Origin of the sequence: Enterobacter cloacae complex sp.6700776 (assembly GCF_048284255.1) — a bacterium.
Classification (GTDB): domain Bacteria; phylum Pseudomonadota; class Gammaproteobacteria; order Enterobacterales; family Enterobacteriaceae; genus Enterobacter; species Enterobacter intestinihominis.
In genome coordinates this window covers 1-57,671 of sequence record NZ_JBLVYK010000020.1, presented here as the reverse complement: position 1 = coordinate 57,671, position 57,671 = coordinate 1, and the positions used below count along the sequence as shown (strand labels likewise).

The 57,671-nt window shown below is 56.6% G+C and carries 52 protein-coding genes (1 of these 52 running past the window's edge); 24 read left to right on the top strand and 28 right to left on the bottom strand.

Annotation, left to right across the window (positions count from 1 at the left end; all coding sequences use genetic code 11):
• The 3 genes from ACNQ0T_RS20245 to ACNQ0T_RS20235 form a co-directional block, all read right to left on the bottom strand.
• Positions 1-170, bottom strand: the beginning of a protein-coding gene (locus ACNQ0T_RS20245) for a fimbria/pilus outer membrane usher protein (RefSeq protein WP_323633388.1). It extends 2,374 nt beyond the left edge of the window; only the first 170 of its 2,544 coding nucleotides appear in the window; it begins with the start codon at positions 168-170; its stop codon lies beyond the left edge, outside the window.
• Between the two features lie 22 nt (positions 171-192).
• On the bottom strand, positions 193-867 hold the full coding sequence (locus ACNQ0T_RS20240) for a molecular chaperone (RefSeq protein ID WP_022647515.1): 675 nt from the start codon (positions 865-867) through the stop codon (positions 193-195).
• Between the two features lie 69 nt (positions 868-936).
• Positions 937-1,473: a fimbrial protein gene (locus ACNQ0T_RS20235; protein WP_022647516.1), complete on the bottom strand. Its 537-nt coding sequence runs from the start codon at positions 1,471-1,473 to the stop codon at positions 937-939.
• A gap of 256 nt (positions 1,474-1,729) precedes the next feature.
• Here ACNQ0T_RS20235 and ybiB point away from each other — a divergent pair, with 256 nt between their 5' ends.
• Positions 1,730-2,692, top strand: coding sequence for a DNA-binding protein YbiB (ybiB, locus tag ACNQ0T_RS20230; RefSeq protein WP_417930358.1), 963 nt, complete (start codon positions 1,730-1,732; stop codon positions 2,690-2,692).
• A 116-nt stretch (positions 2,693-2,808) separates the two neighbouring features.
• Here the strand turns inward: ybiB and ybiJ are convergent, their stop codons facing one another.
• From ybiJ to mcbA, 3 genes are all read right to left on the bottom strand, one after another.
• Entirely contained in the window at positions 2,809-3,069 is a 261-nt protein-coding gene (gene ybiJ, locus ACNQ0T_RS20225; RefSeq protein ID WP_003858474.1) for a DUF1471 family protein YbiJ, read from the bottom strand.
• Between the two features lie 285 nt (positions 3,070-3,354).
• Positions 3,355-3,621: a DksA/TraR family C4-type zinc finger protein gene (locus tag ACNQ0T_RS20220; protein WP_022647518.1), complete on the bottom strand. Its 267-nt coding sequence runs from the start codon at positions 3,619-3,621 to the stop codon at positions 3,355-3,357.
• A gap of 118 nt (positions 3,622-3,739) precedes the next feature.
• On the bottom strand, positions 3,740-4,003 hold the full coding sequence (gene mcbA / locus ACNQ0T_RS20215; protein WP_022647519.1) for a DUF1471 family periplasmic protein McbA: 264 nt from the start codon (positions 4,001-4,003) through the stop codon (positions 3,740-3,742).
• A gap of 242 nt (positions 4,004-4,245) precedes the next feature.
• Between mcbA and rlmF the strand changes: the two genes are divergently transcribed.
• Positions 4,246-5,157 carry a 23S rRNA (adenine(1618)-N(6))-methyltransferase RlmF gene (gene rlmF / locus ACNQ0T_RS20210; RefSeq protein WP_417930357.1) on the top strand — a complete coding sequence of 304 codons (912 nt, stop codon included), beginning with the start codon at positions 4,246-4,248 and terminating at the stop codon, positions 5,155-5,157.
• A gap of 45 nt (positions 5,158-5,202) precedes the next feature.
• On the opposite strand, the gene ybiO is transcribed toward rlmF, so the two are convergent.
• From ybiO to rhtA, 6 genes are all read right to left on the bottom strand, one after another.
• The gene (gene ybiO, locus ACNQ0T_RS20205; RefSeq protein WP_022647521.1) at positions 5,203-7,413 is read right to left on the bottom strand and encodes a mechanosensitive channel protein; all 2,211 of its coding nucleotides are present in this window, start codon (positions 7,411-7,413) and stop codon (positions 5,203-5,205) included.
• Positions 7,414-7,533: 120 nt separating this feature from the next.
• A complete protein-coding gene (gene glnQ, locus ACNQ0T_RS20200) occupies positions 7,534-8,256 on the bottom strand; it encodes a glutamine ABC transporter ATP-binding protein GlnQ (RefSeq protein WP_022647522.1) in 723 nt (240 codons plus the stop codon).
• Positions 8,253-8,912, bottom strand: coding sequence for a glutamine ABC transporter permease GlnP (gene glnP / locus ACNQ0T_RS20195; RefSeq protein ID WP_010428919.1), 660 nt, complete (start codon positions 8,910-8,912; stop codon positions 8,253-8,255). Before glnP ends, glnQ begins: the two co-directional genes overlap by 4 nt.
• A gap of 93 nt (positions 8,913-9,005) precedes the next feature.
• Complete coding sequence (gene glnH, locus ACNQ0T_RS20190) at positions 9,006-9,749, bottom strand: glutamine ABC transporter substrate-binding protein GlnH (RefSeq protein ID WP_003858455.1); 744 nt, start codon at positions 9,747-9,749, stop codon at positions 9,006-9,008.
• A 361-nt stretch (positions 9,750-10,110) separates the two neighbouring features.
• Complete coding sequence (gene dps, locus ACNQ0T_RS20185; RefSeq protein WP_000100801.1) at positions 10,111-10,614, bottom strand: DNA starvation/stationary phase protection protein Dps; 504 nt, start codon at positions 10,612-10,614, stop codon at positions 10,111-10,113.
• Positions 10,615-10,912: 298 nt separating this feature from the next.
• Complete coding sequence (rhtA, locus tag ACNQ0T_RS20180; RefSeq protein ID WP_023305742.1) at positions 10,913-11,800, bottom strand: threonine/homoserine exporter RhtA; 888 nt, start codon at positions 11,798-11,800, stop codon at positions 10,913-10,915.
• A gap of 355 nt (positions 11,801-12,155) precedes the next feature.
• Here rhtA and ompX point away from each other — a divergent pair, with 355 nt between their 5' ends.
• On the top strand, positions 12,156-12,674 hold the full coding sequence (ompX, locus tag ACNQ0T_RS20175; protein WP_003858450.1) for an outer membrane protein OmpX: 519 nt from the start codon (positions 12,156-12,158) through the stop codon (positions 12,672-12,674).
• Positions 12,675-12,790: 116 nt separating this feature from the next.
• Here the strand turns inward: ompX and ACNQ0T_RS20170 are convergent, their stop codons facing one another.
• Both ACNQ0T_RS20170 and mntS read right to left on the bottom strand, forming a co-directional pair.
• Complete coding sequence (locus tag ACNQ0T_RS20170) at positions 12,791-14,374, bottom strand: phosphoethanolamine transferase (protein WP_022647524.1); 1,584 nt, start codon at positions 14,372-14,374, stop codon at positions 12,791-12,793.
• A 268-nt stretch (positions 14,375-14,642) separates the two neighbouring features.
• Positions 14,643-14,771, bottom strand: a complete 129-nt coding sequence (mntS, locus tag ACNQ0T_RS20165; RefSeq protein ID WP_022647525.1) for a manganase accumulation protein MntS — start codon at positions 14,769-14,771, stop codon at positions 14,643-14,645.
• Positions 14,772-14,953: 182 nt separating this feature from the next.
• Between mntS and mntR the strand changes: the two genes are divergently transcribed.
• From mntR to ACNQ0T_RS20120, 9 genes are all read left to right on the top strand, one after another.
• A complete protein-coding gene (gene mntR / locus ACNQ0T_RS20160) occupies positions 14,954-15,427 on the top strand; it encodes a manganese-binding transcriptional regulator MntR (protein ID WP_022647526.1) in 474 nt (157 codons plus the stop codon).
• A complete protein-coding gene (locus tag ACNQ0T_RS20155) occupies positions 15,424-16,533 on the top strand; it encodes an anion transporter (protein ID WP_023299650.1) in 1,110 nt (369 codons plus the stop codon). Before mntR ends, ACNQ0T_RS20155 begins: the two co-directional genes overlap by 4 nt.
• 101 nt (positions 16,534-16,634) lie before the next feature.
• On the top strand, positions 16,635-17,729 hold the full coding sequence (locus tag ACNQ0T_RS20150) for an HlyD family secretion protein (RefSeq protein WP_417930356.1): 1,095 nt from the start codon (positions 16,635-16,637) through the stop codon (positions 17,727-17,729).
• Entirely contained in the window at positions 17,726-19,297 is a 1,572-nt protein-coding gene (locus ACNQ0T_RS20145; protein ID WP_022647529.1) for a DHA2 family efflux MFS transporter permease subunit, read from the top strand. The genes ACNQ0T_RS20150 and ACNQ0T_RS20145 overlap by 4 nt, the downstream gene beginning before the upstream one ends.
• A complete protein-coding gene (locus ACNQ0T_RS20140) occupies positions 19,297-20,820 on the top strand; it encodes an efflux transporter outer membrane subunit (RefSeq protein ID WP_155019039.1) in 1,524 nt (507 codons plus the stop codon). Before ACNQ0T_RS20145 ends, ACNQ0T_RS20140 begins: the two co-directional genes overlap by 1 nt.
• A 102-nt stretch (positions 20,821-20,922) precedes the next feature.
• Positions 20,923-21,963, top strand: a complete 1,041-nt coding sequence (locus ACNQ0T_RS20135) for an aldo/keto reductase (RefSeq protein WP_303756316.1) — start codon at positions 20,923-20,925, stop codon at positions 21,961-21,963.
• Between the two features lie 161 nt (positions 21,964-22,124).
• Complete coding sequence (locus tag ACNQ0T_RS20130) at positions 22,125-23,501, top strand: glycoside hydrolase family 1 protein (RefSeq protein ID WP_303756317.1); 1,377 nt, start codon at positions 22,125-22,127, stop codon at positions 23,499-23,501.
• Positions 23,502-23,552: 51 nt separating this feature from the next.
• On the top strand, positions 23,553-24,875 hold the full coding sequence (locus tag ACNQ0T_RS20125; protein WP_417930355.1) for a PTS sugar transporter subunit IIC: 1,323 nt from the start codon (positions 23,553-23,555) through the stop codon (positions 24,873-24,875).
• A gap of 14 nt (positions 24,876-24,889) precedes the next feature.
• A complete protein-coding gene (locus tag ACNQ0T_RS20120; protein ID WP_015571043.1) occupies positions 24,890-25,606 on the top strand; it encodes a GntR family transcriptional regulator in 717 nt (238 codons plus the stop codon).
• Positions 25,607-25,647: 41 nt separating this feature from the next.
• Here the strand turns inward: ACNQ0T_RS20120 and ldtB are convergent, their stop codons facing one another.
• Positions 25,648-26,568 carry a L,D-transpeptidase gene (gene ldtB, locus ACNQ0T_RS20115; protein ID WP_003858435.1) on the bottom strand — a complete coding sequence of 307 codons (921 nt, stop codon included), beginning with the start codon at positions 26,566-26,568 and terminating at the stop codon, positions 25,648-25,650.
• Between the two features lie 222 nt (positions 26,569-26,790).
• On the opposite strand from ldtB, the gene ACNQ0T_RS20110 reads away from it, so the two are divergent.
• Positions 26,791-28,386 (top strand): ABC-F family ATPase, encoded by a 1,596-nt coding sequence (locus tag ACNQ0T_RS20110; protein WP_023299657.1) that lies wholly within the window; start codon positions 26,791-26,793, stop codon positions 28,384-28,386.
• Between the two features lie 92 nt (positions 28,387-28,478).
• On the opposite strand, the gene ACNQ0T_RS20105 is transcribed toward ACNQ0T_RS20110, so the two are convergent.
• Entirely contained in the window at positions 28,479-30,842 is a 2,364-nt protein-coding gene (locus ACNQ0T_RS20105; RefSeq protein WP_417930354.1) for a TIM-barrel domain-containing protein, read from the bottom strand.
• Positions 30,843-30,859: 17 nt separating this feature from the next.
• Positions 30,860-32,161 (bottom strand): MFS transporter, encoded by a 1,302-nt coding sequence (locus ACNQ0T_RS20100; protein ID WP_023299659.1) that lies wholly within the window; start codon positions 32,159-32,161, stop codon positions 30,860-30,862.
• A gap of 285 nt (positions 32,162-32,446) precedes the next feature.
• On the opposite strand from ACNQ0T_RS20100, the gene ACNQ0T_RS20095 reads away from it, so the two are divergent.
• Positions 32,447-33,520 (top strand): LacI family DNA-binding transcriptional regulator, encoded by a 1,074-nt coding sequence (locus tag ACNQ0T_RS20095; protein WP_032676354.1) that lies wholly within the window; start codon positions 32,447-32,449, stop codon positions 33,518-33,520.
• Here the strand turns inward: ACNQ0T_RS20095 and ACNQ0T_RS20090 are convergent.
• From ACNQ0T_RS20090 to ACNQ0T_RS20075, 4 genes are all read right to left on the bottom strand, one after another.
• Positions 33,517-34,773, bottom strand: coding sequence for a DUF1479 domain-containing protein (locus ACNQ0T_RS20090; RefSeq protein ID WP_150311957.1), 1,257 nt, complete (start codon positions 34,771-34,773; stop codon positions 33,517-33,519). The two genes, ACNQ0T_RS20095 and ACNQ0T_RS20090, sit on opposite strands and share 4 nt — an antisense overlap.
• A gap of 150 nt (positions 34,774-34,923) precedes the next feature.
• On the bottom strand, positions 34,924-35,739 hold the full coding sequence (locus ACNQ0T_RS20085) for a Cof-type HAD-IIB family hydrolase (RefSeq protein WP_063850244.1): 816 nt from the start codon (positions 35,737-35,739) through the stop codon (positions 34,924-34,926).
• A 166-nt stretch (positions 35,740-35,905) separates the two neighbouring features.
• Positions 35,906-38,338 (bottom strand): formate C-acetyltransferase/glycerol dehydratase family glycyl radical enzyme, encoded by a 2,433-nt coding sequence (locus tag ACNQ0T_RS20080; protein WP_417930353.1) that lies wholly within the window; start codon positions 38,336-38,338, stop codon positions 35,906-35,908.
• A gap of 4 nt (positions 38,339-38,342) precedes the next feature.
• On the bottom strand, positions 38,343-39,242 hold the full coding sequence (locus ACNQ0T_RS20075; protein WP_155025448.1) for a glycyl-radical enzyme activating protein: 900 nt from the start codon (positions 39,240-39,242) through the stop codon (positions 38,343-38,345).
• A gap of 127 nt (positions 39,243-39,369) precedes the next feature.
• On the opposite strand from ACNQ0T_RS20075, the gene fsa reads away from it, so the two are divergent.
• Complete coding sequence (fsa, locus tag ACNQ0T_RS20070; protein ID WP_048966437.1) at positions 39,370-40,032, top strand: fructose-6-phosphate aldolase; 663 nt, start codon at positions 39,370-39,372, stop codon at positions 40,030-40,032.
• A 98-nt stretch (positions 40,033-40,130) separates the two neighbouring features.
• On the opposite strand, the gene moeB is transcribed toward fsa, so the two are convergent.
• Together moeB and moeA are read right to left on the bottom strand one after the other, a co-directional pair.
• The gene (moeB, locus tag ACNQ0T_RS20065) at positions 40,131-40,883 is read right to left on the bottom strand and encodes a molybdopterin-synthase adenylyltransferase MoeB (protein ID WP_417930352.1); all 753 of its coding nucleotides are present in this window, start codon (positions 40,881-40,883) and stop codon (positions 40,131-40,133) included.
• A 1-nt stretch (position 40,884) separates the two neighbouring features.
• Entirely contained in the window at positions 40,885-42,117 is a 1,233-nt protein-coding gene (gene moeA / locus ACNQ0T_RS20060) for a molybdopterin molybdotransferase MoeA (protein ID WP_417930351.1), read from the bottom strand.
• Positions 42,118-42,306: 189 nt separating this feature from the next.
• Between moeA and iaaA the strand changes: the two genes are divergently transcribed.
• Genes iaaA through gsiD form a run of 5 tightly spaced genes read left to right on the top strand, consistent with a single transcriptional unit; the run spans position 42,307 to position 48,529 of the window.
• Positions 42,307-43,245: a beta-aspartyl-peptidase gene (iaaA, locus tag ACNQ0T_RS20055; RefSeq protein WP_045308527.1), complete on the top strand. Its 939-nt coding sequence runs from the start codon at positions 42,307-42,309 to the stop codon at positions 43,243-43,245.
• 11 nt (positions 43,246-43,256) lie between these two features.
• The gene (gene gsiA / locus ACNQ0T_RS20050) at positions 43,257-45,128 is read left to right on the top strand and encodes a glutathione ABC transporter ATP-binding protein GsiA (RefSeq protein WP_417930350.1); all 1,872 of its coding nucleotides are present in this window, start codon (positions 43,257-43,259) and stop codon (positions 45,126-45,128) included.
• A 23-nt stretch (positions 45,129-45,151) separates the two neighbouring features.
• Complete coding sequence (gene gsiB / locus ACNQ0T_RS20045; RefSeq protein WP_417930349.1) at positions 45,152-46,690, top strand: glutathione ABC transporter substrate-binding protein GsiB; 1,539 nt, start codon at positions 45,152-45,154, stop codon at positions 46,688-46,690.
• A gap of 5 nt (positions 46,691-46,695) precedes the next feature.
• Complete coding sequence (gsiC, locus tag ACNQ0T_RS20040; RefSeq protein ID WP_006809475.1) at positions 46,696-47,616, top strand: glutathione ABC transporter permease GsiC; 921 nt, start codon at positions 46,696-46,698, stop codon at positions 47,614-47,616.
• A gap of 1 nt (position 47,617) precedes the next feature.
• Complete coding sequence (gsiD, locus tag ACNQ0T_RS20035; RefSeq protein ID WP_417930348.1) at positions 47,618-48,529, top strand: glutathione ABC transporter permease GsiD; 912 nt, start codon at positions 47,618-47,620, stop codon at positions 48,527-48,529.
• Between the two features lie 119 nt (positions 48,530-48,648).
• Here gsiD and rimO read toward each other — a convergent pair whose 3' ends face one another.
• Entirely contained in the window at positions 48,649-49,974 is a 1,326-nt protein-coding gene (gene rimO / locus ACNQ0T_RS20030; RefSeq protein ID WP_023299671.1) for a 30S ribosomal protein S12 methylthiotransferase RimO, read from the bottom strand.
• Positions 49,975-50,191: 217 nt separating this feature from the next.
• On the opposite strand from rimO, the gene bssR reads away from it, so the two are divergent.
• Positions 50,192-50,575 carry a biofilm formation regulator BssR gene (gene bssR / locus ACNQ0T_RS20025; RefSeq protein WP_038415734.1) on the top strand — a complete coding sequence of 128 codons (384 nt, stop codon included), beginning with the start codon at positions 50,192-50,194 and terminating at the stop codon, positions 50,573-50,575.
• Positions 50,576-50,681: 106 nt separating this feature from the next.
• Entirely contained in the window at positions 50,682-51,800 is a 1,119-nt protein-coding gene (locus ACNQ0T_RS20020; protein WP_022647551.1) for a PQQ-dependent sugar dehydrogenase, read from the top strand.
• Here ACNQ0T_RS20020 and ACNQ0T_RS20015 read toward each other — a convergent pair whose 3' ends face one another.
• Positions 51,801-52,427, bottom strand: a complete 627-nt coding sequence (locus tag ACNQ0T_RS20015) for a glutathione S-transferase family protein (RefSeq protein WP_063138193.1) — start codon at positions 52,425-52,427, stop codon at positions 51,801-51,803. It abuts the gene before it with no gap.
• A 243-nt stretch (positions 52,428-52,670) separates the two neighbouring features.
• Here ACNQ0T_RS20015 and dacC point away from each other — a divergent pair, with 243 nt between their 5' ends.
• On the top strand, positions 52,671-53,876 hold the full coding sequence (gene dacC, locus ACNQ0T_RS20010; RefSeq protein WP_023299674.1) for a serine-type D-Ala-D-Ala carboxypeptidase: 1,206 nt from the start codon (positions 52,671-52,673) through the stop codon (positions 53,874-53,876).
• 86 nt (positions 53,877-53,962) lie between these two features.
• Here the strand turns inward: dacC and deoR are convergent, their stop codons facing one another.
• The 3 genes from deoR to ACNQ0T_RS19995 all read right to left on the bottom strand — a co-directional run bounded on the left by deoR (position 53,963) and on the right by ACNQ0T_RS19995 (position 56,133).
• The gene (gene deoR / locus ACNQ0T_RS20005; protein WP_022647554.1) at positions 53,963-54,721 is read right to left on the bottom strand and encodes a DNA-binding transcriptional repressor DeoR; all 759 of its coding nucleotides are present in this window, start codon (positions 54,719-54,721) and stop codon (positions 53,963-53,965) included.
• A gap of 67 nt (positions 54,722-54,788) precedes the next feature.
• Positions 54,789-55,397, bottom strand: coding sequence for an undecaprenyl-diphosphate phosphatase (gene ybjG, locus ACNQ0T_RS20000; protein ID WP_022647555.1), 609 nt, complete (start codon positions 55,395-55,397; stop codon positions 54,789-54,791).
• Positions 55,398-55,404: 7 nt separating this feature from the next.
• Positions 55,405-56,133 carry a phosphatase PAP2 family protein gene (locus ACNQ0T_RS19995; protein WP_022647556.1) on the bottom strand — a complete coding sequence of 243 codons (729 nt, stop codon included), beginning with the start codon at positions 56,131-56,133 and terminating at the stop codon, positions 55,405-55,407.
• Positions 56,134-56,300: 167 nt separating this feature from the next.
• Between ACNQ0T_RS19995 and ACNQ0T_RS19990 the strand changes: the two genes are divergently transcribed.
• Positions 56,301-57,533: an MFS transporter gene (locus ACNQ0T_RS19990; protein ID WP_022647557.1), complete on the top strand. Its 1,233-nt coding sequence runs from the start codon at positions 56,301-56,303 to the stop codon at positions 57,531-57,533.
• Positions 57,534-57,671: the final 138 nt, after the last annotated feature.

Here is a 57,671-nt window from a genome sequence, read left to right as displayed (position 1 = left end):
TAGACGGACAGATCGGTTTTACCCTGCTGGGGATTATCTATATCCAGCAGGGCGGGGTTAAAATAATCATCAGCCATAACCTGCTGCGCAAAGATGGCTATTGCCAGGCCACAGAGAATGACCAGCAATGAAGACATTCGGCAGGTGAACGGCTTTTTGTGGCTGTACATGATTATTTTATTACCGGAACAATTAATGAACGGATTTCGACCAGGAATGGCTGATGCTGCCGTAATCATTAATAATGGAATACGTCACGTTTGAGCCCCCGACATTACCCGGTATGGCAAAATGTGTTTCTGATTTCGGAACAGCCCAGGTCGCTTTTGTGACTTTCTGACCGTTAAGCGTGACGGTCTGGAAATTCATATAGAAAGGCGTAGGGTTATTCACCACCAGGTCGTTACCTTCGCGATGCCATTCAAGCTTATCCGCCACATCTTCTGGTCGGCCTTTTACCGCGGACGGGCGATACAGCAATTTAATGCGGGTATTAATGGCAATTTGCAGCGTATTTACTCCCTCAACGTGTTTTGAGGAAGGGATCGCTTTGATATTCAACCAGTACAGAGATTCCCTGTCTTCCGGTAAATTTCCGCCCGTGCGTACCACGCGCAGAACGTTATCTTCTTTTGCATCCAGACGGAAAAGCGGCGGGGTGATCAGGAATGGGGCTTTGGCCGGGTTTTTACCGCCAGAATCGACCCAGGACTGTACCAGATAATCCGTCGTATCTGGGTTTGACAGGCCAAGAGATGATTCCTTTTTATCTCCTTGATAGACCAGCCGGGTACCATTAATCACGACGCCCGCATGTGCAGAGGCTGCTATCAGTAAAAGAGTGCTCAGTAAATAACCGTGGCGCATAAAGATTTCTCAATAAATAGAAGAGATATTAATGCCCGCAAAAGCATTAATATCTCAGGATTGATAAGATCAGTTATAAATAACGGTGAAAGTCGATACAGAGTTGGCAGGGCCTGCGGTAATGGCGGCCTGAGTTTGAATATAACGCGCACCGAATTCCAGGTCGTTAACTGCCGTGCCGGAGGCTAAAGGATATTGCTGCGAAGGCGTATACAGAGTGACAGGCTGCCCGGAAGCATCCATCAACTGAATGGCTACACCGGTTGCCGCATCGGTATCTGGCGTTAATGCCAGCGCGGCATTATTATCCGCATCCGGGGTACCACCGAAGTTAATCGCAGCCGAGGTCACTGTTTCCGGACAATTGGTTAACTTAATATCAAACTTCGTTGATGTGCTGGTAGAGCCTGCGCCGGTAAATACCGTTTTAGACACCTTACCCAACTGAACGTTTAATGGATTACTTAATCCATTCACGACCTGGCAAGCAGAATCGATAATTTCACCGGTGAAATTAATCTGACCTTCACCGTTAGTTGCCGCAAATGCGGATGCAGAACATCCCACCGTTGCGGCGATAAAAAAACCTAATGCAACCTTGTTCATAGTTAATCCTGATGTGATTCTGGTAAAAGCGTTGCCTGGACGTTTTTACCGTTGACCCTTAATGATTTTTCGATGTTTATTTAATCAAAAAAAGGGTCGCTGCGGATCTTTTGTCCCAATCACAAATAATGTAAATAGTGCTTGAGTTTAATTTTTTTATATGAAAACAGCAGGTTGATAATGATCACAAAACACTATCGGGTCTGTGTTCATCGGGCTATATTGTTAACAAGATAATGCAGTCAGGAGAAATGTCGTGGATTACCGCAAAATTATCAAAGAGGTAGGGCGTGGGAAAAACCACGCTCGCGATCTGGACCAGGAAACAGCCCGCGCGTTGTACACGCATATGCTGAATGGCGACGTGCCGGAACTGGAAATGGGCGGCATTTTGATTGCGCTGCGTATTAAAGGGGAAGGTGAGGCGGAGATGCGCGGCTTTTATGAGGCCATGCAGTCGCAGACCATGCGCTTAACCCCGCCCGTCACGAAGCCGATGCCAATTGTGATCCCGACCTACAACGGCGCGCGTAAGCAGGCAAACCTCACGCCGCTGCTGGCTATTCTGTTGCAGAAACTCGGTTTCCCGGTAGTAGTGCATGGCGTGAGCGAAGATCCGACGCGCGTGCTGACAGAAACCATCCTGGCGTTGTTAGGTATTGAACCGACCCTCCATGCCGGTCAGGCACAGGCAAAGCTGGAGGGGAATCAGCCGGTCTATATCCCCGTTAGCGCGCTCTGCCCACCGCTGGAAAAGCAGCTGGACATGCGCTGGCGCATGGGTGTACGTAACAGCGCTCACACCCTGGCGAAGCTGGCGACGCCGTTTGCCGAAGACGCCGCGCTGCGTCTTTCCAGCGTCTCCCATCCGGAATACGTGACGCGAGTCGGGCAATTCTTTGCCGAAATCGGTGGACGCGCGCTGCTGATGCACGGGACAGAAGGCGAGGTTTACGCCAACCCGCAGCGTTGTCCACAGCTGATGCTGATTGAGCCCGCCGGGACGCGGGTCGTTGTCGAACGTGGGGAAGAGAACAGAGATGCGATCCTGCCTGAGTCGAAAGATCCGCATGTCACCGCGCGCTGGATTGTGCAGTGTCTGGCCGGGAAGGTGCCGGTTCCGCAGTCAATCAAGCTGCAAATGGCCTGCTGCCTGCTGGCTGCAGGGGAAGTCGAGTCCGTGGAAGCCGGGTTGCAGCGCGTGGCGCAGTCATTTTAAGCAAAAAAAAGCCCGTCCAGTGGCGGACGGGCAAACAAGGGTAACAACAACAGGGTCAATGAGGGTTGGAGCATCTCACCAGAGGGTATGGCGAGGGTGGAGCATAATTTGTTCGATTACTTGTAGATAACCGCAGTACCGCTCAGTTTGTTATTACCGTTAGTGGAAGTGATGGTGTATCCACTTGCGCCCGCGGCGGCAGCTTTTTCAGCCAGTTTTGCTTCCAGACCGTCCAGCGTGGTCGCGCCTTCAGCACTGACCACACCGATTTTGTTCAGATCCTGTGCCTGAGTAGAGGAGACTGGCTCTACAGCGAAAGCGCCGAAAGACAGAGCGGACAGGGCAACAGCGGCAACAGCATATTTGATGGTTTTCATAGGTCAATTCTCGCAGGTTATTCTGTTAAGGGGACGATGTTCCGTCGATGTGATAAGTATCACGCTTTTTAGCGGAAGATAAAATCGAAGAGAATTGACGTGGTTGGTCAAAAAAATTGAATGACAAATAACTTATTGATTATTAATAAAATCAGAAGCGCAATTGACACTTCTTGCGGATACGCTTTACAGACACAATCAGAAGGGCACGTTTTGCTACGCGCTTCGCTGAAAGTCGTGAGCGTAAAGTAAACTGTTGGTGCGGTTAACTACGGTAAAGGAAAGTCAACGTAACTGGCTGTCTTTCGATCCTCTACGATTATATCCTGAATGTGAAGCATTTTTTGAATCTTTCTCCTGCTGACAGGTGATGCAAAGCCGTACTCCGGGAATGGCTTTACGTCGTGCCTCAGGAATGGGATCCCCGCACTCTTCGCATTCCGTCAAACTTTCGCCGCGCGGAATTTCACCGCGAGCACGCGCAACCGCATCTTCAATGGTACTGTTGATCTGTTCGTTAACGGCGTCGTCATTCGCCCAGCCGGAAGCCATGATGTTCTCCTGAAAGGATCAAGTCATGCATTTTAATATGGGGTGAAAAAACGCACAGTCAAGGCGCAGGCAGAGAGAACTGCATCTGCCGGACAGATGCAGTTTGGAAGGCGGTAAGTTATTTATAGATAGTCGCGGTACCGTACATATGGTTATCGCCACCGGCGGCGTTCACCACGAAGCCTTTAGCGCCTTCCTGACGAGCTTTTTCGGCCAGCTTGTCCTGAAGGTCATCAAGGTTGCTTGCCCGGCTGACAGAGACCGTCCCGGCCGCGCGTAGCTGGCTGGTGTCGGTACTGTCGGTCAGAGGTTGAACGGACAAGGCAGAGAATGATGCGCCTGCCAGCGCACCCGCAATAATAAAGGTCAGATACTTTTTCATAATCACATCCTCAGGGGAAACAACAGGTGATTCCTGTTAAGTTTAGAAGCCTGATGCGTGTGATTTAGCGCAAAAATTTGATGATGATCTGCTTATTTTTTGAACGATAAATTCTGACAATTTGTTGACAGATCATAGACATACAGGTCGCTGATTTTTGTCGTTTTTTTGTGCGACTCAGACAGATATTTACCCCCGCGCCGTCACAGGGTATCTTACGCGGCTGTTTAAAGGAGAATGCCATGACTTCCCACAAGCCGGGATTGCACCCGCGTAACCGCCACCGTAGCCGCTACGATATGAAAGCCCTGTGTCTGAGCTGCCCTGAATTGCAGGGTTTTATCGTTCAGACACCAGCCGGTGAACCGTCGGTAAACTTTGCCGATCCGCTGGCGGTTAAAACGCTGAACAAAGCGCTGCTGGCCCATTTTTATGGTGTGACGCACTGGGACATCCCTGATGGCTTTCTCTGCCCGCCGGTCCCGGGCCGTGCGGATTACGTCCATCATCTTGCCGATCTGCTGGCGGATGACCACGATGGCGTAGTGCCGAAACAGGCTACCGTCCTTGATATCGGTACGGGCGCGAACCTGATCTACCCCCTGATAGGCGCACATGAGTACCAGTGGCGATTTACCGGCAGCGAGATCGGTGATGAGGCCTTCGCCAGCGCGCAGGCCATTATCAACGCTAACCCGGGGTTAAGCCGGGCCGTTCGTCTGCGTCGTCAGAAGGATGCCGCTGCTATTTTCACCGGCATAATTCATAAGAACGAACAATATGATGCCACCCTGTGCAACCCGCCATTCCACGACTCCGCCGCCTCCGCGCGTGCGGGAAGTGAACGCAAGCGGCGTAACCTGGGCCAGGCCGAAGATGGCGCGCTGAATTTTGGCGGCCAGCAGCAGGAGCTGTGGTGCGAGGGCGGGGAAGTGGCCTTTATTCTGCGCATGATTGCCGAGAGTAAAGGCTTCGGTCGTCAGGTGAAATGGTTTACCACGCTGGTCTCTCGTGGCGATAACCTGCCGCCGCTTTACCGCGCGCTGACCGAAGCCGGCGCGGTGAAGGTGGTCAAAAAAGAGATGGCGCAGGGTCAGAAGCAGAGCCGCTTTATTGCCTGGTCCTTTATGGACGATAACCAACGTCGCAAATAGCACCCCATCGTAGGCCGGGTAAGGCGAAGCCGCCACCCGGCTCGGTTACAGCGTCGGCTCCTGTGGAGGGAGCGGCGAAGCGGGCGGCGACAATACCTGATACGTCTGCACCGGCGCTCTCACGTTCGCCAGATCGAAGTGTTTTTTCACCATGCTGTCGAGAGCAAAGCGCACCGTCCACTGTTTCAGCGGCTGGGTGGTGAACGACACGCGCAGGGTAAAGGCAGTGTTCGTCAGCCCGACGATGCCCGCAAACGACGGCTCACCAATTACCAGCCCGCGAATATCCTCCATCTCCATCAGTTCGCTCACCGCATCCCGCAGCGCCTGTTTCGCCTTATCTGCATCTTCGTGACGATCGACATCATAATTCGCCACCACCGAACCAATGCCGCGCACAAAGTTGGCAAAGGTGGTGATCGATGACCACGGAATAATGTGGTACGCCCCGGTATCCTGACGTACGCCGACGGAGCGAATGGACATCCTCTCCACCGTGCCGGTAAGCGGTCCGATGGTCACCAGATCCCCGGTGTTCATCCCGTTCTCAAACTGGATAAAAATGCCGGTGATAATATCCTTCACCAGCGTCTGCGAACCAAAGGAGATCGCCAGTCCTAGGGCACCGGCACCCGCCAGCAGTGGGGCGATATTTACGCCGATTTCCGACAACACAATCATGATGGTAATGGTGCTAATGATCACCGCCAGCGCGTTGCGGAACAGCGTCAGCAGTGTGCGGGCGCGGGCGCTTGGCAGGGGCCTGCCGTGGACATCCGACACCAGACGGTTTTCGATAAGGCTTGCCAGCAGCGTCCAGCCGACGGCGGAGAAGAACAGGATCAGCGCAATACGAATAAGAATATCGACGGTCTTTTCCCCGGCGCCGTTATGCAGCCAGTTCCAGAAATCAAACAGTCCCCACGCATTCAGCAGCAGCATAATTGCCACGCAGACCGTCAAAATACGCGCCACCTTCAGCGACACCGATGTCCAGCCATTTACCCGTTTTTGCAGCTCGGGGTAATTACGCTGAACCTGCGGCGACAGGGTGATCGTCTTCGACAGCCAGCGGGAGAGTAGGCCAGAAACAAAGGCCGCGATGCCGATAATCGCCAGGCTTTTGAACGTCGCCCCCATCATAAATTTCAGGCTGTTGCCCGGATCGAACAGCGAGAAGAAACACAGCACAATAAAATAGGCGCTGGCCAGCCAGTGCCACACCAGCGCAAAGGCGCGTATAAAGAGGCTGAAAAAGGAGAGGGAGCGATCGGCCAGGTGAAGCAGACTGTCGGTGATCGCTTTTTTATTGTGGAAGATGAGGTACAGCGCCCAGACGGTAATACAGAGCATGATCAGCACGTTCGCCAGGGCCCCGAACTGCACGTTAACCTGGTTGGAAATAATCGGGACGGCAACCAGCAGGCCATAGCCGATCAACCCGCTCAGCACGCTGAGCCGAACCGCCCAGTATTTGGCGCTCCGATCCGAAATGGCGAACGGGCGAAGTTCCGGCACGCGCGGACAGAATATTAACCGCAGGAGCGCCTTAAAGAACTCGATCAGGGCAAAGGCGTTCAGGAACAGCCCCTGCTGAAAGGCAATGGTTTTGTTCCCGGTATTAAGACGGTCGGCCAGCATCTGGCCGACAAACAGCGTCAGCGCCAGCAGCAGCAAATCGATGATAAAGGCCCCGGTAATCATTGCCGGAAGATGCAGCCAGCTGCTTTTATGCTGATTCTTTTTACGTCCCCAGTGGCCCATCTTCCGGTAAAGCGGCCAGACAGACAGGCGCAACAGCCAGTAAAAAATGAATACCGCGGCGGCCAGAATAGAAAACTGGGTCGCGGCTGCAGAAAAAGTGTGGGGATTAAAAGGCTTATGCGAGGTGCCAACAAGGTTGCGATAGAGCTGGGCAAAACGCGACGACAGGGCTTCCCCGTAGCGGCGACTGATATCGGTGACGTTTTCCAGTACCGTCTTTTCGTCTTCGACTTCCGGCGGCGCGATAGTCGGAACCGGATCCTGAGGCGGTGTGGCGGCCACTTTCCTCAACTGATCGATAAGCTCCTGCCGGGACGTGTCGTTCTCAAGCACGTCGGCAAGTGCGCTGTAAGCGGCTTTTTTCTTTTCAGCGTCGGGTTCTGGCGGCGCATTTTGCTGGGTGGCGGTGGCTCCGGTGGTGACGCCGGGAATGGTTACAGCAAGTGATGGCGCGCTAAACAGGGTAAACAGTAGCAACAGGATCCACGGCACGGCGTCCTCCGACAAAAATATCGTGCAAAATGATAAGTATAGAGCGCGCGGAGCGGAGGGGAGTTTTTGGGAACAATCCGGCATAAAAAAGCCGGGCATGCCCGGCTCTGTGTATGGCTATCAGGAGACGTGTTGCAGGAACTCCTGGAGGCGCTGGCTAGGTGGGTTCGCAATCAGCGCCTGCGGATTACCGTCTTCCGCGATGCGGCCCTTATCAATGAAGATCAGACGGGACGCCACTTTTTCGGCAAAGCCGATTTCGTGGGTAACGATCACCATCGTCATGCCTTCTTCTGCCAGATCCTGCATCACTTTCAGCACCTCGTGACGCAGCTCCGGATCGAGTGCGGAGGTTGGCTCATCAAACAGCATCATCTTTGGCTTCACCGCCAGCGCACGGGCAATGGCCACGCGCTGCTGCTGGCCACCGGACAGCTCGGAAGGATAGTGGTGGGCACGCTCCGCCAGACCCACTTTCGCCAGCAGATCTTTTGCCAGCGTTTCTGCCGCCGCTTTGCTGGCCCCACGCACGCGCAAAGGACCGAACATCACGTTTTCCAGCGCCGTCAGGTGCGGGAACAGGTAGAACTGCTGGAACACCATGCCCGCTTCCTGGCGGATCAGGCGCTCGTCCACTTTCGGATCGTTCACCTTCAGACCATCGACGATCAAATCGCCGCTGGTGATCTCCTCGAGCTTGTTAATGCAGCGCAGCAGGGTGGATTTTCCGGAACCCGACGGCCCGATGATCACCACCACTTCACCCTGCCTGATGTTCAAATCGATATTGTGCAGCACCTGGGTTGGACCAAAGTGCTTGGAAACATTTTTAAATTCAATCACAGGATTTTCATCCTTCTTTCAAGACGACGCAGAACAAAGCTCAGGACAAGCGTGATAATCAGGTAGACAACGGCGACCGCACTCCAGATTTCCAGGGCGCGGAAGTTACCCGCGATGATCTCCTGGCCCTGACGGGTCAGCTCGGCCACGCCGATAACAATAAACAGCGAGGTGTCTTTAATGCTGATGATCCACTGGTTGCCCAGCGGCGGCAGCATGCGGCGCAGCGCCAGCGGCAGGATCACGTGACGGATCGTTTCGCGACGGGAAAGACCTAACGCCAGGCCAGCTTCGCTGAAGCCTTTATGAATCGACAGCACCGCACCGCGGGTGATTTCCGCAATGTAGGCGCCGGAGTTGATCATAATGGTGACGACAGCTGCGCTGAACGGGTCAATGCGCAGATCGTTGAAGGCCATCGGCAGGGCGAAGTAGATAAACATGACCTGCACCACAATGGGGGTGCCGCGGATCACTTCGATGAAAACCAGTGCGATGTGGTTTGCAATCCAGCCGCCGTAGGTGCGGGCGAAACCGGCCACCAGACCGATAATTAACCCGCCAACCAGACCGAGGACCGAAATCCACAAGGTCATTTTAGCGCCTTCAAGCAAGAGAGGAATGGCAGGCCAGATGGCGCTCCAGTCAAACTGCATGATGTATTCCTGTATACCGTGGTGAAAAACGAAAAACGTAGGCCCGGTAAGCGGTAGCGCCACCGGGCGTTACAAACCTGAAGTCAGGTGAAATTATTTAGGCTCGGTACCGAACCATTTTTTGTAGATTTCGTTATAGGTGCCGTTCTCTTTCAGGGTTTTCAGCGCGCCGTTAACTTTATTACGCAGGTCGTCGCTGCCTTTCGGGAACGCAATACCGTACTGCTGAGCTTCCAGAGAATCACCTACCGCTTTGAACTTGCCGTTACCGGCGGTTTTGATGAAGTAAAGGATGTTAGGCGTGTCGTGCAGCACCGCGTCTGCGCGGTTGGTGCCCAGTTCCATGTAAGCGTTGTCGATGTTCGGGAACTGACGCAGGTCTTTGGTTTTGATATTGGCTTTCGCGTAATCAACGGAACCGGTGCCGCTCTTCACGGCGACCACTTTACCGTCGAGATCTTTCACGCTTTTCACGTCGTTGTTATCCGCTTTCACCATCACCAGCAGGCCGCTTTTGTAGTAGCCATCAGAGAAATCGATCGCTTTTTTACGTTCTTCGGTAATGGTGATGCCCGCCAGCGCCAGGTCAACGTTTTTGGTTTGCAGTGCCGGGATAATGCCGCTGAAATCCATTGGCTTCAGGGTGTAATCCAGTTTGAGTTCTTTTGCGACAGCGGCCCACAGATCAACGTCAAAACCAACGTATTTATCACCCTGTTTGAATTCAAACGGTACGAACGCCGTGTCAGTCGCCACAACCAGTTTGTCGGCAGCCTGCGAGGACACCGCAAACGCCAGGGTAAGTGCAGCCAGTGAAACTTTTAATACAGACTTCATAGCATTTCCTTTTATATCCACGGGGCGATCCCCTGCGAGAACCTCAGGCACAATGAAAAAATCGTGCCAGTTTTACAAGCTGTTGTTTTGCAAAGGGGATGATGTCACGCATTGCACAAAAAGCGTGGCAATTCTGTCAGGTTGCACCAGAATGGAGCACCGATTTGGTGCGCTTCGTTAAGGTCTTCTGACAGGGGGATATTTAGCGTAGAATCTGACGAAAAAACAATCTTCCGTTAACGGTTGTGTGAGGTGATTATTACATTTTATTCACTTTTGCGGCCGTTGCGGACAAAAGTGTGCACCATAAATGTGCAAAACCCCCGCCAGGGGCGAGGGTTATTCAGACAATCCGCAGGGATTATTCGATGTTTGACTCAATGAACCACAGGAACTGATCCAGGTCGCGTGACGCGGCAGTGAAGATATCAGCGGTGTCTTCATCTTTGGCTTCGCCAATCGCTTTACGAACATCGTTCGCGACAATCGCATAACGGTCCGCAAGCTCTTTCAGGTGATCCTGAACGGTATGGATATCCAGCGGATAGCTTTTCAGTGGCGTTTTGCTGTTGATCACCTGCGTGGTACCCAGAGCCACACCGCCCAGCTGTACGGCGCGTTCGGCCATGGTATCCAGATGAGTCACCAGTGCTGTGCGGAAGCCATCCAGCATTTCATGAACGGCAATAAAGTTTGCACCGCGCATATTCCAGTGGGCCTGTTTGGTGATCAGCGAAAGATCGATGAACTGAACCACCTGGCGATTCAGCAGCTCAATGGTCGCTTTTTTATCGCTATCCGATACATCGTTACGGGTATAAAGCAGATTAGACGCTTTCGTTTTCACCAGTTTAGCGGTACTCATAATCTCATATCCTCTTGATGTTTGTGTCCCAGGTAATTACGGGATTAAGTATAGCACCGGATTTTTTCTCTGCGGTTTGGCGCTGCCTATCGGTTTAATAGCGAAAGGATGGTTGAAGTTCTAACTTAATGATTTTAAAGTTATTTATATAAATTGATGCAGATCAATCTTAATTCGTTAAGTGACAAGGCGGGCAGGTGAAATATTTTGGCAATATAAGAGAGTTTGTAAGAAATTATTTGAAGGGCTGACGAGACCTATATTCTGCATGGCCGGTAAGCCATGCAGAATTTAAGGGCTAGTTGAGGTCAATCTTATGTACTTTTGGTTCCGGGCGCATGGTCAATGTAGAGCCCATTGACGCCGCGATAATGGAACAGAGCGCCAGCGTCTGCACCAGTGTCAGGGTTTCGCCGAGGAACATCATTCCAGAGATGGCAGCCAGCGCGGGCTCCATGCTCATGAGCGTACCAAAAATACGCGTAGGCAGACGCGTCAGGGCGATCATCTCCAGAGAGTAGGGCAGCGCCGTGGAAAGAATGGCGACCGCCAGCCCAACCGGCAGGATTGACCACTGCCATATTGAGTCCGTTGCTTGTGCCATGCCGATCGGGACAAAGATAACCGCGGCAATCAGCGAGCCTAAGGCGACCGTCGCGGGGCCGTGCTCTTCGCCCGCACGCTGGCCAGTGAGAATATACACCGCCCAGCACGCCCCTGCGCCCAGCGCCAGAGCGGCCCCTGTCAAATCGATTTGTGAAACGCTTTGGCCGAGCGGCAGCAGGAACCATAGCCCCAGCACGGCCAGTATGACCCAGATAAAGTCTACCGGGCGACGAGAAGAAAAGAGGGCAACCGCCAGCGGGCCGGTAAATTCAAGCGCGACCGCGATCCCCAGCGGGATAGTCTGAATAGAGAGGTAGAACATGTAGTTCATCCCTCCCAGCGCCAGCCCATAAAAAAGCAGAGGCAGTCGCTGCTCCTTTTTAAACCGTAGCCGCCAGGGTTTAAAGACAACCACGAGGATCAGGGTGCCTAATGCGATACGCAGCGCCGTGACGCCGGGCGCACCAATCAGCGGAAACAGCGATTTTGCCAGCGACGCGCCGCTTTGTATGGACATCATCGCGATAAGTATGACTGCCACCGGCATCCAGACCGACGATTTACGAGGTAAACCTGGCATCCTTTCTCCTGTCAATTTTTGTCAAAAGAGGTAAAAGTCGCAGTGTAATGGAAATAACCTGCAACGGTTGAGCTACTGTTGAAAAAAAATCCAGGGAAAATCCGTAAAATGAGAAAACGTTGCTGATTTTATCGCCTGAAAGATTAGGAATAATCTGGATGAACTAAATGGCGATGACGCGCACTATTAGCATTTACAGGTGAAAATCTGGAGTTATTTGAACGAGATAGCTGATGCTGGAAATGTTCTGTTACAGGAAAGGTCGCATTAGACATCGTGAATGACAAAGAGTTTCACAGATTTTTTTGATATATTTAAAACTTACGGACTTACTTGAAGCACATTTGAGGTGGTTATGAAAAAAATTGCATGTCTTTCAGCACTGGCAGCTGTTCTGGCTGTTTCCGCAGGTACCGCTGTAGCGGCAACTTCAACTGTAACTGGTGGTTACGCTCAGAGCGATATGCAGGGCGTGATGAACAAAACCAACGGTTTCAACCTGAAGTACCGTTACGAGCAAGACAACAACCCGCTGGGTGTGATCGGTTCTTTCACTTACACCGAGAAAGATCGTACTGAAAATGGCTCTTACAATAAAGGTCAGTACTACGGCATCACCGCGGGTCCTGCTTACCGCCTGAATGACTGGGCAAGCATCTACGGTGTTGTAGGTGTTGGCTACGGTAAATTCCAGCAGACCGAAAACCAGGGTCTGAACCGTACTGCAAGCAACAGCGACTACGGTTTCTCCTATGGCGCAGGTATGCAGTTCAACCCAATCGAAAACGTTGCTCTGGACTTCTCCTATGAGCAGAGCCGTATCCGCAACGTTGACGTTGGCACCTGGATCGCGGGCGTAGGTTACCGCTTCTAATCACTTCGGTGAGCCAGTAAAAAATCCGCCCAATGTGGCGGATTTTTTTTGTTTGTACCCTCTCCCCGTGGGAGAGGGCCAGGGTGAGGGCATCAGCCTGCACGAGACGGCAGAGATCACTTACTCTTAATATCGAAAATATCCGTCCCCAGATGGTTATAGTCAACTTTCTGTAACCTGAAGTTGGTAATGTAAACTGGCGGGCCCTTCTTCCCGGAGATAAACGGGTAATCATTTTTTATCTCTTTCGCCTTAATCCCCGTCCACTGTGAGAAGAATTTCAGGAAATCGTTCGCGGAACGGCGCGCTTTGATGATGCGATGCGTTTTGTCATCACTCGACAGCACCATAAACGGTACCTGGAAGTTCTGCTGAAACTTGTCATCGTGGGCCAGATACTGCACCTCTTTACCGCGCTCCTTAAACGCCAGACCGTGGTCAGAGAAATAGACCATCGAGAAGCTATCGCCGCTGTTGCGCAGCTGCGCGTACAGCTTGCTGAGCAGATCGTCGGTTTGCGTCATGGTGTACAGATAACACGAGGTCTCTTTGGATTGCACAAACTCCGCATATTTTCCCCCGGTACGATCGCATGCCTGCGGGTGTGACCCCATCAGGTGCAGGACGATCAGCTGCGGCTGGGTGCGCTGAGTGGCAAAGACCTGCGCGGTCATTTTTAGCAACGCTTCATCTTTTGTGTTTTTATCGGCTTCGAAATCACCGCTTTTCAGGAACTGTACCTCGTCGGCACGCTTCGCGATGCTGGCAATGGCGGTATCATACTCGCCGATCTGCCCCTGGTTGGAGAACCACCACGTCTGAAAACCTGCCCGGTTGGCCAGGGTGACAAAATTATCCTGAAACTGCGGTTTTCCATCCACGACACGGTTGAGCGTCAGACCGAGAGATTTCTGCGTCGAACCGCTGGCCGCCACGTAATCGGTAAACAGCGTACCGTTGACGGAGCTGGCAAACGGCGTGTTATCCCAGTGACCGCCAAACGCGCCGAGCGCATCGCGACGCGCGCTTTCACCGATCACCACCACATAGGTGTGATACTTCGGTTTCACCGCCAGCACGTTCCAGGTATCTTTCATGGTGGAAAGCTCGGCCATACGCGCCTGCTCGTCGAGCACTTCCTCGTTATTCACTACCACGTCTTTAACGAAGCGAAACACCGGATACCCGGTATCTTTAAGCTTAAACACGCCGCCCCAGGCCAGATTTTGTACCGGCGCAACAAAAAACGTCACTACGCTAAAGGCCAGGCACAGGCTTTCAATTTTACCCCATGTTTTTTTCCCGACCTGCTTACGGCGAACCGCAATCACGCCGAGAGCAAAAATGAAAAGGCCAACCACGTAGTTGTACCACGGGAAGATCGTCAGGATCTCTGTAGACTCTTCCATATTGGTGGAGTGGAGCGCCAGCAGGGTATTAAAGTTCGGCGCGCCATAGGCCTGGCCGAACGGGAAATAGGCGGCAGCCACCAGAGAACAGATCCCGATAAGCACTTTCTGCATGCGCGGTGCGCTTCGCCATAGCAGGTGAAGAATGCAGGTGAACCCGACGGCATAAAGCAGGCTAAAGGGGTAGCCAAGAGCAAAGTTAATTAACAGCGATTGCAAAAAATAAAATCCCGTCCACGGGCTTAGGGCCCGGCTGCGGGTAACAAGTGTATCAATCAGGGTTACGTTCATAGATCACTATCACGAAAACGCCATGTGCTCACCCTGGCGTCAAGGGTCAAAGCCTGCCGGACAGTGCGTGGAAAGGGAATGGAGGTCCGCTTCAGCGAGCCGCAAATTGTGCAGGGCTGCAAGAAGATAGTGCGAGCGTGAATTAAGGTCAACAGTTGCTAAACAGATGTTTTGCGAAGGGGGCTGCAAATCCGCAAAAATAATCAGGAAAAAGCGAGTTTACAACGAAAGTGTGACAGGAAAATGAAGCGGCGTGCCGCGACGCCGCTTAGTGAGAAGATTTGTCGTCCTGATGCGGTTTGGCGTTAAACATATCGCACAGCATGTTCAACAGCATTAGACGCACTTTAAAAGGAGAGTGGGTAAACACGTTCATACACCTCTTGAATTCATTCATAAGACCTCCTGATTCATGATCCCTTCGATCCTTGAAGGGTGACTGCATTACATACAGATATAGCACAGGCTATATTGTATAGCTATGGCTAATTCGTTAATTTTTTGTGCTTGTAGAGCTATGGTTTACAATGTGCGCTCCGTTACAGGGCGCTGGAAGCGTCAACCCATTGAGGAAGCACAATGAACCGTCGCGCAGGTAAGCCAACAACAAAAAAAACGACGCAACTGGTGAACGTTGAAGAACATGTGGAAGGCTTCCGCCAGGTGCGTGAGGCGCACCGCCGGGAGCTGATTGATGATTATGTCGAACTGATCTCCGATCTGATTCGTGAAGTTGGAGAAGCGCGCCAGGTGGATATGGCCGCACGCCTGGGGGTGTCGCAGCCAACCGTTGCCAAAATGTTAAAACGTCTGGCGTCGGTCGGGCTGATCGAGATGATCCCCTGGCGCGGGGTGTTTCTCACCGCTGAAGGCGAAAAGCTGGCGCAGGAGAGCCGCGAGCGCCATCAGATCGTCGAGAATTTTTTACTGGTGCTGGGCGTCAGCCCGGAAATTGCCCGTCGGGATGCCGAAGGTATGGAACACCACGTCAGCGAAGAGACGCTGGTGAAGTTCCGCGAATTTACGCTCAAATATGGCCCCGCCGCTGAATGAACATCCCCGGCTTGCAGGCCCTGAAACGCGATCGTTTTTTCCATCTTTTACTTATCACTGGCGTTGGGCTCAGCGTCTTTGTGCCCTTCACGCCGCACACCTGGCCGGCGGCCATAGACTGGCGCACCATTATTACCCTGAGCGGTTTGATGATGCTCACCAAAGGCGTGGAGCTGAGCGGCTATTTTGACGTGCTGGGGCGCAAAATGGTGCGCCGCTTCGCCACCGAGCGCAAGCTGGCTCTGTTCATGGTCTTTTCGGCGGCGCTGCTGTCGACGTTCCTCACTAATGACGTAGCGCTGTTTATCGTGGTGCCGCTTACGCTCACGCTGCGTAAGCTGTGCGAAATACCGGTTACCCGTCTGATTATCTTTGAAGCGCTGGCCGTCAATGCAGGCTCGCTGCTCACGCCGATCGGTAACCCGCAGAACATTCTGCTGTGGGGACGCTCCGGCCTGTCGTTTACCGCATTTACCTGGCAGATGGCGCCGCTGGCGCTGGCGATCGTGGCGACGCTGCTGGTGGTGGGCTGGTTTGCTTTCCCGAATAAATCGTTGCAGTACCACAGCGGTACCACCGGCCCCCAGTGGCAGCCGCGTCTCGTCTGGAGCTGCCTGGGACTGTATATCGTTTTCATTACCGCGCTGGAGTTAAACCAGGCGCTGGCGGGCGCGCTGCTGGTGGCGTGTGGCTTCCTGTTCCTCGCCCGGCGGGTGCTGGTGAGCGTTGACTGGACGCTGCTGCTGGTGTTTATGGCGATGTTTATTGACGTCCATCTACTGATCCAGCTCCCGGTATTGCAGACCGTTCTCCATAGCGTCAGCGGTCTGTCGCAGCCGGGACTATGGCTGACGGCGATTGGTCTCTCGCAGGTGATCAGTAACGTGCCGTCCACCATTTTGCTGCTTAACTATGTTCCCCCAACGGTACTGCTGGCGTGGGCGGTCAACGTCGGCGGCTTTGGGCTGCTGCCCGGCTCGCTGGCCAACCTCATCGCCCTGCGGATGGCCAACGATCGCCGCATCTGGTGGCGCTTCCATTTATGGTCAATCCCGATGCTGCTCTGGTCTGCGGCGGTCGGTTTCGGACTATTCCTTCTCATATAGTGCGCAATTTGTCAGTTTTTCCTGGCAAATGTATAGCAACGTCCTAGCTTTAGTGAACGGCATAGTGTGATGCCGCTCACTGACAGGACCGTTGCTGAACTATGGCAGAAGATCAAAATCCACCTGCTGACGAGCAGGATCAAAACAATAACGAGCGCAAGCGCCCGGGCAAAAAACCGTTAATTATCCTTGGCATCGTGGTCATCGTGATGGTGATTGTGGCGCTGGTCTGGTGGTTTTTGACCCGTAACGAAGAGACCACCGACGACGCCTTCACCGACGGCGACGTAGTGACCATTGCCCCAAAAACGGCAGGCTACGTTACCGAACTTCGCGTGCGGGATAACCAGCGTGTAAAAAAAGGGGATGTGCTGGTGGTGATCGATCCGCGTGATACCACCGCCCAGCGTGATCAGGCTCAGGCCCAGCTTGGGCTGGCGGTTGCGCAGTTGCATCAGGCACAGGCGCAGCTGGCGCTCTCGAAGGTACAATATCCCGCCCAGCGCGATGAAGCCAAAGCCCAGGTACTGAAAGCCCAGGCGGATATGGCCAACGCTCAGGCGGAGTACCGCCGTCAGCGCGGCGTTGACCCCCGCGCGACCACACAACAAAGCATCGATGCCGCGAACGCTCAACTGCGGAGTGCACAGGCGGGTCTGGCCAGCGCGCAGGCGCAGCTGGAGGTGGCGGAGCAGGTCCAGTTGCAAATCCGCCAGCAGGAGACTAACGTCGAAGCCCGCGAACGGCAGGTCGATCAGGCCAGAGCGCAGCTGGAAAACGCCAACCTGAACCTCTCTTATACCGAAGTCCGCGCCCCGTTCGACGGTTTTGTCACCAAACGCAACGTCCAGCCTGGTACGCTGGTGCAGGCAGGCACGGCACTGTTCTCGCTGGTTTCCCCGAACGTGTGGGTGGTGGCGAACTTCAAGGAGTCGCAGCTTGAACGTATGAAGCCGGGCGACAAAGTGACCGTGTCCGTCGATGCCTGGCCGGATATGGCGCTCGAAGGCCATATTGACAGCATCCAGCAGGGCAGCGGCTCGCGCTTCTCCGCCTTCCCGTCGGAAAACGCCACCGGTAACTTTGTGAAGATCGTTCAGCGCGTGCCGGTGAAAATCGTCATTGATAAGGGGCTGGATCCGAACAAACCGCTGCCGCTGGGGCTGTCGGTTGAACCGAAGGTCACCGTGGAATGACGGACAGCAGCCACGAAAACTGGAAGCCCGCCAGTAACCCGTGGGCGGTGGCGATTGTGGTCACCCTGGCGGTGTTTATGGAAATTCTGGACACCACCATCGTCAACGTGGCGCTGCCCCACGTCGCGGGATCGCTCTCGGCCAGCTATGACGAATCTACCTGGGTGCTCACCAGCTACCTGGTGGCGAACGGCATCGTGCTGCCGATCTCGGCCTTCCTGAGCCGGCTGTTTGGCCGCAAGCAGTTCTTCCTGATCTGCATTGTGATGTTCACCATCTGCTCGTTCCTGTGCGGCATCGCCACCGAGCTTTGGCAAATCATCCTGTTCCGTGTGATGCAGGGCTTTTTTGGCGGCGGGTTGCAGCCCACGCAGCAATCGGTGCTGCTCGATTACTTCAAGCCGGAGGACAGGGGCAAAGCCTTTGGCCTTTCATCCATTGCCATTATCGTCGCGCCGGTACTTGGCCCGACGCTGGGAGGCTGGATCACCGATAACTACTCCTGGCGCTGGGTGTTCTTTATCAATATTCCAGTAGGGATTGTGACGGTGCTGGCCATCTATCAGCTGCTGGAAGATCCGCCGTGGGAGAAAAAGTCGGAAGAGAAGCTCACCGTCGACTGGACGGGGATCGGCCTGATCGCTCTCGGACTTGGCTGTTTGCAGGTGATGCTCGACCGGGGCGAAGATGATGACTGGTTCTATTCGAACTTTATCCGCACCTTCGCGGTACTGACGCTGGTCGGCATTATCGGCGCGATCTACTGGCTGATGTATGCCAAAAAGCCGGTGGTGGATCTGCACTGTATGAAGGATCGCAACTTTGCGATCTCCAGCCTGCTGATGGCGGGGATGGCGATGATCCTCTACGGCAGTTCGGTGGTTATTCCGCAACTGGCGCAGCAGGATTTGGGCTATACCGCCACCTGGTCCGGGCTGGTGCTCTCGCCCGGGGCGGTGCTGATTGTGCTGACTATTCCGCTGGTACTGAAGCTGATGCCGGTGGTGCAGACGCGCTGGATCATCGCCTTCGGCTTTACCTGCCTGGCGGTGTCCTTCTTCTGGTCCCGGACGCTGACGCCGGATATCGATTTCGAAACGCTGGTGCTGTTCCGCAGCGCCCAGTCGATTGGACTCGGGTTCCTGTTTGTGCCCCTTACCACCATCGCCTTTATCTCGATCCCGAGGCGGCTTAACGCCGACGCGGCGGCGCTGTTTACCATGTTCCGCAACGTGGCCGGCTCGATTGGGATTTCGCTCTCGACGGCGGCGATCACCGAGCGCTCACAGGCGCACAGCGCGCATCTGGCTTACCACGCTTCGCCGTTTAATGAGCAGTTCCAGCTGGCGATACGCGAAAGCGCCCAGGCGATCCAGAACTTCACCACTCAGGTGGGCGATCCGACCGGCATTGCCACCGGGCGGATGTACCAGACCATGATCGAGCAGTCGCGCTTTCTGGCCTACATTGACGTCTTCACCATTCTGAGCGCGGTGGCCTTCTTACTGATTCCGTTTTGTTTGTTGCTCTCGCCGGTTAAGAGCGAGGGGAGTGCAGGAGCACACTGATGATACACAGACGTTTACACCCCCTGATGATAATGATGCTGCTGGTGGGCTGCGCCGTCGGGCCGGACTACCAACAGCCTGCACCGCCCGCCACCACGCACTGGAACGATAAGGGCGACGGCGCGGTGAAATCACAAACGTCTTCCGCCGCCACCAACCCGCGCTGGTGGAAAACCTTCGGCTCGCCGCAGCTCGACAGCCTGATTGAACGCGCCATCGCCGGAAATCTGACGCTACAGCAAACCGTATTACGCATTGCCGGCGCGCGCGAACAGATTAACCAGGCCGGCGGGGCATTTTTCCCGTCGGTGAATGGCAATGTGCAGGCGACGCGCCAGCAGCTTGGGCTGGAAGGGGAGCTGAAATCCCACGGCGTGTATGACCAGTTGAATAATGTCGATCCGCAGTTGCGAAGCGCGTTAGGCCCGCTGACGCAGCCGATTAACCTCTATCAGGGCAGCTTCGACGCTCAGTGGGAAATCGACCTGTGGGGCAAGGTGCGCCGTCAGGTAGAAGCGGCCGAGGCGCAGCAGCGGGCGGCGATCGAGCAGCGTAACGATGCGCTGGTCTCGCTGGAAGCCGAAGTGGCGCGGGCGTGGCTACAGCTGCGAGGGGCGCAGAGCATCATTGCCACGCTTAATACGCAAATTGAAAGCGCGCAGCAGACGCTGGATCTGACCGAAAGCCGCCAGCGGGGCGGGCTGTCACCGCAGATGGACGTAGAAAACGCCCGGGCGCAGCTGGGCAATCTTGAAGCCCAATTGCCGCAGTATCAGGCGCAGGAACGCCAGGCGATGAACGGGCTGGCCATCCTGCTCGGCAAACCGCCGGGGGCGCTGGATGCCGAATTACAATCCGTGCAGCCGATGCCAGCGTTGCCGGATATTGTGCAAACCGGCATTCCGTCAACGCTGGCGCGTCGTCGCCCGGACGTGCGCGAAGCTGAGGCGAACCTCCATGCCGCTACGGCGCAAATTGGCGTCTCGGTAGCCGAACTGTTCCCAAGCTTCACCCTCTCCGGGCAGTTTGGCCTGCGTAACAGCGAATCCGGCTGGCTGACCGACTGGAGCAGCCACTTTTACAGCTTCGGTCCGCAGGTCTCCATCCCCATCTTCCAGGGCGGTCGGCTGGTCTCCAGCGTCAAGGTGGCCCGCGCACAGCAAGGGGCGGCGGTGCTGGACTATCGTCAGACGGTGCTGACGGCGCTCGGCGACGTTGAAAACGCGCTGGTGAGCTATCGCACCGACCAGCAGCGTGAGGCGGGCCTGGCGAAAACCATCGACGCGCTGCAAAACGCTTTTGATCTCGCCAGCGACAGCTACCGACAGGGGATCGCCAGTTTTATTGACGTGCTGGACGCCCAGCGTCAGCTCGCTCAGGCCGAACAGCAGCGGGCGCAGGCGCAGGTGCAGAGCGCGCTTGACCTGGTGGCGCTCTACAAAGCCCTCGGCGGCGGCTGGGAGCCGTATCAGCAGGTTCAGCTGCCAGACTACAGCGTCTTTGGCGATGCCCTGCGCGGATAGATTCAGAGGATTGGGCAAGAAACGGACAGGAACGCCACATTCGCGATGGCTGGGGGGCGGGTATAACTAACAGACACCCAATCGACATGCGAGGAAAGCGTTATGCGTTATCAAAAACTGGGCAATACCGGACTGTTTGTTTCTGAACTCTGCCTCGGCACCATGACCTTCGGCGGCGAGGGCGGCATGTGGGGCAAGATTGGCCAGCTAAGGCAAAACGAAGCCGAGCAGCTGGTGGGCCGCGCGCTGGACGCGGGCATCAACTTTATCGACACTGCCGACGTCTATTCGGAAGGACGCTCGGAGGAGATCCTCGGGCAGGCGCTGAAAAACCTGAACGTTCCACGTGAAAACGTGGTGGTCGCCACAAAGGTGTTTGGTGAAACGGGCACGGCGGGAGTGAACTCACGCGGCGGCTCGCGCTATCACATTATCGACAGCGTAAAGGAGAGCCTGCGCCGCCTGCAGCTCGATCATATCGATCTCTATCAGCTGCACGGTTTCGACCCCGCGACCCCCATTGAGGAGACGCTTTACGCACTGGATAACCTTGTGCAGCACGGTCACGTGCGATACATCGGCGTCTCGAACTGGACTGCGTGGCAGATTGCCAAAGCGCTCGGTATTTCTGAACGTCTTGGGCTGGCGCGTTTCGCATCGTTGCAGGCGTATTACACCATTGCCGGACGTGACCTGGAGCGCGAGCTGGTGCCGATGATGCAGAGCGAAGGCGTCGGATTGATGGTCTGGAGCCCGCTGGCGGGCGGCCTGCTGAGCGGAAAATACGGTCGTGACGGGCAGAGCGAAACCGGAGGCCGCCGTCTGGAATTTGACTTCCCGCCGGTGAATAAAGATCGCGCCTTCGACTGCGTGGACGTAATGCGCGTCATTGCCGAGCGTAGGGGCGTCTCCGTGGCGCAAATCGCGCTGGCATGGCTGCTGCATCAAAAAGCGGTGACCAGCGTCATTATTGGTGCGAAACGCGTCGATCAGCTGGACGATAATATTGCCGCCACCGGGATCAGCTTAAGCGAAGACGAGCTTAAACAGCTTGATGCCGTCAGCGCGCTGCCGCGCGAATATCCAGGCTGGATGCTGGAGCGGCAGGGGGAATACCGTCGTAGTCAGCTCGCGCAGCAGTAACCTTCCTTTTCCCCGGTGGCGCTTCGCTTACCGGGGCTACTATCTCTGGTCTTTATTTCAACCCACCTCACAAAAAATGCTCCTTCTCTTTGCCTGATGTTTCATCTCGATCTATATGACTAGTCATGAAATTTAAATGACTAGTCATATAGGGAGCAACCATGAACAAATCACTGCCAGCCAACTTTTTATGGGGCAACTCGGTATCCAGCATGCAGACGGAAGGGGCATGGAATGAGGGCGGGAAGGGGATGTCGGTATATGACATTCGAGAAGCAGGAGAAAACATCTCCGACTGGAAAGTGGCGACCGACTCCTACCACCGCTACCGGGAAGATTTCGATCTGATGCAGGATCTGGGCATGAACTGCTACCGCTTCCAGATCTCCTGGAGCCGCGTCTGCCCGCAGGGTGACGGCGAGTTCAACGCCGAAGGTATCGCGTTTTACGACCGCTTTATTAACGATCTGCTCGCCCGCGGTATTGAGCCGATGGTCTGCCTCTACCACTTCGATATGCCGCTGGCGCTGGCGCAGGAGTACAACGGCTTCAACGAACGCCGGGTGATGGAGGCCTTTATCCGCTACGGCAAGAAGATGATCGACTGCTACGGCGATCGCGTGAAGTACTGGCTGACCTTCAACGAGCAGAACATTTTCCATATGCCGGAAGCTTTTCGCATTTCCGGTTACATGAAAGGTGAACAAACCCTGCGCGAGCTGTATGAGCTTCAGCACCATGCGATGGTGGCGCACATGACTCTGACCGAATACCTGCACCAGACTAAGCCAGGCAAGCTGATGGGCGGCATGCTGGCGCACCAGTTGATTTATCCAGCCACCTGCAAACCGCGCGATATCTTCTGCGCCCAGCAGTACGACGAATTCCTCAACCAGAACCTGCTGCGCGTCTTCGCGGGACAGGGCTACAGCCCGGCGGTGATGGCGGTGGTGGAGCAGGAGGGCTTCGGTGATATCTACCGCGCAGACGATCTCGCGCTGTTTGCGCGCACGAAGAACGACTTTATGGCCTTCAGCTATTACGCCAGCAAAACGCTGGACAGCGATGCCATCCCGGAAGGCACGCCGGTGAACCATTACCTGCTGCATGGCGAGAAAAATAACCCGTACCTGAATGCCACCGAGTGGAACTGGCAGATCGACCCGCTGGGCTTTCGCACCATCATCACCCGCTATGCCAACGACTGGCGGATGCCGGTATTCCCGATTGAAAACGGCATCGGCGTGATCGAGTCCTGGGACGGGGTAAACCCGATCGAGGACACCTACCGCATCGACTACCACCGGGCGCACATCGAGGCGATGAAAGCGGCAATATTCGAGGACGGGGCAGAGGTAATGGGCTACCTCGGCTGGGGCTTAATCGACATTCTCAGCTCGCAGGGTGACATGCGTAAGCGCTACGGCGTGGTCTACGTCAACCGTGAAAATCACGACCTGAAAGACCTTAAGCGCGTGCCGAAGAAGAGCTACGCGTGGTTAAAACAGGTTATCCATACTAACGGACGCGAGATGTAAGCCGTACGCTGCCGGGCCGTTTTTGTGACTGATTGATGGGAATACTCCGCTATGTCTGAAACAAAAATAACACCGCACATGCAGTCTTTTGTCGATAAATTTGTTGAGTTCTCGGCGCGCCTGGCAAACCAGGTACACCTGCGATCCCTGCGGGACGCTTTCGCCACGGTGATGCCGATTTTCATCCTCGCCGGTCTGGCGGTGCTGGTGAACAACGTCGTGTTTCCATGGGTGCTGAAAGGCGACACGCTCACGCAGTTTAAGGTGTGGGGCGAGGCGATTATCAACGGCACGCTGAACATCGCCGCGCTGCTGCTGGCGCCGATGATCGCCTGGTCGCTGGCGCGCAACAAAGATTTCGACAATCCGGTCTCGGCAGTGGTTATCGCCGTCAGCAGCTTCATCATCATGATGCCGATGCGCTTACAGATTACGCCTGTCGGCAGCGACGCCACGGTGAACGTCACCCAGGTGCTGACGTTCGCCAATATCGGCTCGACCGGGATTTTCGCCGGGGTGCTGATTGGGCTGCTCTCAACCGAGCTGTTTATCGCCATTTCACGGCTGAAGGCGCTGCACATTTCGCTGGGGGAGAACGTGCCTCCGGCGGTGAGCAAATCCTTTACCGCGCTGATCCCGACAATCCTCACGCTCTCCCTGTTTGCGGTGCTGGCGGCCCTACTGGCGAACGTGCTGCATACGGATCTGATCCATCTCATTACGACATTCATTCAGCAGCCGCTGCGGCTGATCAACACCAGTCTGCCCGGGACGATCTTCATTTACAGCTTCGGTAACTTCCTGTTCACGCTCGGTATTCATCAGTCGGTAGTCAACAGCGTGGTGCTGGAGCCGTTTCTGCTGATCAACACCAACGAGAACATGCTGGCCTTTGCCAACGGCCAGCCGATCCCACACATCATCAACAACATTTTTGTGCCGACCTTTGGCATGGTGGGCGGGACGGGCAGCACTATCTCATTGCTGATCGCTATCTTCATCTTCTCAAGACAGAAATCAGCGAAGCAGGTGGCGCGTCTGTCACTGGCGCCGGGTCTGTTCAACATCAACGAGCCGGTGATTTTCGGCCTGCCGATTGTCTTTAACCTGCCGCTGATGATCCCGTTTGTGCTGCTGCCCGCCATCGGGATTTACTTTGCGTGGCTCTGTACCACGCTGGGTCTGATGTCGCGCTGCGTGGTGATGATCCCGTGGACCACGCCGCCGATCCTCAGCGCCTGGCTGGCGACGGCGGGGGACTGGCGGGCGGTGGTGGTGCAGTTGGCAATCATCGTATTTGGTGTATTCTTCTACCTGCCTTTCCTCAAGGTGGCCGAGCGAGTGGCCTTGAAAAACAGCGGGACAGAAAACTAATTTAAGGAAGGAAGATGGCGGCGAAGTACATCACCATAGCGCGGGAAATTAAGAAACGCATTATTACCCAGCAGTACGCCGCCAATGAACCGCTGCCGGACCAGTTCGCGCTGGCGGCGGAATTCAGCACCAGCCGGATGACCATTCAGCAGGCGATGCGTCAGCTGATCGTAGAAGGGCTGGTCTATACCCGGCAGGGACAGGGCACGTTCATCCGCAAAAATTTCCTCCAGCTTTCCCAGTGGGATCTCTCCGGCAGCGACTACTTTGGGGCGACCAAAACCTGGGAACATTTAGGCACGGTGACGAGCCAGGTGGTGCACTTCGAACTTCGCTTCCCGAACGAGAAAGAGCAGGCCTCGCTGATGATAAATCCGGATACGCCGATCTATGACTTCATCCGTCTGCGTTTACTCAACGGTGAGCCGATGTCCCTGGACGCCACGGTGATGCCGCTCAATCTGGTGCCCGGGCTGAACAAAACCCATCTTGAAAGTTCGGTATTCCGGTATGTGCAGGAGACGCTGGGGCTGAAGATCATGGGATCGTATCGTGTGGTGCGGGCGCTGAAGCCCAGTGCGCTGGATATGCAGCATCTGGTCTGTGAGCCAACCGACCCGGTGCTGGAGGTCGAGCAGGTGATCTATCTGGAAGATGGTACGCCGCTGGAGTACGCCCATTGTCACTATCGCTATGATCATGGCGGCATCGTAATTGTGAATAACGGATAAAAAAAAGCGGGCCTCGAGGCCCGCTTTGTTCGTGCTCGCGATTAGTTCAAACGCACCGGCATACCGGAACGGTTCTGAATCGCCTGGTCAACGATGGTCGTGTCAACATCCGCCTGAGAGGTAACGGACTGCACCGCGCTGGTCAGCTTAATCGGTACGATTTCGTTGTTGTTGATCTGATCTTCGCTGGTGGACAGCGGGTTATGCACTTCAATGTAACGGCTGCCGTCCGGCTCTGACGTCGCTTTCACCGGTTCGTTAATGAACTGCACGCGCGTACCGACCGGCACGTTATCGAACAGGAATTTGATGTCTTCATTACGCAGACGTACGCAGCCGTGGCTTACGCGTAGGCCGATACCGAAGTTGGCGTTAGTACCGTGGATGGCATACAGACGACCAATGTACAGCGCGTACAGACCCATCGGGTTATCCGGGCCAGCAGGCACAACGGCCGGTAGCGGTTCACCGGCAGCAATGTACTCAGCGTGCATTTTGGCGGTCGGCGTCCAGGTTGGGCCCGCTTTCTTACGCTCCACTTTGGTGGTCCAGTTCAGCGGGGTGTCTTTACCCAGCTGACCGATACCGATAGGCAGCACGATCACGGTGTTGGTGCCTTTCGGGTAGTAATACAGACGCATTTCGGCGCTGTTAATCACGATACCTTCGTGCACGGTATCCGGCAGGATCAGCTGCTGTGGAATGTTGAGTACGGTACCCGCTTTCGGCAGATACGGGTCAACGCCCGGGTTCGCTTCCAGCATGTTAGACAGGCCGAGCTGATACTGCGCCGCGAAGTATTCCAGCGGCTGAGTGTTACCTTCCGGAACCGTCACCACCTGGTTTTCACCCACCAGACGGCTTCCGTCTGTCGGCAGGGGATACGTCACCGCAGACGCGGTCTTACAAAAACCTACTACGGCTAACGCCGCCGCAAAAAGCGTTGTTAATTTCATGTTCATGTTATGCGAGGTATCTAAGCCATTCTGGCGATGAGTTGAGAAGTCTGAATCTGTAATGGGAGCGCATTATATGTGCATTCCCGTTAACTGGGAATTCAGATGTGTACGAAATCACATTTTTTTCGATTTTGTTAAAGTTTAGTGGATTACCGCAACACAGGATCTCAATTCGGAATTGTGGCATAATGCCGCGTTTATCACACTTTTCGCAGGAATCTCTCCGTGTTAGTTACCAGCAACGTCACTATGCAGTTTGGCAGTAAGCCGCTGTTCGAAAATATTTCCGTCAAATTTGGCGGCGGCAACCGTTACGGCCTGATTGGTGCCAACGGTAGCGGAAAATCCACCTTTATGAAGATCCTCGGCGGTGACCTGGAGCCGACGCTGGGCAACGTGTCGCTCGACCCGAACGAGCGTATCGGTAAGCTGCGTCAGGATCAGTTCGCCTTCGAAGAGTTCACCGTGCTCGACACCGTGATCATGGGGCATGCGGAGCTGTGGGAAGTGAAGCAGGAGCGCGATCGTATCTACGGTCTCGCTGAGATGAGCGAAGAAGACGGTTACAAAGTGGCCGACCTGGAAACGCAGTACGGCGAAATGGACGGTTATTCTGCGGAAGCGCGTGCGGGCGAACTGCTGCTGGGCGTCGGCATTCCTGTTGAACAGCATTATGGTCCGATGAGCGAAGTTGCGCCAGGCTGGAAGCTGCGTGTGCTGCTGGCGCAGGCGCTGTTCTCTAACCCGGACATCCTGCTGCTCGACGAACCGACCAACAACCTGGACATCGACACCATCCGCTGGCTGGAGCAGACGCTGAACGATCGCGACAGCACCATGATCATCATCTCGCACGACCGTCACTTCCTGAACATGGTGTGTACCCACATGGCGGATCTGGATTACGGCGAGCTGCGCGTTTATCCGGGCAACTACGATGAGTACATGACGGCGGCAACCCAGGCGCGTGAACGTCTGCTTGCCGACAACGCCAAGAAGAAAGCGCAGATTGCGGACCTGCAATCCTTCGTGAGCCGCTTCAGCGCCAACGCCTCTAAATCGCGCCAGGCAACGTCGCGTGCCCGTCAGATCGACAAAATCAAGCTCGAAGAGGTAAAAGCCTCCAGCCGTCAGAACCCGTTCATCCGCTTCGAGCAGGACAAGAAGCTGTTCCGTAACGCGCTGGAAGTAGAAGCCCTCACCAAAGGCTTCGATGAAGGCCCGCTGTTCAAAAACTTCAACCTGCTGCTGGAAGTGGGCGAGAAGATTGCTATCCTGGGCGCCAACGGCGTGGGTAAATCTACCCTGCTGAAAACTCTGGTGGGCGAAATGCAACCGGATAACGGTACCGTGAAATGGTCTGAAAACGCGCAGATTGGTTACTACGCGCAGGACCATGAATATGAGTTCGAAAACGATCTGACCGTCTTCGACTGGATGAGCCAGTGGAAGCAGGAAGGCGACGACGAGCAGGCGGTACGCAGCATTCTGGGGCGTCTGCTGTTCAGCCAGGACGACATCAAAAAGCCCGCCAAAGTGCTCTCCGGTGGTGAAAAGGGCCGTATGCTGTTCGGCAAGCTGATGATGGAAAAACCGAATATCCTGGTGATGGACGAACCAACCAACCACCTGGATATGGAATCGATCGAATCCCTGAACATGGCGCTGGAGATGTATCAGGGCACCCTGATCTTCGTCTCTCACGACCGTGAGTTCGTCAGCTCCCTGGCGACCCGCGTGATCGAAATCACGCCAGAGCGCGTGGTGGACTTCACCGGTAACTACGAAGATTACCTGCGCAGTAAAGGTATCGAGAGTTAAAAAAATAGCCGGGTGGCGGCTTCGCCTTACCCGGCCTACGTTCTATCACCTCTCCCTGTGGGAGAGGGTTAGGGTGAGGGCATCAGGCCGCACTAAACCACCCACTCGCCCCCTTCAACCCCGTTCACCCGCAGCGTACGTTTTTCCCCCGTCGGTAATGACACCTTCAGTGCCTTCCATGCCGGACGATAGTCGCCGCGCGCATTCACCTTCAGGTTGATACTTGCGCCGTCGCACACCATCTCCCATTCCACCCACAGCGCATTGCCGTTCAGGTAGCCCCAGCTTTCGCCGTCATCCTCAAACAGCAGCCCGGAGGTGGTGCCGACGCCTTTCACCGGGAACAGTTTTAGCTCACGGGTATCGTCTTTATCGGCGCACACGTGACGGATGCGTTCGCTGAGCGGCAAACCGGCCCCGGCGCGCACCAGAAGCGGCAGCTTTTCCAGTGGCGCATCAAGGACGATCGATTGCCCGCCCGCATACCACTCGTAGGTGTAAAAATCGTACCAGCCGGTTTCGTTATCCGGCAGCCAGACGCGGCGCTCGCGCTGCCCGGCTTCGACGACGCTGGCCACCAGCAGGTCACGGCCCAGCAGGAAGTCGTCGCACTCTTCAAAGGTCTGCGCATCGTGCTCATGATCGAGGAAGGTCGGGCGCAGCATCGGCTCGTCGTCGGCGTGCGCCTGCCAGAGCAGGGTGTAGAGGTACGGCAGCAGGCGATAGCGCAGTTCAAAGGCGCTGCGAATCGCAGGGGTCACGCCCGGGTACATCCACGGTTCGTTCACGGTGCGATCGTCATTCCACGAGTGGATGGTAAAGCGCGGATGCATCACGCCGTTCTGTACCCAGCGCACGAACAGCTCGGCATCCGGCTTGTCGCCGGAGAAACCGCCGACGTCGTGACCGACGTTGAACAGTCCGGACAGGCTCATGCCCAGGCCCATGCGGATGTTATAGCGCAGGGTGTCCCAGTTGGTACGGTTGTCGCCGCTCCAGGTCTGAACGTAGCGCTGCATTCCGGCACAGCCGGAGCGGGAGATCAGATACGGACGTTTATCCGGCGTAAAGCGCTGCTGTGCTTCCAGCGAGGCGCGCATCATCAGCAGCGGCATCACCGGGCGAATATGCTTGATGGCGATCGCCTGGCCGAAGCCATAGCAGCGCGCTTCCCCGTCCCACACTTCATACTCGTTGTTGTCGTTCCAGGTGGAGTCGATGCCCATCTCCAGCAGCTGCGTGGTCACGCCGTTCTGCCACCACTGCACCGTCTGCGGGTTGGTGAAGTCGAGATGCGATCCTTCGTCATCCCAGAAGCTGGAACGTTCAGGCGCATCGGTTTCTGAATCGCGAATGAACAGGCCGCGTTCCGCCACTTCGCCGTAGCGGGGATGATCCTGCAACAGACACGGCTTGATGTTTGCCGCAAGCCGCAGCCCCGCGTCGTGGAACGCCTGGCTCATCACCTTCGGCTGCGGCACTTTGTCGTAGTTCCAGTTAAAGACGTAGCGCTTGCCGTTAATCGAGGTATAGCCGGAGGAGAGCTGGAACGAGTCGCACGGAATGGCATGCTCATCGCACAGGCGGATGAAGTTCATCAGCTGGTCCTGCGCGTCCGGCGCGTCGGTGTAGTGCATGGTTGAGCCGCTGTAGCCCAGGCTCCACTTCGGTCCGAACAGCGTTTTCCCCGTCAGGCGCACGAAGGCTTTCGTCACGTCCAGCACGCGCTTGCCGGTGAAGAGGTAGTAGTCAATATCGCCCGCTTCCGCCTGCCAGCGGCGGTAGGCGGTGTGATAGTTGTCGATCTCGTTACCCAGATCCAGCCAGCAGCTGCTCAGGTTATCGTAGAACAGGCCGTAGCTCACGTCATCGCGACGGGTGAGGGTGAACGGGATGTGCTTGTAAAGCGGATCGGTGCTGGCGGCGTTATAGCCCATCGCGTCCAGGTTACGCATCTCATAGCGTTTGCCGTTACGCTGTAAATCCCCCGCTTTCTCACCCAGACCGTAAAAACGTTCATCCTTGCGACGGCTGAGATAGTGCGCCACGCCGTCACCGTGGGCGTTCAGCAGGTAGGCGCTGGTCGGGCGGTCATTGACCAACGGCTGCCACTCGCCCGCTTCATTGCGGTAGTGCCACTCCAGCCACAGGGGCTGGTGGACGGTGACGCGCAGTTGTTCGGTCGCTACGGTTAACGCATCGCCCTGCTGCGTCAGTGTCCAGGCCGGGCAGGTGAAGCCGCTGACATCGTCGCGATGGCGGCCTTCCCACGGTACGTCTTGTTCCGGCGCGATGCTCCAGGTGCGGTCCAGCGCCAGCTGGCCTTTACGCTTGATCAGCACGCGGAACAGATTCTCTTCCAGCACATACAGGCACAGACGGTGCTGGTTATCCACCAGCAGTTCCAGATGATTCGCTGACTGCGTATCGATGGTCCAGTTTTTCAGGGTTTTCATATGCAATACATCCACTATCAGGCGCGCTTGGCGCGACGTTCAGCAATAAATGCCACCAGGAAGAAAGCGCCAATCAGGTCAAAGAAGCCCATGGCGATAAAGAGCGGGTTGAAGCCGATTTTGTCGGCGGTCACCCCAATCAAAAGGGAGAACAGGAAGCTGGCGATCCACGCCGCCGAGCCGCGCATGCCGTTAACCGTCGCCATCTGGCCCTTGTCGAACGACTCCACGACCAGCGCGCTCAGCATGCAGGAGATAATCTGGTGGCCGAAACCGCCGATGGAGATCAGCACGATGGTGATATACGGGTCGCGGGTCACGGCCACAACGGCCAGAGAAATCATCAAAAACGCGCCGGTCACTGAACTTGCCACCACCGAGTTGACGCGGGTGCAGCCGAACCAGCGGGTATAAAGCCGGGTGAGGTAGCCACTCGCCACGCTGCCGAGGTCGGCGGCGAGGAACGGCAGCCAGGCGAACATCGCGATCTGTTTCAAATCCATGCCGTGCTCTTTGGCGAGGTACAGCGGCACCCAGAAGCTCAGCACCGCCCAGGCGGGTTCCGCCATAAAGGCCGGAATGGCGATACCGTAGAACCGTTTGTTCTTCGAGACGGTTTTCAGCGCGGTCAGAAAGGGCAGCCTGACCGGTGCGGGTTCGTTATCCTGTTTGATAAACGCCAGCTCGTCGCGGCTCAGGTTCGGGTGCTGCTCCGGGTTGTGATAGAAGATCCACCACAGGATCACCCACAGCAGCGCCAGCACGCCGGTAAACATAAACGCACCCTGCCAGCCGAACGACGCATGAGCGAAGTAAATGATTGGCGGAGCCAGCATCGCACCGATGGAGAAGCCCACGCCCGCCCAACCGGCGGCAACAGGACGCTCTGATTTCGGGAACCATTCACCGATGGTTTTGGCGTTCGCTGGCGTGGCGGCGGCTTCGGACGCGCCCATAAAGAAGCGCAGGATCGCGAGATGCAGCCAGCTCCCGGCACCTGCGTGGAAGATACACATCAGCGCCCAAATCCCGGCGCAGACCATAAAGCCAATCTTGAGGCCGATAACGTCAATCAGCCAGCCGCACAGGGGCTGGAAAATGGTATAGGCGATCTGGAACGCGCCGACGATCCACGAGTATTGCTCGGTGGTGATACCAAGGCTCTCTTTCAGCTCGGGGGCGAGAATACCTAACGAGTTACGGGTGATGTAGTTTACGGTCACGCCAAGAAGAAACAGCACCAGTACGTACCAGCGCAGATTCTTAATGACGCGACGGGTTTTGCTTGTCGCAACGGTGTTGTTGATGTCCTGACTCATTTTCTTCTCCACAAGACGGACGGTAAGGGACAAAGGTTCAGGTGTCACACAGCGTCAGGCGTTTGAAAGTTATCTGTTTTAGAGTGCTAAGCTGCTATACAACTAGTATGGAAGTTGTGTGACAGGTTCACCTTAAGAGAGAAATTGAGCAGGAAATAGTGGATTTTGTGCAAACTTTCTCATAACCGAGGTTTAATTTTCGGCATTATGGCCTTCTCGCAAGTTATTACCTGATAAAGATGTTGTGAAAATTTTTTCATTTCACATCCGGAGCCAGATCACAAAATGGATAAAAGGCTTAAAATCACCGAAATCGCCGCCCGTACCCGGCTCTCCATCAGCACCGTTTCCCGCGTGCTGGCGGGGAAGGCAAACACCAGCGAAAAAGCACGGGCAACGGTGCTGGCATGCGCGCGGGAGCTGGGGGTAATAGAGGGCATGGCGGCGGGGCGTCTGCTGCTTAACAGCCTGATGGTGTTTGCCCCGCAGCGGGCGTTTGACGAGCGGTCTGACATCTTTTACTACCGTGTCATCCAGAGCGTGAGCAAAGGGCTGGCCTCGCACGAGGTTCGCCTGCGTTACTGTGCGCTGGAGGAGAACGACAGCGACGCCCAGCTGTTTCTGGCCCGCATGAACGAAGTGGACACCCAGGCGGCGATCCTCCTCGGTATCGACGATCCGCATATCCACGATCTGGCGGTAGACGTGGGCAAACCCTGCATGCTGATTAACTGCCGGGACCGCCACATGCGCCTGCCCGCCGTCGCGCCGGATCACCGCGCCATTGGCGAGCGGGCGGCGGAGTACCTGTTCGAGATGGGGCACCGGGAGGTGATGAATGTGCTGTGTTTGCGTCGCTATACCATGGAGCTGCGCCTGTCGGGGATCCGCGACGCGTGGCACGGCCATAACCTCAGGTTTAGCGACCGGCGCGATCTGCTGATGGTGCCAAGCTTCAGCGCCAAAGAGACGGAGCAGCTGGTGAGTGAGTGGCTTCACCAGCAAAAAGGGAAAGATCTGCCGACGGCGTTCCTGGTGGGCGGCGACTTTATGGCGGCGGGGACCATCAGCGCCCTGCAAAAACACGGTCTGCGCGTGCCGCAGGATGTCTCGGTGATGAGCATTGACGGGTTTAATCTCGCGGCGATTCAGGATGTGCCTCTGACGGCGGTGCATGTCCCGCGCGATGAGCTGGGAACAGAAGCGGTATATATGCTCCAGCAGCGGCTGATGCGCCCGGACGCGCCGGTCGGAACATTGCTGCTGAACGGCACGCTGGCCGTGCGGGAATCGGTACGGCGGATACGTCAGGGAAAACGACGCACCGCCGTTGAGCGGGAAGGGCTTTACGACAGTTAAGCCATGCCCAGCGCGCGCTTGCCGTGGATGTTCAGATCGTTCACGGTGAAACGGTCCTGCCAGCTTTTCTCATAATCCTCGCGCGGGAAATCTCCCGGTGACGCGCCGGTTTCCAGCGCTTCCTTGACCTTTTTCGCGTAGGCGAGGTTTTTCTCGCACATCGGCGCGGCAGGAATATACATCACGTTGCCCCAGCCCTGTTGGTTTTCCACCGGCGCGACCGAGTGGATCACATCGCAGTGCCACCAGACAGAATCACCGGCTTCCAGCGCGGGAATGCTGGTCAACGCTTCGATGAGCAGCGGATGCCACTTCTCAGAAATCGGCAGCACGCGCCCCGGCGCCACGCCGCACAGTTCGTCTTCCGGCACGTCGTCCAGCAGCGGACGCAGCAGAATGTAAGCCATCGCTTCCGGGATCGGCACCACGTGCAGCAGCCCCTGGCCGGGGATCATGTCCGACAGTGCCGTCCAGCCCTGGAAGGTGCGGAACACGGAGCATTTGGTGGTGTTATCCACCGTGTACTCTTCCACCTCGGTACGGTGCGCAGCATTCCACGGATCGTATTTCTCAACGTTGCCGTCAAACACGCGGGCAAAGACCTGCTGATAAGCGGGCAGCAGCCAGCGCTCCAGCGCGCCGGAATCGGTGTGTGCGCCAAGGCCTTTCGAGGTTGTTCCTGGTGGGCGGCGGCGAATGCGGTCCGGATAAATTACGCTCACGTCCGGGTCGAACCACTGCTTACCGTTGCTCTCAAATGTCCATAAACGGTTCAGGAACGACTGTACCTGTGCCATCTCTTCACTCTGGCGCGCCTGCATTTGCGCCTGAGACCAGTAGATCGGATAAATCTCCGGGCGAGAGGCCGTTAAGGTGCCGAAGAAGTTATCGCCGGGTCCTTTGTAAACCTCGTCAAACTTATTCAGATCGAGGTAGTCGAGCATCGATTGATCCCATGCCAGCGCCTGCTCGCGCGGGAAGTGGCTTTTGATCACCGCGCAGCCGCGACGTTTAACCGCTTCGCGCTGTTCGGCGGTGATCGTACCGTTTTTCACATCCGTAAAGGGGATTACCGGCCATACGGATTCACCTTTATTTTTAAGGGCATTAATTTCCGCCACGCGGGCGGCGATTTTGTCGCTAAGCCGGTCGAACACTGCCTGCAGGTCACCGATCTGGGCCCGTAGCGCGCGTTTCATCTGACGAATTGCCGCTTTGTGGTCCGCTGGCAACGTTTCGCTGGTAAAGGTCATAACTGCCTCGTATCTTTCATTCGAAAGTAAAAGTGTCTACAAGTGATACTTTAAGTTAAAAATAAGTTAATGCAAGTTTAAAACCTTGACGGGCGCCACAGGATGGAAAAAGAGTGAAGGGGCCGGAGTGAGGCTCCGGCAGGTAGGGGATCAGACGTCGAACGGGGAGTGGGCGTCGAGCACGGCCTGAATCACATTCAGCGCGCCCTGATGGTTGTTATCGTCGGTAGTGTAACGGCTGACCGTTTTAATGCTTTCTGCCGCATTGCCCATCGCAAATGAATATTTCACCAGCTTCAGCATTTCCGCATCGTTGCCACTGTCGCCAATGCCGACGCACGCCTGCGGGGAGACTTTCCAGCGTTTCAGCAGACGACTGATGCCGTTGGCTTTGTGCAGGCCCGGGATAATCAAATCGACAAAACCGAAGCCGCTGGTAACCGGCTTCATGATGCCGTCCAGGGAGACATGCAGTTTATCGACCAGGTTCGGGATATCGCTGTCTGGCAGGTTCAGGGAGAATTTAAACAGCACGTCGTCAATGTCGCGGTAATCGCTGATGGGTTTTAAGCGATGGTAGTGTTTCGACATCAGCTTCACGAACGCTTCTGGAGCCTTATCGCTGACGTACGCGCTCTCCAGCCCGCAGGCCACAAAATTCAGCCCTTTGTCTTTCAGCAACTCGCCAATGACGATCTGCGACTCATGACGCGTTAGCTCACCGTGGAAAATCTGTTCGCCGTGGTCGAACACCAGCGCGCCGTTTTCCGCGACGAAGGAGATCTGATCTTTCAGCTCCGGGAAAAAGGAGATGAGCTGGTAATACTGGTTGCCGCTGGCGACAACAAATTCGATGTTACGGGCTTTAAGCTGCTCAAACTGTGCCTGGAAGCGGTCACGATCGTACTGCTTGGCATCATCAAGGAAAGTTCCGTCCATATCGGTGACGATAACTTTTACGGTCATACTGTGCTCCTGGGTCACTGCGTTTTGAAACATTCTAATAACAAGGTGACGGGGAGCACAAATTTAATTTCGAATGAAAGTTAGAAAGCCGGGTGGCGGCTTCGCCTTACCCGGCCAACGGGGAGACAATGTAGGCCCGGTAAGCGAAGCGCCACCGGGCGTTTTTTTACAGTGTATGCTCGGTACGGGCAATAATATCGTCCTGCGCATCCGGTGACAGGGCGGTGAAGAACGCCGAGTAACCCGCGACGCGCACCACCAGGTCACGATACTGATCAGGGTGTTTCTTCGCTTCCAGCAGCGTTTCGCGCGAGACAATGTTGTACTGAATATGCCAGCCTTTATGCACCTCGAAGAAGGTGCGCAGCAGCACCATCAGCTTCTGGCGATCGCTGTCGTTTTCCAGCGTCGACGGGTTCAGCTTCTGGTTAAGCAGCACGCCGCCGAGGATCGCTTCCGTCGGCAGTTTACCCACGGAGCCAATCACCGCCGTCGGGCCGAGGTGGTCGGTACCGGAGGCCGGGCTTGCCCCTTCCGCCAGCGGGGTGTGCGCTTTACGTCCGTCCGGCGTCGCCATGGTTGCTGCGCCAAACGGCACGTTTGCGGAGATAGACGACGTGCCCGCGTAGTAGTTACCCCCAATCGGGCCACGGCCGTAGCGTGGGTTGTGATACTGCTTCAGTTCTTCAATGTAGGTTTCGTAGGCACGGGTCAGCAGCAGGTCCACGCTGTCGTCGTCGTTGCCGTACTTCGGCGCGCCGTTGATCAGGCGCTGGCGCAGCTGCTCGTGGGTCAGCCCCTCGAAGTCATCCGCCAGCGCCGCCGCCAGCTGTTGCTGACCGATAACGCCCTGGTCAAACACTAGCTTCTTCACCGCGGCCAGGCTGTTACCGAGGTTGGCGATCCCCACCTGAAGGCCGGAAACCCAGTCGTACTTCGCGCCGCCCTGCTTAATGCTTTTCGCGCGTTCGATGCAGTCATCCACCAGCGCCGAGCAGAGAATGTCGTGGACGTTCTCTTCCAGCATGGTGTCCACCACGTACTCGATCTCAATGGATTTGCGGGTGTAGTAGCGGATCTGGTTATCCCACGCCGCCATCACTTCGTCGAAATTGCCGAAATTACCGGCCGAAAGCGCTTTTTCCTGCGGCAGGAATACCTGGCCGCTGGTGGCATCGCGACCGCCTTCCAGCGCTGCCAGCATCACGCGGGCAAAGTTGATAAAGCTCATGCCGGTGCAGCGATAGCCCCACTTTCCGCCGACGGCGGTTTCGATGCAGCCAATCGCCGCATAGTCATAGGCATCGTCCCGTTCCACGCCGAGCTTGATAAATTCCGGGATGACGATTTCATCGTTGTTAAACGCCGGCATCCCGAAGCCGCAGCGGATCACCTGCACGCAGGCGTCGAGGAAGTCGTTGCTCATGCCAGCGTGGTAGCGCACGCTCAGGTTTGGCTGGGTGGAGCGCAGACGGCCGCAGGATTCCAGAATTGCGTAGGAGAGCGGGTTGACCGCGTCCATTGGCTCGCCGTTGACCAGCTTCTGGCCGCCGATGGTGACGTTCTGATACAGCGGGCTGCCCGCAGAGGCTTTGGAGTGCGAGCCGGAGCGGATTTTGTTCACCTCCAGCAGCTTCAGCCAGCAGCTGTGCAGCAGCTCGATGGCGTGCTCGCGATCCAGGCTCTGGTCCCGCTCCACGTCGCGGCGATAGTACGGGTAAAGGTACTGGTCCATACGGGCAAAGGAGACGGAGTGACCGTTGGACTCAATTTGCAGGATCAACTGAATGAAGTAGCACAGCTGTAGCGCCTGCCAGAAGGTTTTTGGCGGCTGGTGGGCGATGATGTCGCAGTTTTCCGCCATCGCCAGCAGCTCGTCGCGGCGGCTGTCGCGGGTTTCGCTGGCGGCCATCTCACGTGCCAGATCGGCGAAGCGCCTGATGTGCAGGCTTACGGCTTCCAGCACGATATCAATGGCTTTCAGGAACTGATCGCCGTGCAGATCGTCCAGTACCGTCAGGTTGATGCGCGAGCGGCGCTCGGCTACTTTCGCGCGCAGGCCGTCGAGCCCTTTCTCCAGCACCAGCGGGAAATTCACCGCCAGGTGTGCGTCACCGGAGGTCATGTTGCCTTCCGCTTTGATGATGCCGGTTTCCAGCAGGCCCTTCTGCTCGTCGGTAAACATACCGTAGCAGCGATCCTGTACCGTCTGGCCGCGCCACCACGGGCAGATTTCATGCAGAACGCGTTTATTCTCTTCGCTCACCGCAAAGCCTGCACCTGGACGGTCCGCCAGATCGTCAATCTCTTTCTCAATCCAGGAGACGGTATATTCCGGGAAGATCGGCGCGGCACGCACTTCGCTGGCCTGGTTACCGATAATCAGCTCGTCGTGCTTGATCCAGATGGTACGTTTTGCCAGGTGGTGGGCGAGGGCCAGCGCGCGACGTACCGGGATCGGCTTGTCCAGATGCTGCTGATACATTTCGGTATAGTGCTGCGCGCGTTCGGTACAGACCGGCGGCTTAACGATATGCACCAGAGCCGTTTTGTGCGCCTTGATGCGCTCGCTGAGGGTGTTGAGATTCAGGGTGGTCATAAGTTTATCCTCGTAAGGTCGCGGTTAACCCTTTCTGGCAGGCACACTGCTGCGCGAAGTCCAGCAGGGCAGGGTTATCCAGCGGTTTGTCAGGGGCAGAGTAGGGTTGGCCGAGCAGGGTGTATTTGTTCATGCCCAGCGTGTGATACGGCAGAAAATGAATATCATCGACGCCGAGTTCATCGGCGGCGAAGTTGGTAATGGCGGTAACCGACGCTTCATCGGCGTTAAAGCCCTGGATCAGCGGCACGCGGATGGTGATCTTCTTCCCGACGGTAGCCAGGCGCTTCAGGTTGTCCAGGATCCGTCTGGCTGAGCCATCGGTCCACTGCTTGAACACCTCGCCGTCGACATGTTTCAGGTCCGCCAGGAACAGATCGACATACGGCAGTGAAGGCTCGATATAATGCCAGGGCACGTGAAGGCAGGTTTCAACCGCAGTGTGAATGCCTTGTTCATGGCTGGCTTTAAACAGGGCGTGCGCCAGGTCAGGATTCATAAACGGCTCGCCGCCGGAAAGGGTGATCCCGCCGCCGCTGCGGTCGTAGAAGGGCTTGTCGCGTAGCACGGTGGCCATAATCTCCTCCACCTGCTTCTCTTCACCGCAGACGGTAAGCGCCTGCGTCGGGCAGCAGTCGGTGAGGGCAGTGAGCGTCTCTTCGCTTAATTTTTCACGATGGATGGTCAACCCGTTCAGCGCGCGTTCAACACACCCTGGCGCGGCCTGCTGACACAGGTCACAGCCGTCCAGACACAGACGGGCGTCAAACAGGACGTCCCGCGTGCGGGAGCGGCTTTCCGGGTTCTGGCACCAGCGACAGCCCAGCGAGCAGCCTTTCAGGAACACCACGGTTCGAATACCGGGGCCGTCGTGGGTGGAGTAACGCTGTATGTTGAAGATCATTTTTTTGCCCTCTGATTACATATGAAGATTAAATTACTTTCTAATGAAAGTTATCTTGATATGGGTCAATTCATGAGCAGGTTTTCTCGTGATAGGGTAAATGCAGGCTAATTTTGAGGGTGACATCATGGAACTTTATCTCGACACATCTGACGTTGCGGCAGTCAAAAAGCTGGCGCGTATCTTCCCGCTGGCGGGCGTGACCACTAACCCAAGCATTGTGGCGGCGGGTAAAACGCCTTTGGAAGAACTGCTGCCCGCGCTGCACGACGCGCTGGGCGGCAGGGGCCGGCTGTTCGCCCAGGTGATGGCGAAGACCGCCGAGGGGATGGTGGAAGACGCACGTAAGCTGCGCGCGATAATCAATGACCTGGTGGTGAAAGTGCCCGTGACCGCTGAAGGGCTGGCGGCGATCAAAATGCTGAAAGCAGAAGGGATCCCGACCCTGGGTACCGCGGTATACGGCGCAGCGCAGGGGATGCTCTCCGCGCTGGCGGGTGCTGAGTATGTGGCCCCTTACGTGAACCGCGTGGACGCGCAGGGCGGGGACGGGATCCAGACCGTGATTGAACTGCAACAATTGCTGACGCTGCACGCACCGCAGTCAAAGGTGCTCGCCGCGAGCTTTAAAACGCCGCGCCAGGCGCTGGACTGCCTGCTGGCAGGGTGCGAGTCCATCACGCTGCCGCTGGACGTGGCGCAGCAGTTTATTACTTCTCCGGCAGTAGATGCGGCAATTGTGAAGTTTGAGCAGGACTGGCAGGGGGCGTTTGGGCGGACGTCTATTTGATGCTGTTGCCGGGTGGCGCTGACGCTTACCCGGCCTACGATTTTCTCCCTCTCCCTGTGGGAGAGGGCCGGGGTGAGGGCATCAGGCCGCAGCAGGGTTTAACCTCCGCACACCTCACACCCCGGATTACGCATCAGCTTCATTTCGCGGAACTGGCAGGTCATCGCGTCATATATCACGATTTTGCCCGCTGCGGGCGTGCCGTAATGCGCCAGCACCTTGATCGCCTCCATGGCCTGCAAGGAACCGATAACCCCAACCAGCGGCGCCATCACGCCCGCCTCGACGCAGGTCAGCGCATTCTCGCCAAACAGACGGCTCAGGCAGCGGTAGCAGGGCTCTCCCTCAGCGTAGGTGAAAACGCTGATTTGCCCCTCCATGCGGATGGCCGCGCCGGAAATTAGCGGCGTTTTATGGGCAAAGCAGCCCGCATTGAGCTGGTTGCGAATGGCGACGTTATCGGTGCAGTCCAGCACCAGGTCATGCCGTGCAATCTGCGCAAACAGTGCGTCGTCATCCAGCATCGCGTCAATCAGGGTGAACTGAACGTTGGGGTTAATTCGCGCCAGCGCCGTGCGCGCAGATTCCACTTTCGGCTGACCAACCGTCGCGTCGCTGTGCAGCGTCTGGCGTTGCAGGTTGGACACCGACACGGTATCGAAGTCCAGCAGCGTCATGCTGCCGACGCCCGCCGCAGCCAGATATTGCGCTGCCGCGCAGCCCAGCCCGCCAAGGCCGACAACCAGCACGCTGGCCGCCTTGAGCGCTTCCTGACCCTCGAAATCAAACCCGCGCAGCACGATCTGGCGGTTATAGCGCATCATCTCCGGGTCGCTCAGTTCCACCATCATGTCAGCCTCCGAACAGGTGGTTAAAGCGTTCCACTTCAACCCATTCGCCCGCCTCAACGTGGCCGCGATCGCGCTCCAGCACGATAAAGCAGTTACCCTGACTGAAGGAGCTAAAGATGTGCGAACCCTGATGCCCGGTGGTGCTCACCTCCAGCTCGCCGTCGGCGTTGCGCGCCAGAATGCCGCGCTGGAAATCGAGACGGCCCGGTGATTTTTTGAGGCGCGTTGCCGCCCGCACGCGCACACGCTCCGGCAGCGGGCTGGCATTGTTGCCTGAAAGCTTCGCCAGCAGCGGGATCACCAGCTGGTAGAAGGTCAGCGCGGCAGAGACCGGGTTACCCGGCAGGCCACAGAACCAGCTGTGCGGAAGTTTGCCAAACGCGAACGGTTTGCCCGGTTTAATCGCCAGCTTCCAGAAGGCGATTTCACCCAGCTCTTCAAGCAGGGTTTTGGTGTAATCCGCTTCGCCAACCGAAACGCCGCCGGAGCTGATCACCACGTCGGCAGAGGCGTCCGCGTCGATAAACGCCGCGCGCAGTTTCTCCGGATCGTCAGGAATGATGCCGAGGTTAATCACCTCGCAGCCCAGTTGCTCAAGCATCAGGTGCACCCCCAGACGGTTGGTGTCGTAAATCTGCCCCTCGTTCAGCGGCTGACCCGGAAGCTGTAGCTCGTCTCCCGTTGAGAACACCGCCACGCGTACCTTGCGGACAACGTCAATCTCCGCGATGCCAAGCGATGCCAGCACCGGCAGTTCGGCGACCGTCAGTTTTTGCCCGGCGGCAAAGACCGTTGCGCCGAGGGTAATGTCTTCCCCGATGTGGCGGATATTCTGTCCCGCTTTGACGCTGGCGGTAAAACGCACGCCGTCGTCCGTTAGTTCGGTCTCTTCCTGCATCACCACGGCTTCACAGCCCTTTGGCACCGGCGCGCCGGTCATAATGCGCACGCAGGTGCCCGCTGGCCACTCACCGTTGAACGGCTGCCCGGCAAAGGCTTTACCTGCCACCGGCAGCGGCTGACCCGTTTGCAAATCCGCCAGACGTACGGCATAGCCGTCCATCGCCGCGTTATCGAACCCCGGCACGTTCAGCGGCGAGACGATATCGCGCGCGGCAATACGGCCAAAACAGCGCACAAGCGGCAGCGTCTCAACGTCGTGCAGGGGAGTAATACGATCAAGCATCTGCGAGAGTGCCGTCTCAAGCGGCATCAGTCCGGCGGTAAAATCCATGGTGGGCTCCTGCGGAGTAACAACGAAAGCGCTCATTATGGCAGAAAAGTGCGGCTAACTGTATGACCCGATGGGTGTAAGCTTTACATCACAGTTGCGTCTTTCTATATTCAAAAATCATCTGAAGATTCGTCGACGATAATGATATTTATAGAAAAAGCAGCCAGCCAGGCTGATGGGTGATGCGAAATGAGTAAAGCGGTTATCGCAATTCATGGCGGTGCCGGGGCAATCACCCGTGCACAGCTCAGTCCCGAGCAGGAGAAGCGTTATATTGATGCGCTGAACGCCATTGTGGAAACAGGCCAGCGCATGCTGGAAGCGGGCGAAAGCGCGCTGGACGTGGTGACCGAAGCGGTGCGCCTGCTGGAGGAGTGTCCGCTGTTTAATGCCGGTATTGGCTCGGTCTTTACGCGCGATGAAACGCATGAACTGGATGCCTGCGTGATGGACGGTATCACCCTGAAAGCGGGGGCGGTGGCAGGCGTCAGCCGACTGCGCAATCCCGTGCTGGCCGCGCGTCTGGTGATGGATCAAAGCCCGCATGTGCTGCTGACCGGTGCGGGGGCGGAGAAATTTGCCGTCGAGCACGGGATGGATACGGTCTCGCCCGATCTTTTTTCCACCGAGGAGCGTTACCGGCAGTTGCTGGAGGCCCGTACAGCGGGGATGACGCAGCTGGACCATGCCGCGCCGCTCGATGAACGCAGAAAAATGGGCACGGTAGGCGCGGTGGCGCTGGATAAAGCCGGTAACCTCGCCGCCGCGACGTCGACAGGCGGTATGACCAACAAGCTTCCCGGACGCGTCGGCGACAGTCCGCTGCCGGGGGCAGGGTGTTACGCTAATAACGCCACGGCGGCGGTGTCATGCACCGGAACCGGCGAAGTGTTTATCCGCGCGCTGGCGGCCTACGACATTACCGCGCTAATGGATTACGGCGGATTAAGCCTGAGTGAGGCCTGCGAGCGGGTAGTAATGGAGAAACTGCCAGCCCTGGGCGGAGAAGGTGGCTTAATCGCGGTGGATCGGGAGGGCAACGTGGCGCTGCCGTTCAACAGTGAAGGGATGTACCGGGCGTGGGGGTATGCCGGCGATGCGCCCAGCACAGGCATTTATCGTGAATAAGGGGGCATTGCGTGCCGCACAGTGAAGAGCTGGACAACTGCGAAGTGCTGGCTGTCCACCAACTGAATATTGCCTTTCAGGAAGAGCGGCAGTTCATCCCTGCAGTACAGAATTTATCGTTTTCGCTCAGGCGCGGCGAGACGCTGGCGATTGTCGGCGAGTCCGGATCCGGTAAATCGGTTACCGCGCTGGCGCTGATGCGTCTGCTTGAGCAGACGGGCGGGCAGGTCACCAGCGAGCGGATGCTGTTGCGCCGTCGCAACCGTCAGGTTATCGATCTCAACGAGCTGAGCGCGTCCCGGATGCAGGGGGTGCGCGGGGCGGATATTGCGATGATTTTTCAGGAGCCGATGACCTCCCTGAACCCGGTCTTCCCTGTGGGCGAGCAGATTGCCGAATCTATCCGCCTGCATCAGGGATTGAGCGGTGATGAGGCGCTCAACGAAGCTAAACGGATGCTGGAGCTGGTACGTATCCCTGAGGCGCACGCGATTTTGTCCCGCTATCCGCATCAGCTTTCCGGTGGCATGCGCCAGCGGGTGATGATTGCGATGGCGCTGTCGTGCCGTCCGGCGGTGCTCATTGCGGACGAACCCACCACGGCGCTGGATGTCACCATTCAGGCCCAGATCCTGCAACTGATTAAGGTGTTGCAGCAGGAGATGGAGATGGGGGTGATATTCATCACCCACGATATGGGGGTGGTGGCGGATATTGCCGATCGGGTGCTGGTTATGCATCAGGGCAATGCTGTGGAAACCGGCACGGTGGAGCAGGTCTTTCATACGCCGGTGCATCCTTATACTAAAGCGCTGCTGGCGGCGGTCCCGCGTCTGGGCGCCATGAATGGCAGTGATTTTCCGCGCCGTTTTCCGCTGTTCTCTCAGACCGAACAGGGCCAGCAGGAAGACGAAACCGAGCAGAACACGGTGGTTTCCGGCAGGCCGATCCTTGAAGTGCGTGACCTGGTGACCCGTTTCCCGCTGCGCAGCGGGATCCTTAACCGCGTGAAGCGCGAAGTGCATGCGGTTGAATACGTCAGTTTTGATCTCTGGCCGGGCGAAACGCTGGCGCTGGTGGGGGAGTCCGGCTGCGGTAAATCCACCACCGGGCGGGCGCTGCTCAGGCTGGTTGAGTCGCAGGAGGGGAGCATCACCTTCAACGGTGAGCGCATCGATACACTCCCCAATGGTAAATTGCAGGCGGTACGCCGGGATATTCAGTTTATTTTTCAGGATCCTTATGCGTCGCTCGATCCGCGCCATACGGTGGGGTACTCGATTATGGAGCCGCTGCGGGTGCACAACCTGCTCGACGGTGAAGCCGCGCAGCGCCGCGTCGCGTGGCTGCTGGAGCGCGTGGGCCTGAAACCGGAGCATGCCTGGCGTTATCCGCACGAATTTTCTGGCGGTCAGCGACAGCGTATCTGCATAGCCCGGGCATTGGCCCTGAATCCGAAAGTGGTGATTGCGGATGAGTCCGTGTCAGCGCTGGATGTCTCCATCCGCGCGCAAATCATCAATCTCCTGCTCGATTTACAGCGGGATTTGGGCATTGCGTTTCTGTTTATCTCTCACGATATGGCGGTGGTTGAGCGGATCAGCCATCGCGTGGCGGTGATGTACATGGGGCAAATTGTTGAAATTGGCCCCCGTCGGGCGGTATTTGAAAACCCGCAGCATCCGTACACCCGCAAGCTGATGGCCGCCGTACCGGTTGCCGATCCTGAGCATCGTCACGCCCAGCGCGTGCTGTTGCAGGACGAAATGCCGAGCAATATTCGTAAACGGGGCGAAACTCTGGAGCGCGTGGCGCTGCGTGAAGTCGGTCCCGGTCATTTTGTCGCACCCCCGCGTCAGGGCAATGCATTCTCGCGGTTATAACTTACAACAGGCAGGAGAACACAATGGTTCCTTTTGTTGCTCGTCAATGGCTGCTTGCCGCGAGCGTGACGGCTGCGCTGGCCGCCGCCCCCGCGATCGCGGCGAAAGACGTGGTGGTGGCTGTGGGGTCTAACTTCACGACGCTGGATCCGTATGATGCTAACGACACCCTTTCTCAGGCGGTGGCAAAATCCTTCTACCAGGGGCTATTCGGCCTGGACCGCGAGATGAAGCTGAAAAACGTGCTGGCGGAAGGCTATACCGTGTCGGACGACGGGCTGGTCTATACCGTTAAGCTCCGTACCGGCGTGAAGTTCCAGGACGGCACCGACTTCAACGCCGAGGCGGTTAAGGTCAACCTGGACCGAGCCAGCAATCCGGAAAACGGTCTTAAGCGCTACAACCTGTATAAAAATATCGCCCAAACCGAGGTGGTTGATCCGGCGACGGTGAAGATCACCCTCAAAGAGCCATTCTCGGCGTTTATCAATATCCTGGCGCATCCCGCGACGGTGATGATTTCCCCTGCGGCGTTGAAGAAATACGGCAAAGAGATTGGCTTCCACCCGGTGGGGACCGGACCGTACGAACTGCTTACCTGGAACCAGACCGATTATGTGAAGGTGAAGAAATTCGCCGGATACTGGCAGCCGGGGCTGCCGAAGCTGGATACCCTCACCTGGCGGCCGGTCGTGGACAACAATACCCGCGCCGCGATGCTGCAAACCGGCGAAGCGCAGTTTGCCTTCCCGATCCCCTACGAACAGGCAGCGCTGCTGGCGAAAAACAGCAAGCTGGAGCTGGTGGCCAGCCCGTCGATTATGCAGCGCTACATCAGCATGAACGTCACGCAAAAACCGTTTGATAACCCGAAGGTGCGCGAAGCCATCAACTACGCCATTAACCGCCAGGCACTGGTGAAGGTGGCCTTTGCCGGCTACGCCACCCCGGCGACGGGCGTGATGCCGCCAACCATTGAGTACGCGCAGAGCTATCAGCCGTGGCCGTACGATCCGGCGAAAGCGCGGGAACTGCTGAAAGAGGCGGGCTATCCGAACGGCTTTAGCACCACGCTGTGGTCGTCGCATAACCACAGTACCGCGCAGAAGGTGCTGCAATTTACCCAGCAGCAGCTGGCACAGGTGGGCATTAAAGCCAGGGTCACGGCGATGGATGCCGGACAGCGCGCGGCGGAAGTGGAAGGCAAAGGACAGAAAGAGAGCGGCGTGCGGATGTTCTACACCGGCTGGACGGCTTCAACCGGTGAAGCGGACTGGTCCCTGTCGCCGCTGTTTGCTTCCCAGAACTGGCCGCCAACGCTGTTCAATACCGCGTTCTACAGTAATCCGCAGGTGGATAAGGATCTGGCCGATGCCCTGAAAACCACCAAACCGGAAGAGAAAGCGCGCCTGTACAAAGAGGCGCAGGACATTATCTGGAAAGAGTCGCCGTGGGTGCCGCTGGTGGTGGAAAAACTGGTCTCAGCCCACAATAAAGCGCTGACCGGTTTTTACATCATACCGGATACGGGCTTTAGCTTTGACGACGCGGATCTAAAATAAAACTCATGCTGAATTATGTGTGTAAACGCCTGCTGGGGCTTATCCCGACGCTGCTGATTGTGGCCGTGCTGGTGTTTTTGTTTGTCCACATGCTGCCCGGCGATCCGGCGCGTTTGATTGCCGGACCGGAAGCGGATGCCACGGTTATAGAACTGGTGCGTAAACAGCTCGGTCTTGACCAGCCGCTGTATCGGCAATTTCTGCGCTACATTGGCAATGTCCTTCAGGGCGATTTCGGCATCTCGATGGTGTCGCGTCGTCCGGTGTCGGAGGAGATTGCCAGCCGCTTTATGCCCACCTTCTGGTTAACGATTGCCAGTATGAGCTGGGCGGTTGTGTTTGGCCTGGGCGCGGGAATCGTTGCCGCCGTCTGGCGCAACCGCTGGCCGGATAAGCTCGGTATGGCGCTGGCGGTCACCGGTATCTCTTTCCCGGCGTTTGCGCTGGGTATGCTGCTGATGCAGATTTTCTCCGTCGAGCTGGGCTGGTTGCCCACCGTCGGGGCCGACACCTGGAAGCACTACATTCTGCCCTCTATGACGCTTGGCGCAGCCGTTGCGGCAGTGATGGCCCGTTTCACCCGCGCCTCCTTTGTCGACGTGCTGAGCGAAGATTACATTCGCACCGCGCGGGCAAAAGGGGTGAGTGAGAAATGGGTCATTCTGAAGCATGGTTTTCGTAATGCGATGATCCCGGTGGTCACGATGATGGGGCTACAGTTCGGCTTCCTGCTGGGCGGCTCTATCGTGGTTGAGAAGGTCTTTAACTGGCCGGGGCTGGGGCGCCTGCTGGTCGACTCGGTCGATATGCGTGACTATCCGGTTATTCAGGCTGAAGTTCTGCTTTTCTCGCTGGAGTTTATTCTTATCAACTTAGTGGTGGATGTGCTGTACGCCGCCATTAACCCGGCCATCAGGTATAAGTAAGATGCGATTACTGAACTGGCGTCGCCAGGCCATTTTAAACGCTATGCCGGGGATCAGGCCGGACCATATTCGCACCCCGTGGGTTGAGTTCTGGCGTCGATTCCGTCGTCAGCCCGTCGCTATGGTCGCCGGGTTGTTTGTGTTACTGCTGATCCTGGTGGCGATTATCGCCCCCTGGATAGCCCCGTTTGATGCGGAAAATTACTTCGATTACGACCGGCTGAACGATGGACCGTCGATGATGCACTGGTTTGGCGTGGACTCGCTCGGGCGCGATATTTTCAGCCGCGTGCTGGTAGGGGCGCAGATCTCGCTGGCGGCCGGGGTCTTTGCGGTGCTGATGGGCGCAGCAATTGGCACCGTGCTGGGGCTGGTGGCCGGGTACTATGAAGGCTGGTGGGACCGCATCATCATGCGTATCTGCGACGTGCTGTTTGCCTTTCCCGGTATTCTGCTGGCGATTGCCGTGGTGGCGGTGATGGGCAGCGGCATGGCGAACGTCATCATCGCCGTGGCGGTATTCACGATTCCCGCTTTCGCGCGCCTGGTACGTGGCAACACGCTGGTGCTGAAGCAGCAGACCTTTATCGAGTCGGCCCGCAGCATGGGAGCCAGCGATGCTACAATCCTGTGCAGCCATATTCTGCCGGGAACGGTCTCGTCTATCGTGGTCTATTTCACCATGCGCATAGGCGTGTCGATTATCTCGGCGGCCAGCCTGTCGTTTCTGGGGTTAGGCGCACAGCCGCCGACGCCGGAGTGGGGCGCGATGCTGAACGAGGCGCGGGCGGATATGGTGATCGCCCCGCACGTGGCGATCTTCCCGAGCCTGGCGATTTTCCTGACCGTGCTGGCGTTTAACCTGCTGGGGGATGGGCTGCGCGACGCGCTGGATCCGCGGATTAAGGGGTAGGTTTTTGCAGGAACTTACCCCTCACCCTTACCCTCTCCCCTGAGGGGAGAGGGGATTGCTCGGTGCGGTCTGTTCCCCCTCGCCCCTTTGGGGAGAGGGCCGGGGTGAGGGGTTAAAGATTAAACCCGGCTGCCCCACAAATCATACTCGTCGGCGTTTTCAACCTTCACGCGAATAATATCGCCCGGCTTGACGTTGGTTTCCCCGTTCAGGTACACCGCGCCGTCGATTTCAGGCGCATCCGCCATGCTGCGGCCAATCGCGCCTTCTTCGTCCACTTCGTCGATAATGACCAGAATTTCGCGGCCCACTTTCTCCTGCAAGCGTTCAGCAGAGATCTGCTGTTGCAGCTGCATAAAGCGGTTCCAGCGTTCCTCTTTGACCTCTTCCGGTACCTGGTCCGCCAACTCGTTGGCCGTTGCGCCTTCAACCGGGCTGTACTTGAAGCAGCCCACGCGATCCAGACGCGCTTCTTTCAGGAAGTCGAGCAGCATCTGGAAATCTTCTTCGGTTTCACCCGGGAAGCCAACGATGAAGGTGGAGCGCAGGGTCAGTTCAGGGCAGATCTCGCGCCACTGCTTGATGCGCGCCAGCTGGCGGTCAACGGATCCAGGACGCTTCATCAGCTTCAGAATGCGCGGGCTGGCGTGCTGTAACGGGATATCCAGATACGGCAGGATTTTGCCTTCCGCCATCAGCGGAATCACGTCGTCAACGTGCGGGTAAGGGTAGACGTAGTGCAGACGCGTCCAGATCCCGAGCTTAGCAAGCTGCTCGCACAGGCCAACCATGCTGGTTTTTACCGGCTCGCCGTTATGGAAGCCGGAGCGGTGTTTGACGTCCACGCCGTAGGCGGAGGTGTCCTGGGAGATGACCAGTAACTCCTTCACGCCCGCGTCGGCCAGGCGTTTGGCTTCTGCCAGCACCTCGCCAATCGGACGGCTCACCAAATCGCCACGCATCGACGGGATGATGCAGAAGGTGCAGCGATGGTTGCAGCCTTCGGAAATTTTCAGGTAAGCATAGTGGCGCGGCGTCAGCTTCACGCCCTGTTCCGGCACCAGGCTCAGGAACGGGTTGTGCTTTGGCTTTGGTACGTAGTGATGAACATGTTCCAGCACCTGCTCGTAGCTGTGCGGGCCGGTGATCTCCAGTACCTTCGGGTGCACTTCGCGGATCTGATCCACCTTCGCGCCCAGACAGCCTGTGACAATCACTTTGCCATTTTCCGTCAGGGCTTCACCAATGGCTTCCAGTGACTCCTGGACCGCGCTGTCGATGAACCCACAGGTGTTGACGATCACCATGTCGGCGTTGTCGTAGCTTGGCACCACGTCATAGCCTTCAGTGCGAAGTTCAGTCAGGATGCGTTCGGAATCCACCAGGTTCTTCGGGCAGCCCAGGGAGACAAAGCCGATTTTCGGCGGGTGCGTAACATTGCTCATAGGTTAAAAATTCATCAATTATGGAGTTATCAGGGCGGGATTTTACAGCGTATCGCGGGGGATTTATACACTCTTGATGGCGCAGTTGAGGCGGGCAATCGTTGTAACATTGTAAAGAATGTTAATCAGTTATCGTTTATTGATCTCAGGCATCACATTGTACAAAAAATGACCTTATTATTAATAGGGTAACATGGCTGACAGAGGAGGAAATAGCATGTCCGTTGACAGACTGAAACGCGATCTGCTTAACAAGCTGATCAACGCCCGAATCGACCTGGCTGCATATCTGCAACTCCGCAAGGCGAAAGGGTATATGTCAGTCAGCGAAAGCGAAAATCTGCGTGAAAATTTCTTTGAACTTTGCAATTTCATGCGTGAAAAAGCACCCATCCTGAAAGCGCACTGCGCTGAAAACGAATTAGTGGCGCTGCGCCGCGCCGCCGAGGTGCTTTCCATCGCCGGGGTCTGTTTGATGAACGGACGTCACGACTGCCCGAATTTTATTGCCGTTAACGCGGAGAAGCTTGAAAACTGCCTGACCACGCTCGCGCTTTGCATCATGTGTCTGAACAAGCCGGAAACGCTTGCCCGACACTGAACCCGGGGGAGGCAACTCCCCCTTTTGATTAAGCTTTTGTAAAAGTGTTAACGCACCCGGGAACAGTGGCTAATCTTTAAGCCATATGCCGATAAAGGAGTGCGTTATGCCTCGATCCTCGCTGCTTTTCCTCCCTGTACTGTTATTCCCGCTTTCGCTGCTTGCGGCGCCCGAGACGGTTAAGGTCGACGTGCTACAGACAAAACTGGATCACCCCTGGTCGCTGGCGTTTCTGCCTGATAATAAGGGGCTGCTGATCACGCTAAAAGACGGGCAGCTTAAGCACTGGCAGGCAGGGAAAGGGCTCTCCGATCCGATTATCGGCGTGCCGAAGGTCTGGGCGAGCGGCCAGGGCGGATTGCTGGACGTGGTGCTGGCCCCGGATTTTGAACAATCACGGCGGATCTGGCTCAGCTTCGCCGAGGCGGGTGATGATGGAAAAGCGGGCACCGCGGTGGGCTACGGGCGGTTGAGCGATGACCTCTCGCGCATTGAGGGCTTCCAGGTGGTGTTCCGACAGATGCCGAAGCTCTCTACTGGCAACCACTTTGGTGGACGGCTGGTGTTCGACGGCAAAGGCCATCTCTTTATTGGCTTAGGTGAAAACAACCAGCGCCCGACGGCGCAGGATCTGGATAAGCTTCAGGGCAAGGTGGTGCGCCTGACGGAGGACGGGAAAGTGCCGCCGGATAACCCGTTTGTGAACACCGCCGGTGCACGGCCTGAAATCTGGTCTTACGGCATTCGCAACCCGCAGGGGATGGCGATGAACCCGTGGAGCGACGCGCTGTGGCTTAATGAACACGGCCCTCGCGGCGGGGATGAGATCAACATTCCTGAAAAAGGCAAAAACTACGGCTGGCCGATGGCGACGCACGGGATCAACTACAGCGGCCTGAAAATCCCGGAAGCGAAAGGCGAGCACGTTGAGGGCACTGAAAAACCGCTGTTTGTCTGGAAAGTGTCGCCCGCCGTCAGCGGCATGGCGTTCTACAACAGCGACGTCTTCCCGCAGTGGAAAAACAAGCTGTTTATCGGCGCGCTGAAGGAGAAAGACGTCATCGTGCTGAGCGTGAAGGGCAATACCGTGACGGAGGACGGGCGCATTCTTGGGGATAAAGATCAGCGAATTCGCGATGTGCGCGTCGGGCCGGATGGTTATCTGTACGTGCTGACCGACGAGACGGACGGGCAGCTTTGGAAAGTCAGCCCGTCCGGGTCGTAATCAGGTCACCGGGATCATCACCACGTTGCGATACGCCGGGCGCTCGCTGAGCTGCTGGATCCAGCGCTCAAGGTGAGGGCGCGGGGTCCAGCTGAGACCCATGTTAGTGAGGTTCCAGACGAAAGGGGCGACGGCGATATCGCCCACGCCGAACGTGTCGCCGGAGAACCAGGTATGCTTCGCCAGTTCGTCGTCCATCATCGCAAACAGCGACTCGCACGCGTCCTGGGCGGCATGAATGGCGGGATAATCACGATCGGCTTCCGGCGTACGGATAAGCCCCATCAGGATCACGCGGTGCGTTGGGGAAAGCGTCTGGTTTGCCCAGTCCATCCATTTTTCGCCCTGCGCGCGCTGGGCTGGATTTTCTACCCACAGCCGACCCTGGCCGTACTGCGCGGCGAGGTATCGCACGATGGTGTTAGACTCCCACAGCGTGGCGTCTGTCTCGTCATCGCGCAGTAGCGGCACCAGTCCGTTTGGGTTCATCGCCAGGTAGTCCGCGTCTTTATTCACGCCAAACTCCAGGCCCGCCATAACCTGCTTAAACGGTAAATCCAGCTCTTCCAGCGTCCAGAGCACTTTTTTCACGTTGGTCGAATTGTTCCTGCCCCACAGCGTAATCATATTTACTCCCGATGAGATGTGAATCCGAGTCAGCTTTTCGCCATGGTGAGATAAACCTAACAATTACGCAACAGATGCTAAAAAAAACACCGCAATCAAAGCGTATCTGAATGTTATTGCATAAACTTTAAAAACTTTACTTGGAACAGGTTTCTTTGAGGGCTGTAGTGCGCTATTACTCATCGCTTCTTGCGACACGGTGATTGTGACGTGATTTTTAGAATGGACACTCGGGTGGCATTTATGACGCAAAAAACTTCCTCTCTGCGCAGCCTGGCGGCAGGCTCGGCGCTGCTTTTCCTTTTTGCCCCAACGCTCCATGCGGCGGAACAGACAGCGCCCGAAGCGCCGCCTGTTGATGCGCGCGCCTGGATCCTGATGGATTACGCCAGCGGGAAAGTGCTGGCGGAAGGTAACGCCGACGAAAAACTCGACCCGGCGAGCCTGACGAAAATTATGACCAGCTATGTGGTCGGCCAGGCGTTGAAAGCGGGCAAGATCAAGCTTAATGACATGGTCACCGTCGGGAAAGATGCCTGGGCGACCGGTAACCCGGCGCTGCGCGGCTCGTCCGTGATGTTCCTGAAGCCTGGCGACCAGGTCTCCGTGTCCGATCTGAATAAAGGGGTCATTATTCAGTCGGGAAATGATGCCTGTATTGCGCTGGCCGATTACGTCGCGGGCAGTCAGGACTCATTTATTGGGCTGATGAATGGCTACGCGAAAAAACTGGGTCTGACCAATACCACTTTTAAAACTGTTCACGGCCTGGATGCGCCGGGTCAGTTCAGTACCGCGCGCGATATGGCGCTGCTGGGCAAAGCGCTGATCCATGACGTGCCGGATGAGTACGCTATCCATAAAGAGAAAGAATTTACCTTCAACAATATCCGCCAGCCTAACCGTAACCGTCTACTGTGGAGTAGTAACGTTAACGTGGACGGCATGAAAACCGGTACAACTGCCGGGGCCGGATACAACCTGGTGGCTTCTGCGACGCAGGGCGATATGCGCCTGATCTCAGTGGTGCTGGGAACGAAAACCGACCGAATTCGTTTTAACGAATCCGAAAAACTGCTGACCTGGGGTTTCCGCTTCTTTGAAACCGTCACGCCGATTAAGCCGGACGCCACCTTCGTCAGCCAGCGTGTCTGGTTTGGTGATAAAAGTGAAGTGAACCTGGGAGCGGGTGAAGCGGGTTCCGTCACCATTCCACGCGGTCAGCTGAAAAACCTGAAAGCCAGCTATACCCTGACCGAGCCACAGCTCACCGCACCGTTGAAAAAAGGTCAGGTGGTCGGGACGATAGATTTCCAGCTTAACGGCAAATCTATTGAGCAGCGTCCGCTGGTGGTAATGGAAGCGGTGGAAGAGGGCGGCTTCTTCAGCCGGATGTGGGACTTTGTGTTAATGAAATTCCACGGCTGGTTTGGCAGCTGGTTCAGCTAAGTTTTTGCCGGGTGGCGGCTTCGCCTTACCCGGCCTACAACGGCTCGAACGTAGGCCGGGTAAGCGCAGCGCCACCCGGCATAACCTCAATACATCAACTTCACCTGCTGCGCTTTCGCGTATGCCACCAGCTCGTCATCCGGGCGGCAATCACTGACGATGGCGTCAAAGCGCGACAGTTCTCCCATCCTTGCCGGACGGACCTTGCCAAATTTACTGTGATCAACCACCAGCACATGCTGCTGCGCGGCGTTGAGCGCCCACTGTTTCACCGGTAACTCTTCAAGATTAAAACAGGTTGCCCCCTGTTTCACATTCACGCCCGCCGCAGAGTAAAAGGCGATATCAGGGCATACATTGCTCAGCGTGTCCTGAATATTCAGCGGCTTGAAGATGGCGTTGCTGGCATGAAACTCGCCGCCACACAAAATCACCCGGCATGCTGGTTTCTCCTGCAAAGCCAGGAAGGTATTTAGCGAATAACAGACGGCGGTAAAGGGAACGGTGCTGTCGATGGCCTCGATGATCCACGGGGTTGTCGTACCGCAGTCAAAAAACAGCGTTTGATGCGGCTGCACCAGCGAGGCGGCGAGCCGCGCGGCTTTGCGCTTCTCTTCCACCAGGCGTGTTTTTTGATCGCTTAACAGATAATGGCTGGCGCTACGCGGCTCCAGAACAATATACCCGCCAAGCAGCACAACGGGGGCGCTGTCGCTGTTCAGATCGCGACGAATGGTCATTTCAGACACGCCAAGCAGGGAAGCGGCTTCCTTAAGATGCAGCTTATCGCTGCGCTTCAGCGCCTGAAGCAGCTGAGCAATGCGGTCATCGCGACGTGTTTCCATAGATCCTCGGGCTAAAAAAGTGAGCCCCCGCAGGGCGGGGGCTCAAGTGTAACCTGACGGACCGGGGTTAGTCACGTATCCAGCCTTTGCGGATCGGAAGGGCAAACAGAACGCGATAGGCCTGTGATAATCCACGATAAAGCGCCGGGCCAAAAAGGCTCCACAGGATGGCTGCGCTGACGCAGCCCATCAGCCCCACCAGGAAACCGCCGACCATATCCAGCGGCCAGTGCACCCCCAGGTAGACGCGGGACCAGGCGATGGCGACTGCCACGCCCATCAGCACTACGCCGGACCACAGGCGATGCCAGAACAGGAAGGCCAGCGCAAAGGTGAAGATCACCGTGCCGTGATCGCTCGGGAACGAGTCATCCGGCGCATGGTGCAGGAAGTTGTAGCCGACGCGATCGACAAAAGGACGATCGTGCGGGAAGGCGTGACCCAGCACGTAGCTTGCCAGCACGCTCACGCCAATTGCCATTGCCATTTTGATCACCAGATGGCGCTGGGCGGTGACCTGTGTACGAGGTCCCCATAACCAGAGGATCACCGCCAGCGCCGGTACAATGCTAATCAGATCTTTCGCAATGAAGGTGGCGAGATCGATCATCCATTCCGGTGACGACGGCGTGGCGTTGAGCAGGTAAAACAGTTCGTAGTTCAGATTTTCTAACATAATCTCGTTACTCTTTAGCAAACCGGGCGGAAACCAGCCCGTAAACCAGCACCTGGGAAAACCAGACCCACCACCCGGCCCACAGGTTGTGAGAGAAAAAATGCGCGCCGCGCATGACCTGCCCGAAGCCCATCACCAGCCCCATAACAACGCCTGACGCGACAAAGGACCATGCCAGGCGCGGACGTTCACGCCAGAAGGCAAAAAACAGCCCCATCACCATAAACCCGCTGGAGGCGTGGCCGCCGGGAAAGCAGCGTCCCGGTCCGCTGTCTGCCGGAACGGCGCTGAACAGGGGATACGAAACGGACCTGCCACCATATTCCACCAGATCCCACGGACAGCTGTGGTGGCTTATGCTTTTCAGCACCCCTACTACCAGCGCACCCAGCCCCATCAGAATCGCGGCCGTTACCAGTCGGGCATTGCGTTTGTAAGCGCCGTAAATCAGCGATGCGGCAGCGATAACAATGGTCACATATTTCGCCAGCCGATGGTTCAGCAGATCCAGCAACGGGTTTTGCTGTAGCGGAAAATGATGCGCCGCTGCGTCATACCAGAAACCGGTTATCCATCGGTCAAGCGATTCATCGCGCGAAAGCCAGGTAAAAAGCACCGCAAGGGCAATAAGCACGAAAAGTTGATAACCATAAAAGCGGGCAGGCAAACGGTAAAGACGTTTTGTCTTATTTGTCGGTAACTTAGATAATTCTGAAGGGCTGACGGCGTGTGTCATAGTTTCGGTCAATAACGTGAAATAGCACTATCATAGGGAGGGCAACTTAAGGAAACCTTAAACAACAACGATAAGTGCGTTATTTCTGTTTTTTCACGTTAATTTGCTATCTCAGACAGCGGCAATTCATTACACTCATCGCGATTTTTTCATACTAAAGAGATTGCATGATAAACCGTTCTTCTTCCGGTAATCGTCTGGGTCGTCAGGCGTTACTTTTTCCTCTGTGTCTGGTGCTTTACGAATTCTCTACCTACATCGGCAACGACATGATCCAGCCCGGCATGCTGGCTGTGGTTGAGCAGTACAACGCAGGTATTGAGTGGGTGCCGACATCCATGACCGCCTATCTGGCGGGCGGCATGTTTTTACAGTGGCTGTTAGGGCCGCTGTCGGATCGTATTGGCCGCCGTCCGGTGATGCTGACGGGCGTAGTGTGGTTTATCGTCACCTGTCTCGCCACGCTGCTGGCGCAGAGTATTGAGCAGTTCACGCTGCTGCGTTTCCTTCAGGGCGTGAGCCTGTGCTTTATTGGCGCCGTGGGCTATGCCGCTATTCAGGAGTCGTTTGAGGAGGCGGTGTGTATCAAAATTACCGCGCTGATGGCAAACGTGGCGCTGATTGCACCGCTTCTTGGGCCGCTGGTGGGAGCCGCATGGGTTCACGTCGCGCCGTGGGAGGGGATGTTCGTCCTCTTTGCCGCGCTTGCGGCTATCTCTTTCTTTGGCCTGCACCGTGCGATGCCGGAAACCGCCACCCGCCTGGGCGAAAAGCTCTCGCTTAAAGAGCTGGGGCGGGATTATAAGGCGGTGCTGAAAAACGGTCGTTTTGTCGCGGGCGCGCTGGCGACGGGGTTTGTCAGCCTGCCACTGCTGGCGTGGATTGCCCAGTCGCCGGTCATTATCATCAGCGGCGAACAGCTTAGCAGCTATGAGTATGGCCTGTTACAGGTGCCGATTTTTGGCGCGCTGATTATCGGTAACCTGGTGCTGGCGCGTCTGACGTCACGCCGTACCGTGCGTTCGCTGATTATTTTGGGCGGCTGGCCCATAGCGGCAGGGCTGATTATCGCGGCGGTGGCGACCGTAGCCTCGTCTCATGCGTACCTGTGGATGACGGCGGGGCTGAGTGTTTACGCGTTTGGTATCGGCGTGGCGAATGCTGGCCTGGTGCGCCTGACGCTGTTCGCCAGTGAAATGAGTAAAGGCACGGTGTCTGCCGCGATGGGGATGCTGCAAATGCTGATTTTCACCGTCGGTATTGAGGTGAGCAAGCATGCTTATGCGTTTGGCGGAAACGGGCTCTTCAGCCTGTTCAATCTCGCAAACGGTGTGCTGTGGGTAGGTCTGATGGTGGTGTTCCTGAAGGACAAACGCGTCGGAAGCGCACTGCAACCGTAATCCTTATTCCCTCTCCCTGCTGGGCGAGCTCGGGACAGTTCCCTCTCCCTGTGGGCTGAGGGATCCCCAGTAATTTGAAAGCAAAAGCGATAACGTTGCCTCAGAATAACTGAGGGCTTTCAGCGATGCCTCGGTCCG

Coding starts and splice junctions, on each gene's coding strand:
- ACNQ0T_RS20240 (WP_022647515.1), bottom strand. CDS start 867: ATGCGCCACGGTTATTTACTGAGCACTCTTTTACTGATAGCAGCCTCT.
- ACNQ0T_RS20235 (WP_022647516.1), bottom strand. CDS start 1,473: ATGAACAAGGTTGCATTAGGTTTTTTTATCGCCGCAACGGTGGGATGT.
- ybiJ (WP_003858474.1), bottom strand. CDS start 3,069: ATGAAAACCATCAAATATGCTGTTGCCGCTGTTGCCCTGTCCGCTCTG.
- ACNQ0T_RS20220 (WP_022647518.1), bottom strand. CDS start 3,621: ATGGCTTCCGGCTGGGCGAATGACGACGCCGTTAACGAACAGATCAAC.
- mcbA (WP_022647519.1), bottom strand. CDS start 4,003: ATGAAAAAGTATCTGACCTTTATTATTGCGGGTGCGCTGGCAGGCGCA.
- rlmF (WP_417930357.1), top strand. CDS start 4,246: ATGACTTCCCACAAGCCGGGATTGCACCCGCGTAACCGCCACCGTAGC.
- glnP (WP_010428919.1), bottom strand. CDS start 8,912: ATGCAGTTTGACTGGAGCGCCATCTGGCCTGCCATTCCTCTCTTGCTT.
- glnH (WP_003858455.1), bottom strand. CDS start 9,749: ATGAAGTCTGTATTAAAAGTTTCACTGGCTGCACTTACCCTGGCGTTT.
- dps (WP_000100801.1), bottom strand. CDS start 10,614: ATGAGTACCGCTAAACTGGTGAAAACGAAAGCGTCTAATCTGCTTTAT.
- rhtA (WP_023305742.1), bottom strand. CDS start 11,800: ATGCCAGGTTTACCTCGTAAATCGTCGGTCTGGATGCCGGTGGCAGTC.
- ompX (WP_003858450.1), top strand. CDS start 12,156: ATGAAAAAAATTGCATGTCTTTCAGCACTGGCAGCTGTTCTGGCTGTT.
- ACNQ0T_RS20170 (WP_022647524.1), bottom strand. CDS start 14,374: ATGAACGTAACCCTGATTGATACACTTGTTACCCGCAGCCGGGCCCTA.
- mntS (WP_022647525.1), bottom strand. CDS start 14,771: ATGAATGAATTCAAGAGGTGTATGAACGTGTTTACCCACTCTCCTTTT.
- mntR (WP_022647526.1), top strand. CDS start 14,954: ATGAACCGTCGCGCAGGTAAGCCAACAACAAAAAAAACGACGCAACTG.
- ACNQ0T_RS20155 (WP_023299650.1), top strand. CDS start 15,424: ATGAACATCCCCGGCTTGCAGGCCCTGAAACGCGATCGTTTTTTCCAT.
- ACNQ0T_RS20150 (WP_417930356.1), top strand. CDS start 16,635: ATGGCAGAAGATCAAAATCCACCTGCTGACGAGCAGGATCAAAACAAT.
- ACNQ0T_RS20145 (WP_022647529.1), top strand. CDS start 17,726: ATGACGGACAGCAGCCACGAAAACTGGAAGCCCGCCAGTAACCCGTGG.
- ACNQ0T_RS20140 (WP_155019039.1), top strand. CDS start 19,297: ATGATACACAGACGTTTACACCCCCTGATGATAATGATGCTGCTGGTG.
- ACNQ0T_RS20135 (WP_303756316.1), top strand. CDS start 20,923: ATGCGTTATCAAAAACTGGGCAATACCGGACTGTTTGTTTCTGAACTC.
- ACNQ0T_RS20130 (WP_303756317.1), top strand. CDS start 22,125: ATGAACAAATCACTGCCAGCCAACTTTTTATGGGGCAACTCGGTATCC.
- ACNQ0T_RS20125 (WP_417930355.1), top strand. CDS start 23,553: ATGTCTGAAACAAAAATAACACCGCACATGCAGTCTTTTGTCGATAAA.
- ACNQ0T_RS20120 (WP_015571043.1), top strand. CDS start 24,890: ATGGCGGCGAAGTACATCACCATAGCGCGGGAAATTAAGAAACGCATT.
- ldtB (WP_003858435.1), bottom strand. CDS start 26,568: ATGAACATGAAATTAACAACGCTTTTTGCGGCGGCGTTAGCCGTAGTA.
- ACNQ0T_RS20105 (WP_417930354.1), bottom strand. CDS start 30,842: ATGAAAACCCTGAAAAACTGGACCATCGATACGCAGTCAGCGAATCAT.
- ACNQ0T_RS20100 (WP_023299659.1), bottom strand. CDS start 32,161: ATGAGTCAGGACATCAACAACACCGTTGCGACAAGCAAAACCCGTCGC.
- ACNQ0T_RS20095 (WP_032676354.1), top strand. CDS start 32,447: ATGGATAAAAGGCTTAAAATCACCGAAATCGCCGCCCGTACCCGGCTC.
- ACNQ0T_RS20090 (WP_150311957.1), bottom strand. CDS start 34,773: ATGACCTTTACCAGCGAAACGTTGCCAGCGGACCACAAAGCGGCAATT.
- ACNQ0T_RS20085 (WP_063850244.1), bottom strand. CDS start 35,739: ATGACCGTAAAAGTTATCGTCACCGATATGGACGGAACTTTCCTTGAT.
- ACNQ0T_RS20080 (WP_417930353.1), bottom strand. CDS start 38,338: ATGACCACCCTGAATCTCAACACCCTCAGCGAGCGCATCAAGGCGCAC.
- ACNQ0T_RS20075 (WP_155025448.1), bottom strand. CDS start 39,242: ATGATCTTCAACATACAGCGTTACTCCACCCACGACGGCCCCGGTATT.
- fsa (WP_048966437.1), top strand. CDS start 39,370: ATGGAACTTTATCTCGACACATCTGACGTTGCGGCAGTCAAAAAGCTG.
- moeB (WP_417930352.1), bottom strand. CDS start 40,883: ATGATGGTGGAACTGAGCGACCCGGAGATGATGCGCTATAACCGCCAG.
- moeA (WP_417930351.1), bottom strand. CDS start 42,117: ATGGATTTTACCGCCGGACTGATGCCGCTTGAGACGGCACTCTCGCAG.
- iaaA (WP_045308527.1), top strand. CDS start 42,307: ATGAGTAAAGCGGTTATCGCAATTCATGGCGGTGCCGGGGCAATCACC.
- gsiB (WP_417930349.1), top strand. CDS start 45,152: ATGGTTCCTTTTGTTGCTCGTCAATGGCTGCTTGCCGCGAGCGTGACG.
- gsiC (WP_006809475.1), top strand. CDS start 46,696: ATGCTGAATTATGTGTGTAAACGCCTGCTGGGGCTTATCCCGACGCTG.
- gsiD (WP_417930348.1), top strand. CDS start 47,618: ATGCGATTACTGAACTGGCGTCGCCAGGCCATTTTAAACGCTATGCCG.
- rimO (WP_023299671.1), bottom strand. CDS start 49,974: ATGAGCAATGTTACGCACCCGCCGAAAATCGGCTTTGTCTCCCTGGGC.
- bssR (WP_038415734.1), top strand. CDS start 50,192: ATGTCCGTTGACAGACTGAAACGCGATCTGCTTAACAAGCTGATCAAC.
- ACNQ0T_RS20020 (WP_022647551.1), top strand. CDS start 50,682: ATGCCTCGATCCTCGCTGCTTTTCCTCCCTGTACTGTTATTCCCGCTT.
- ACNQ0T_RS20015 (WP_063138193.1), bottom strand. CDS start 52,427: ATGATTACGCTGTGGGGCAGGAACAATTCGACCAACGTGAAAAAAGTG.
- dacC (WP_023299674.1), top strand. CDS start 52,671: ATGACGCAAAAAACTTCCTCTCTGCGCAGCCTGGCGGCAGGCTCGGCG.
- deoR (WP_022647554.1), bottom strand. CDS start 54,721: ATGGAAACACGTCGCGATGACCGCATTGCTCAGCTGCTTCAGGCGCTG.
- ybjG (WP_022647555.1), bottom strand. CDS start 55,397: ATGTTAGAAAATCTGAACTACGAACTGTTTTACCTGCTCAACGCCACG.
- ACNQ0T_RS19995 (WP_022647556.1), bottom strand. CDS start 56,133: ATGACACACGCCGTCAGCCCTTCAGAATTATCTAAGTTACCGACAAAT.
- ACNQ0T_RS19990 (WP_022647557.1), top strand. CDS start 56,301: ATGATAAACCGTTCTTCTTCCGGTAATCGTCTGGGTCGTCAGGCGTTA.